The following is a 56,966-nucleotide window of genomic DNA, read 5'->3' on the forward strand; positions in this document are numbered from 1 at the left end:
GACGCGCACCGACGACTGGACCGGCGGCGACGGCACCCACTCGGTGCGGCTGCCGGACGGGCGCGTGCTGTGGCTGTTCTCCGACACCTTCCTCGGCCGGGTCCACGCGCCCCCGAACCAGGCGGGCCAGCCGCACACCTGGCGCGACCCGAACACACCCATGGTCCGCAACTCGGCCGTGGTGATGTCCCGTTCGGGCACCTTGCAGCGCACCCTCGCCGCGCCGCTCTTCCCCGACCCGGCCCCTCAGGAGTGGCGCTGGCCGGTGGCGGCCCGCGTGGAGCCCCGCTCGTCCGGCTCGCAGGAGCGGGTGGTGCGGGTCCTGCTGTGGAACCGCATGGCGAGCCAGGGTCCCTGGATCTACGGCGTCCCCGTCGCCACGGAGGTCGCCACGCTCTCCCTGCCCGACCTGCGCGTCGAGAGCATCACCAAGGTCTCCGACCAGCGGACGGTCGCCGATCCGGAGAAGCGGGTCCTGTACGGCGCAGCGGCGGTCGACGACGACGGCTGGACGTACGTCTTCGGCGGCACGGATGCGCAGGCGACCTCGCGCCCCTCGTCGCACGCCCATGTCGCGCGGGTCCCTCACGGCAGGCTCGCCGACCCCGACGCCTGGGAGTTCTGGGACGGCGAGGCGTGGGGGCACGACGTCACGCCGCGGGCCGTGCTCGGGGACGGCAGACGGAAGGGGGTGGGCAGCGCGTTCACGGTGGTGCGGGACGACGGGACGTACGTGCTGTTCACCATGGCGGCGGGCACCGAGGGCCTGACCACCGTCACCTCGTACTGGTCCTGCTCTCCCACCGGCCCCTGGCACGGCCCCACCAAGGCGTTCGAGGCGCCGCTGCCCAAGGACAGCGCCGTCCGCCAGGAGACCGCCGCCTACAACCCGCAGGCTCATCCGGCGCTCGGCGGCGACGGCCGCGTCGTGCTCAGCTACGACGTCAACTGGCTGGACGCGACGCCCGCCAACGCGCAGGCCAACGTCACCCGGAACGTGTCGCTGTACCGGCCGCGGTTCGTCTCCCTGCGGCTGGCGTCGGCTCGCTGACGAACTCCCGCGGATCGCGCGAGCGGCGTTTGGCGATGACCGCGCAGACCATCAGCTGCATCTGGTGGAAGAGCATCAGCGGCAGCACGGCGAGCGAGGCGTCCGCGCCGAACAGGACGCTCGCCATGGGCAGTCCGGCCGCCAGGGACTTCTTCGACCCGGCGAACTGGATCGCGACGCGGTCGGCCCGGCCGAAACCGAGCCGCTTCGCCCCGTACCAGGTCAGGGTCAGCATGACGGTCAGCAGCACCGCCTCGACGCCGAGCAGCGCGAGCAGCCGCAGCGGGTGCACCTGGCCCCAGATGCCCTGCACCATGCCCTCGCTGAAGGCGGTGTAGACGACGAGCAGGATCGACCCGCGGTCCACGTATCCGAGGATCTTCTTGTGGCGCGCTATGAAGCCGCCCACCCACCGGCGCAGGAGCTGTCCGGCGAGGAACGGCACGAGCAGTTGCAGCACGATCTTGAGGAGCGAGTCCGCCGAGAAGCCGCCGCCGCTTCCGCCGAGCAGGGAGGCCGCGAGCAGCGGGGTGAGCACGATGCCGGCCAGCGAGGAGAAGGAGCCCGCGCAGATCGCCGCGGGGACGTTGCCGCGGGCCATCGACGTGAAGGCGATGGACGACTGGATCGTCGAGGGCACCAGGGTGAGGAAGAGGAATCCGCTGTAGAGCGCGGGCGTCAGGACGTACGGGACGAGTCCCTTCGCCGCGAGCCCGAGCAGCGGGAAGACGACGAAGGTGCAGGCGAGGACCGTGACGTGGAGCCGCCAGTGCTTGAGCCCGTCGAGCGCCTCGCGGGTGGAGAGCCGGGCGCCGTAGAGGAAGAAGAGCAGCGCGACGGCCCCCGTGGAGGCGCCGGACGCGATGTCGGCGGCGGTGCCGCGGGCGGGCAGCAGGGCCGCGAGGCCGACGGTCGCGAGCAACGCCACGATGTACGGGTCGACCGGCACCCAGGACGGCCACTTCAGGCGTTTCACGGGGCTCCATGCTCTCGGTGTCGGGGCGGGTACGGGGGCGTACCGAGGGGCGGTACGTGTCCTCTCCATGATCCTCCCGATGAGGGTCATCGGGAATCCCGCACACCACTCTGACTGTCATCACGTATCGCGATGGCCGGGATAGGCTGGTCGGCGTGTACGACCCCACACAGCTCCGGACGTTCCTCGCGGTCGCCCAGACGCTGAGCTTCACGCGGGCCGCCCGCAGGCTGGGCCTGCGCCAGTCCACCGTCAGCCAGCACGTGCGCCGGCTGGAGGACGCCACCGGGCGACAGCTGTTCGCACGCGACACCCACAGCGTGGAGCTGACCGAGGACGGCGAGGCCATGCTCGGCTTCGCCCGCCGGATCCTGGCGGCGCACGAACAGGCGGCGGCGTTCTTCGCGGGCAAGCGCCTCGGCGGGCGGCTGCGGTTCGGGGCGTCCGAGGACTTCGTCCTGACGCGGCTCACCGACATCCTGGAGACCTTCCGGCACGACCACCCCGACGTCGACCTGGAGCTGACGGTCGAGCTCTCCGGCACGCTCCACAAGCAGCTGGACGCGGGCAGGCTCGACCTGGTGCTCGCCAAGCGGCGCCCGGAGGACCCGCGCGGCGAGCTGGTGTGGCAGGACGACCTGGTCTGGATCGGCGCCGAGCGGCTCCGCCTCGACCCGGAGCGGCCGGTGCCGCTGATCGTCTATCCGCCGCCCGGCATCACCCGCGCCCTCGCCTTCGAGGCGCTGGAGCGGCGGGGCCGCGCCTGGCGGGTGGCCTGCACGAGCGGCAGCCTCAACGGCCTGGTGGCGGCGGCCCGCGCCGGGCTCGGCGTGATGGCCCACTCACGGGGCCTGATCCCGCCGGGCCTGGTCCGCGTCCCCGACCGCGCGGGCCTGCCGGAGCTCGGCCCGGTCGACTTCGTCCTGCTGCACGGCGAACGGCGTGCCCCGGCCCAGGACGCGGCGGACGCCCTGGCGGCGGCGATCCTGGCGGGCGGGGACCGGTTGCACCGGGGTGGGCGCTGACGCCGGGCGCGGCCTTCCCCGGCGCGCCGTCCGCGGCCCGCCTCAGCGCAGTGGCCGCGGGTAGGTCAGCTCCTTGAACCGGCGCGCATAGGGCGCCGACTCGACGTGCCGGACGCCGTCCAGCGAGCCGAGGCTGCCGCTCAGATAGGCGTAGAGCTCGTCGGTGTCGCGGGTCAGGAGGCTCGCCATGAGGTTGGCCGACCCGGTGATGGCGGAGACGTGGGCGATCTCGGGGTGTTCGGCCATCGCCCGGCCCACCCGGTCGAGCGCGCCCGGGTCGACGGTGACCCAGAGCATCGCGGCGGTGGTGAAACCGATGCGCGCGGTGTCGTACTCGGTGTCGATGTAGAGCGCGCCCGAGCCGAGCAGCGCGGCGACGCGGCGCTTGACGGCGGACTCGGAGCGGCCGGTGAGGCGTTGCAGTTCGGGGTAGGTGACGCGGCCGTCGGCCTTCAGTGCGGCGACCAGCGGCTCGTCGTCGGGGGTGATGTGGGCGGGGCCCGGCGCGGTCGACGGCGCGGCGGGGCCGAGCGCGGCGACCTGTTCGTCGGAGAGCGGGCGCTGCTTGCCGATCCAGCCGGTGCGGCCGCCGTAGAAGCGGTGGATCAGCTGGTGTGCGGTGATCTCGATGAGCTTGCGGGTGCGCAGGAGCTTGCCGAAGAGCAGGTCGTCGTAGTCGGCGGGGGTGCGCGGCAGCGACATGCAGACCACCTCGGTGCCGGCCGAGGTGAGGTGGACCCACGCCGTGTCGGGGCGGCGGGCCAGTGCGGCGGCGATGGCCTCGGCGCCGTCGGGCGTGCAGCGCAGGCGCAGCATCCACTCGTCGTGGCCGAGCCGCCGGGTGTCGCGGACACCGACGATGCGCAGCCCCGCCTCGGCGCGCAGGCGGCGGAAGCGGCGGGCGACGGTCTGGTCGGAGACGCCGAGGACGCCCGCGATGCGGCTGAAGGGGGCCCTGCCGTCGACTTCGAGGGCGTGGAGCAGCTGGAGATCGAGGTCGTCGAAGGTGTCGGATTCCATCGCTTGACGGCCCCTCCATGTCGGTTCAGTGCGTCAGATGCATCTCCGACACCGGCTTCATTCGCTGTCGGCTCATCGTACGAGGACGTCCGCAGGTGTCGGGCGACGAGTCGGAGGGTTGAGGAAATGCGTACATGGGGGCCGCTCACCGCGGTGTCTCTGGGGACGTTCATGCTCTTGCTGGACGTGACGATCGTGATCGTGGCACTGCCCGACATGGCACGGGCGCTGGACGCCTCGCTGAGCGATCTTCAGTGGGTCATCGACGGGTACGCGCTCGCGCTGGCCGCGCTGCTGCTCGGTGTCGGCGCCGCGGCCGATGTGTTCGGCAGGCGGCGGCTCAACGTCGTCGGCACCGCGCTGTTCGCACTCGCCTCGCTGGGGTGCGGGCTCGCGTCGGACGCGGAGCTGCTGGTGGCGGCGCGTGCCGTGCAGGGCCTTGGCGCCGCCGCGATGCTCGCGACGACACTGCCGCTGCTCGGCGCCGCCTACCAGGGGCGCGACCGGTCGGCCGCGCTCGGCGTGTGGGGCGCGGTGAGCGGGGCGTCGGCCGCGCTCGGTCCGATCGTGGGCGGGCTGCTCACCGAAGGGCCCGGCTGGCGCTGGATCTTCTTCGTGAACCTGCCGGTCAGCGTGGCGTCGATCTGGCTGACGCTGCGGGTCGTACCGGAGTCGAAGGGGCCGACGGGGCGCCGGGTCGACTGGGCGGGCACGGTCGCGTTCGCGTGCTTCGCGGGCGCGGGGACGTACGGGGTGCTGCGCGGCGGGGCGGACGGCTGGGCCTCGGCGGCCGCCGGGACGTCGTTCGCGGTCTCGGCGCTCGCGCTGCTCTGCTTCGTCCTCGTCGAGCGGCGCGTGGCGCAGCCGCTCTTGGACCTGCGGCTGCTGCGCAAGCCCGCCTTCACCGGGGTGCTGATCGGCGCCATCGGCTACAACGGTGCCGCCTTCGGCGTCGTCCCGTACCTCTCCATCTGGTTGCAGACCGTGCTCGGCATGAGTCCGGTGCGCGGCAGCCTGGTGCTGCTGCCGCTCGCCGCGACGTCGTTCGTGGTGGCGCTGGTCGCCGGGCGGCTGCTGCACGGGGTGGCGCCGCGCGTCGTCATCGGGGTGGGGCTGCTGCTGATCGGTGCGGGCGGGCTGTGCCTCGCGGTGCTCGACGCCGGGTCGTCGTGGGGTGCGCTCGCGCCGGGGCTCACGCTCACGGGCGTCGGCGCCGGTCTGGTCGCACCGGCCCTGGCGGGGGCGGCGCTCGCGGCGGTGCCGCCCGCGAACGCCGGGATGGCGGGCGGCGCGGTCAACACGTTCCGCCAGCTCGGGTACGCGGTCGGGGTCGCCCTGTTCGGGACGGTGCTCACCGCGCGCATGCAGGACTCCCTCGGCCGCGAGGCGGCGCACACCGCAGCGGGCGGCGGCGCCTCGGCCCTGCACGGGACGGTGCCGGAACACGCGGTACGCGCGGCCTTCGCGTCGGGCCTCAACGGGGCTTCACTGGCGGCGGGGGTGGCGGGCCTGGTCGCCGGGGTCCTGGTGCTCGTGCTGGTGCGGGGGTCCGGGGGCCGGGCGGCGCCCGGGGCAGCGGCCTCGGGGGCGGGGGAGAAGGCGCTCGTGGCACGGCGCTGACGGCGCGCCGCCTCGGACCCGCCCCACACCCCTCCCCCGCTACACCGCCGGCCGCGCCTTCAGCCCGCGTGCGACCTGCTCGGGGAGTGGGCCGAGGTGGAGGAGGCCGCCCAGGGTTGCCGTCGTCAGGGCGTGCCAGGTGGGTGCGGCGCGCAGCATCGCGTGGCCGCTGCCCGGCATCGTCACCAGGGTCGCGTCGGCCCCCGCGGCCACCGCCCGCGTCACGTACGCCGCGGATTCCGCGGGGTCGGTCGTGCCGTCCCGGTCGCCGTGCAGCAGCACCACGCCGCGGCCCCGCAGGTGGTCGACCGGGTCTCCGGGCGGGCACCAGGGGGCCAAGCCCACCACGGCCCGGACCGAGGGGTGGCCGGCCGCGCGCAGGGCGGCGCGGGCGCCCATGGAGTGGCCGACCAGGACGACCGGTGCGCCGCCGATACGCGGCGCCAGCGCGTCGAGCGCGCGGCGGGCGTCCTTGGCGGCGTCCTCCCGCTCGCCGTTCCAGCCCCGGCAGCGGTAGCGGACGTGTCCCACCACGACGCCCCGCGCCCCGAAGGCCCTTCTGATGGCGTGCGCGAAGGGCCGCATGCGCAGGCTCGGCAGGTTCCAGGAAGGGGGCGTCGACGTCCCGTGCTCCCGGCCTCCGTGCAGGAGGAGGACCGCCGCCCGAGGGGGCTCGCAGACGCTCGGGAAGACCAGCGGGGAGCGGGGCGGGTCGGCGGACAGGGACACGGAGGCTCCTTCGGCGTCACGGCGGTTCGTACAGCGTTACGGCGGTTCGTACAGCGTCGTGGCGGTTCGTACAGCGTCGTGGCGGCAGAGACAGGCTGGACAGGCTGCACAGCTTCTGAACCCCCGCGAACACCCCCAGCCAGCCCACATGCCCGCCTGCGACGTACAACGCCGGGAGCCGTGTACGAGTTCCCCACCGCCCCCACCCACGGGGCGTGCCGCGTACAGATTCCGTGGAGATTACGGGACCGAAACTTACTCTGGCGTAAGTAAGTTGTCCCGCCCCTCCCCTTGTGGCCGCATTTCCACCAGCTGACCTGTGCCGATGGACCGTGCCGACCGCGCCTGAACCCCCTCCCGCAGGCGCGCGGCGTGGGGTACGGTCACGGCGCTGTGCGGAGCGCCACAAGGAGCATCATTGCGCGAGTTCACCAATCCTCCGATGGCGTCGGTGCCGCTGGTGGGCGGCCTTGCCGACGCCGTGTTCGACCATGCCGTCGAGGATCCGACGCGCGTCGCCTTCGGTCGCAAGACCGACGGGCGCTGGTCCGACGTGACCGCGGCCGAGTTCCGCGACGAGGTGCTCGCCCTGGCCAAGGGCCTGATCGCGCAGGGCGTGCGGTTCGGGGACCGCGTGGCCATCATGTCCCGTACGCGGTACGAGTGGACGCTCTTCGACTTCGCGCTGTGGACGATCGGCGCCCAGGTCGTGCCGGTCTATCCGACGTCGTCGGCCGACCAGGTCCTGTGGATGCTGCACGACGCGCAGGTGTCGGCCGCGATGGTCGAGCACGAGGACCACGCGATGACGATCGGCTCGGTCGTCGACCGGCTGCCGCAGCTGCGCCGGCTGTGGCAGCTGGACGCCGACGCGGTCGGTGAGCTGACCGGCGCGGGGCGGGAGATCGACGACGACGTGGTGCACCGGCACCGCCGCGCGGTCACGCCCGACTCGATCGCCACCATCATCTACACGTCCGGCACGACGGGCCGCCCCAAGGGCTGCCTGATCTCGCACGCGAACTTCATGTTCGAGGCGGACGTGATGGTGGGGCGCTGGGAGCCGGTGTTCCACTCCAAGCGGGGCGACGAGGCGACGACGCTGCTCTTCCTGCCGCTGGCGCACGTCTTCGGCCGCATGGTGCAGGTGGCGGCGGTGCGCGGCCGGGTCAAGATGGGGCACCAGCCGAACCTCAACGCGGCGGCGCTGCTGCCCGACCTGGCCGCGTTCCGGCCCTCGTTCATCCTCGCCGTGCCGTACATCTTCGAGAAGGTCTTCAACGCGGCGCGGCGCAAGGCGGAGAAGGACGGCAGGGCGGGCCCGTTCGACAAGGCGGTCGAGTGTGCCGTGCGGTACGCGGACGCGCTGGAGGCCAAGGCGTTCGGGACGGGTCCGGGGCCCTCGGCGGGGCTGCGCATGCAGCACCAGCTCTTCGACAAGCTCGTCTACTCCAAGGTGCGGGAGGCGATGGGCGGCCGGGTGCGGCACGCGATGTCCGGCGGCTCCGGGATGGACCGCCGGCTCGGCCTGTTCTTCGCGGGCGCGGGCGTGACGGTCTACGAGGGGTACGGGCTGACCGAGTCGACGGCCGCCGCGACCGCCAACCCGCCCGAGCGCACCCGTTACGGCACGGTCGGCCAGGCCATCCCCGGCACGACGGTGCGCATCGCGGAGGACGGCGAGGTGTGGCTGCGCGGCGGCAACGTCTTCCAGGGCTACCTCAACGACCCCAGGGCCACCGACGCCACCCTGCGGGACGGCTGGCTGGCCACCGGTGACCTGGGCTCGCTCGACGAGGACGGCTATCTGACGATCACCGGGCGCAAGAAGGAGATCCTGGTGACGTCCGGCGGCAAGAGCGTGTCGCCGGCGCAGCTGGAGGAGCGGGTGCGCGACCATCCGCTGGTCGCCCAGTGCGTCGTCGTCGGCAACGACCGCCCGTACATCGCGGCGCTCGTCACGCTGGACTCCGAGGCCGTGGAGCACTGGCTGACCATGCGCCGCAAGCCGCTGCTCTCCCCCGGTGAGCTGGTGCGCGACCCCGATCTGGAGACCGAGGTGCGGCGGGCCGTCGTCGCCGCCAACACCCTTGTGTCGCAGGCCGAATCGATCCGTACGTTCCGCATACTGGCGCACCAGTTCACCGAGGAGCACGGCCTCCTGACGCCGTCGCTGAAGCTGAAGCGGAAGGCGATCGAGACGGCGTACTCGGCCGAGGTCGAGGCGCTGTACCGAAGCTAGTCATTGACGGCTCATAGTTATTGACGGTTCGTCAGGTCCCGCACACAATCAGCCCCACTTCGACTTCAGGGGGGCTCGACCGTGTCGCGATCGATCCGCACCATCACCGCCGCCGTCGCGGCGCTGCTGCTCGCCACCTCCTGCAACTCGGCTTCCGACAGCGGCGGTTCGCAGAAGGAGGGCGGCGGCTCCACGCGGGGCGTGAGCGACGACTCCATCAAGGTCGGCGGCATCGTCTCGATGACGACCGCCAGCGGATACAGCAAGAAGGACACCGATCTGGGCGCGAAGGCCCGCTTCGACCGCGCCAACGCCGAGGGCGGCGTGCACGGCCGGAAGATCGACTACCTGGGTGCGGAGGACGACGGGCAGGACCCCGGCAAGAACCTCGCGGCGGCCCGCAAGCTCGTCCAGCGGGAGAAGGTGTTCGCCATAGCCCCGATGAGCTCGGTCACCTTCTCCGGGGCCGACTTCCTTCAGGAACAGAAGGTGCCCACGTTCGGCTGGGGCACCATTCCGCCCTTCTGCGGCCCGACCTACATGTACGGCTTCGGCGGCTGCATGGTGCCCATGCCCGGCGGCACCATCACGCAGAGCTGGCCCGAGGGCCTCAAGAAGGTGACGGGCGGGGCGAAGGGCAGGTCGGTGGCGATCCTCGCCAACGACAACGACGCCGGCACGTTCGCCATCCGCACCTACAAGCAGAGCTTCGCGGCCGCCGGGTACGAGGTGACGTACGCCAAGTCGACGGTGCCCGCGACGTCGGTGCCGAGCGACTGGTCGGCGTACACGAAGGAGATCCTGCGCTCCGACGGCGGCAAGGCGCCGGACGCCGTCGTCTCCGTCATGCAGACCCCGTACAACATCGGCCTCTTCACGGCCGTCAAGCGGGCGGGCTACAAGGGTGTCCTCACCGACCCCACCGACTACGACCCGGGCCTGCTCGCCAAGAGCGCGACGCGGAAAGCGCTAGACGGCGTGCACGTCCTCCTCTCCTTCCAGCCGTTCGAGCAGGACAGCGAGGACATGAGGCGGTTCAAGGCGGACATCAGGAAGGCGGCGGGCGAGAAGGTGCCGCTCAACATGCACATGATGACCGGCTACATGTCCGCCGATCTCTTCCTCGCCATCGCGGAGAAGGCGGGCAAGGACCTCACCGTCGACTCCTTCCAGAAGGCCGCGGACGGCTACTCGGACACCGGCACCATGGTCGGCGACCGGCGGCTCCCGGAGGGGCGGAAGGAGGCGTTCGGCTGTGGCGCCCTCGTGCGGCTCAAGGGCGGCGAGTACACGGTGTCGTCGCCGTTCGAGTGTTACGAACCGATCCCCTTCAAGTAGGGGCGGGCCGCCATGTCGGACCTGCTGGGATTCGTGCTGAGCGGTCTCGTCTCGGGCGCGCTGTACGCCCTCCTCGCCACGGGCCTCGTCCTGTCCTACTCGGCGTCGGGCCTCTTCAACTTCGCGCACGGCGCCACCGCCTACCTGTGCGCCCTCGCCTTCCACGAACTGCACTCCGGCTTCGGCTGGCCCGCCGTGCCGACCGCGCTGCTGCTGGTCGTCGTGGTCGCCCCGGCGCTCGGTTGGACCCTGGACCGGCTGATGTTCCGCAAGCTGGCGCGGGTCGGCGAGACAGCGCAGATCGTCGCGACCATCGGCCTGCTCGTCGCGCTGCCCGCGCTCGGCCTGTGGGCCGTGGAGCTCCTGGCGGACGCGGGGGCCCCGGTCAAACCGGCCGAGAACCAGTTCGGGCTGCCGGGTGTCGGGCCGAGCCCCGCAAAGAGCTGGCAGCTCATGGACGGTGTCGGCGTCGACTCCGACCAGCTGATCACCTGGGTGGCCACGGCGGTGGTCGCCGTCGGCCTGTGGATCCTGATGCGCCACACCCGGCTCGGCCTCGGGCTGCGGGCCGCCGTCGACAACCGCTCGCTCGTGGAGCTGCGCGGCCTGAGCGCGGACCGGCTCTCCTCGGTGGCGTGGATGCTGTCGTCCGGCCTCGCGGGCCTCGCGGGAGTGCTCGCGACGCCTCTGCTCGGGCTCTCCGCCCACGACTTCACGCTGTTCCTCTTCGTGTCGGCGACGGCTGCCGTGCTCGGCCGCTTCATGTCGATCCCGCTGGCGTTCGCGGGCGGCCTCGGGCTCGGCGTGCTCCAGAACCTCGTCGCGGGGTACGCCGACTTCGCCGAGAAGATCACCGGCTTCCGTACGGCCGTGCCCTTCGTGATCCTCTTCGCCGGGCTGCTCCTGCTCACGCGGCGGCAGCGGACGGCGGGCACGGCGGCGGTCGACCCGCCGCCCGTCGACTATCTCGCCGGCCGGCCGTGGGCCCGCCGCTGGGGACCGTGGGCGGTGGCGGCGGCGCTCCTCGCCCTGGCGTTCTACACCGTCACGACCCCCTTCTGGAGCGGCATCCTCGCCCAGGGGCTCGCGATCTCCCTGGTCTTCGTCTCCTTCACCGTGGTGACGGGGCTCGGCGCGATGGTGTCGCTGGCGCAGGCCACCTTCGTCACCGGGGCCGCGCTGGTCGCCGGGCTCCTGATGAGCCACGGCTGGCCGTTCCTCGCGGCGGCGCTGGTCGGGACCTGCGCGGCGGCGCTCCTCGGCGCGCTCGTGGCGCTGCCCGCGCTGCGGCTCGGCGGCCGTTCGCTGGCCCTCGCCACCCTGGCGCTCGCCTTCCTCGCCGACCAAGTCCTCTTCCAGATGGGGTGGTTGCGCAACGGCGACACCGGCTGGGAGATCCCCCGCCCGGTCCTCGGCCCCGTCGACCTCTCGGACGACCGGGCCCTGGGCGTCGCGATGGTCGTCCTCGTCACGGCCGCCGTCGCCGCGCTCGGCGCGCTGCGGAACTCTCCGACGGGCCGGGCCATGCTGGCGGTGCGGTCCGCCCCGGCGGCCGCGATGGCGTCCGGCGTCTCCGTGGTGCGCACCAAACTGCTCCTGTTCACGCTGTCGGCGGGGCTCGCGGGGTTCGGCGGCGTGATGTACGCGTCCTACAACACCCGCATCACGGCGACCGACTTCACCGCGATGACCGGTCTGATCTGGCTGGCGGTGGTGGTCGCCGCGGGTGTGCGGAGGCCGCAGTTCGCGGTGGTGGCGGGGCTGGTGTTCGCGATCGTGCCGCACCTGGTGTCGGAGTACGTCACCGAGTCCGTGCACCTGCCGGTGATCCTGTTCGGCCTCGCGGGACTGGCGCTGGCGAACGATCCGGACGGGTACTGCGCGGCGGTGTCGGTGCGGCTGCACCGCCGCCGGCTCGCCTCGGCCCCTCCGGCCTCCGGGGCACGCGGCACGAGTTCCTCCACGGCGGAGCCACGCGTGCCGCCGCCGAGGGACGGCGGGACCGGGGAGGAGTCATCCGCCGCCCTCGCCCTCCGCCACCTCCACGCCGGATACGACGGCGCCCCCGTCCTCCACGGCGTGGACCTCACCGTGCACCCGGGCGAGATCGTCGCGCTGCTCGGCCCGAACGGCGCGGGGAAGTCCACCACGTGCCTCGCCGCGGCAGGCCTGCTCGTGCCCACGCGGGGCCGCGTGTACGTCGCCGGGCGCGACGCCACCCGCGAGGGCGCCGTCCGCCGCTCCCGCGCCGGTGTCGTCCTCGCCCCCGAGGGCCGCGGCATCTTCCCCGCGCTCACCATCGACGAGAACCTCGCCCTGTACCTCAAAGACCGCGCCGAACGCGACGCCGTGTACGAGCGGTTCGCGGGGCTCGCGGCGCGGCGCAGGGTCACCGCCGGCTCGCTCTCCGGCGGCGAACAGCAACTCCTCGCGCTCGCACCGCTGTTGCAGCGTCCGCCGAAGGTACTGATCGCGGACGAGCCGTCGCTCGGCCTCGCCCCCCGCGTGGTCGACGACGTGTTCCGGCTCCTGCTCGACCTCCGGGAAGGCGGCGCCGCGTTGCTCCTCGTCGAGGAGAAGGCCGCCGAGATCCTCGGGGTCGCGGACACGGTGGCGTATCTCGCGCAGGGCCGCGTCTCCTGGTGCGGCCCGCGCTCCGAGGTGCGCGCGGACCGGCTGACGGAGGCGTACCTGGGCATGGCCGCGGGCGGGGAGACGGCCGAGGGGGTGGGCACGTCATGAGGGAGTACGTCCTGGAGGCCGAGGGCGTCGGTGTCCGCTTCGGCGGCATCCGCGCCCTGGACGGCGTGGGGCTCACCGTCCGCCGAGGAGAGATCTGCGGCCTCATCGGCCCCAACGGAGCCGGGAAGACCACGCTGTTCGACGTGCTGTCGGGCATGCGCGGGCCGGACCGCGGCCGCGTACTGCTCGACGGCCGTGACGTCACGCGCCGCTCCCCCGTGTGGCGCGCCCGGCACGGGATGCGCCGCACGTTCCAGCGGCAGCAGCTCTTCGGGCAGCTCACCGTCGCCGACAACCTCGTCGTCGCACAGGAGTGGCGGGGCGGTGGCGGCGGGTTCGCCGCCGATCTGCTGGCCGCGCCGACCCGGCGCGCACACGAGGGCGCGCGGCGGGAGCGGGCCGCGGCGGTGCTGCGCTCGTGCGGCCTCGACACGCTCGCCGCGCAGTACGCGGGCGCGCTGCCGGTAGGGCAGGCCCGCATGGTGGAACTGGGGCGCGCGGTCGCGGACCCGCCCAGGGTGCTGCTCCTGGACGAGCCCGCATCCGGGATGACGGCCGACGAACGGAACCTGCTGTCGGTCGTCATCCGCCGGCTCGCGGACGAGGAGGGCTGCGCGGTGCTGCTCGTGGAGCACAACGTGGCCTTCGTGATGGAGCTCTGCGCCCGGGTCGTCGTCCTCGACCTCGGCCGGGTCCTCGCGCACGGCACGGCGGACGAGGTGCGCGCGGATCCGCGGGTGCGGGACGCCTACCTGGGGGCCGGCGACTCCGGTGGCTCCGGGGTCTGACGCCTGGGGGTGATCTCCTCGACAAACCGGCGCTGGTGGGCGAGGAATCCGTCGGCGTACAGGCGTCGGGGGGCGAAGACGGCGGTGAGGGTGAGGCGCGCCTCGGAGTTCTCGACGGCGTTGTCGACCAGGGAGTGGGTGGCGTCGGGGTAGCGCTTCACCGTCAGGGACGAGGGCGGCAGGATGCGGCGGTAGACGGCCTCGGTGTCGGCGACGTCCACGTTGATGTCGTGCCCGGCCAGCACCAGGAGCGTGGGGGTACCGCGCATGGCACGCAGGTCGTCGCTCGCGTTGGAGCGGTAGTTCTTGCCGATGAACCGCCAGCGGTCGGCGGTCATGCCGTCGGCGGCCTTGCCGTCGGTATCCGCGGTCGTGCCGTCGTCGGTTGCGGCGACCGCGGAGCGGTACTGCTCGAAGGTCGCGCCCTGCCGCAGCAGGCGCAGGGTCGTCTCGCGCCGCCGCAGCGCCGCCCGCGTCTCGTCCCGTCCCGCGCCGTCCTCGCGCAGTTCGGCGAGGAGGTTGTAACGCCCCTGCCGCTGCCAGTCGACGGCCGGTGAGACCGCGATGACGAAGCGGACGGCGCGGTCCCGGGCCGCGACCTTGGGCAGTACCCATCCGGCCTGGCTGGCCCCCCACAGGCCGACGCGCCGGCCGTCGATGTCGGGGCGCTCGCGGGCCCAGGCGATCGCGGCGAGGGTTTCGTCCGCCCGGTCGTCCATGCTCTGGTCCAGCCAGTTCCCCTCGGAGGCGCCGACGCCGGGCTTGCTCAAGGAGAGCGAGGCGTAACCGGCCTTCGCGAAGGACTCCCACAGAGGGCGGTAGAAGGTGTCGTGCGTGGCGTCGACCGGCCCGTCGCCATGGACGAAGACGACGAGGCCGAACGGACCTTCGCCCTCCTGCGGCCGGGCCAGGACGCCGTCCAGCAGCCGCCCGTCGTGACGCACGGCGATGCGCTCCTCCCGTAGCGCGTAGGTGTTCTGCCAGACCGCGACACCGAAGACTCCCGCGCCCAGCAGCAGCACGGCGACCAGTGACCACGCGAGGACACGCCATCGGCGCCGCGCGAGTGGCGCAGGCAGCAGCCCTGTCTCTCCAGCCATCCCTCTCCCCCAAAACTATCGCTCACAATACGTTCGTACACAGAATGATCGTAGTAGAGTCGATAGCACAAGGGCGGGCTGGCCGCCCGGCCATACGGGAGGGACACCGATCGATGGACGCGACGGAACCGACGGAGCCGAGGGAGCCCATGGACAGCCCGGGGATACGGAGGGGCGTGCCCGAGGGCAGTGAGACGCGTGTGGCCGCGCTGTACTGGGAGGCTTTCGGGCGGAAGCTCGGCGCCGCCCTGAACCCGCCGGACAAGGCGCGCGCCTTCCTCGCGGCCCATCTCCACCACGACCGGGGCGTGGTCGCCCTCGTCGACGGCGAGGTGGCGGGGGTGGCGGGCTACCAACTCGACAAGCGCGGCCTGACGGGCGGAAGCGCGAGCGACGTCCTGTCCACGTACGGCACCTTGCGCGGGCTGCCCCGCCTGCCGCTCCTCCTCCTGATGGAACGGCGGCCCGCCGACAGGGAGCTCGTGATGGACGGCATCGCCGTCGCCCCCGAGCACCGCGGCAAGGGCATCGGCAGCCTCCTGCTGCGCGAGATCGCGGCCGTGGCCGCCGAGCACTCCTGCCGGCGCGTCCGTCTCGACGTCATCGACGTCAACCCGCGCGCCCGCGCCCTGTACGAACGGCACGGCTTCGTCGCCGTACGCACCGAGAAGACCCCGTACCTGCGCAACCTGATGGGCTTCGGCGCCGTCACGACCATGCACCGGCCGGTCACACCGGCCGCCTCCACCAACCGCCGGGACGCTCGATGAACACTGCCCCCAGCACCCCGAGAGACCCGCAGGCCAACACGGAGGGCACGGACGGCACCGCCCCGGTCCCCGTCCCCACCCGGCTCCTCGTCCACGCCCTGGTCCGCGAGGACGGCACGGTCGACTCCGGTGAGCTGTACGCGGTCGCCGGCCTGCTGGGCATGACCGACCAACAGGTGCGCCTCTGCATCAAGCGGCTCGTCGCCGAGGGCCGCTTCACCCACGAGGGCCGCGGCCGCAAGGCCCTGTTGAAGGCGGTCGCCGACTACACGGGCTCGATCACGCCCGATGTCGCCTACGTACGCCACGCCTACCGCCAGGATCACGGGCTCGCCGCCTGGGACGGCGTCTGGCACCTGTTCGCCTTCGCCATCCCCGAGTCGAGCAGGACGGCCCGCGACACCCTCCGCGACACCTTGCGCCATCTCGGCGCCGCCCCGGTCCAGAGCGGTCTGTACGTCTCCGCGAACCCCATCGGAGACCTCGTCGAGGCCCAGGCCCGCCAACTCGGTGTCGCCCCCGCGCTGACCTGTCTCACCAGCACCGACCTGCGCGTCGGTGGTGTCGACCACCCGCCCGCCCTGGCCGCCGCCCTCTGGCCCCTGGACGACATCGCCGCGCGCCACGACCGCCTCGCCGCTCTCGCCCAGGCTTACCTCGACCGGCTCGCGCAGCCGGAAGGGCCCACCGGGCCCGAGCGGCTGGCCATGGCCGTCCGGCTCGCCGCGGCCTTCAGCCACGCCATGGAACCGGACCCGCTCCTGCCGCCCGAACTCCTCCCCCGGCCCTGGCCCGGTGCGCGCGCCCGCCGGCTCACGGCCACCTGCTGGACCGCACTGGCCGAGGCCGACACCCCCACCGCCGCCACAACTCCGGCCCCCCGCCTGTTCGTCCACTACGGGGACCTGCTCGCCTCCGTCCCGGAGAGCCTGACCTAGGACGGACGCATGGCCCTCTTACTGCGGCCCTCTTACTGCGTGGGGCCCTAACTGAGCGTCGCCCGGAGGATGCTGTCGGAGCCGTCGGGCTGTCCGCCGTTGTTGTCGGCGTTGGTGGTGGACAGCCAGAGCGCGTCGGCGCCCGGCACGGCGGTGACCGCGCGCAGGCGTCCGTACGCGCCCACGTAGTAGGACGTCGCGGCGCCCACGTCCTCGTTGCCCGCGTTGATCGGTATGCGCCACAGGCGCTGGCCTCTCAGTGCCGCGATGTAGACGGCGCCGTCGACGACGGCCAGGCCGCTGGGCGAGGCCTCGGCCACCCCCCAGGTCTTCTTGGGGTTGGTCATGCCGGCGACGGAGCACGTGCCTTCGCAGGTGGGCCAGCCGTAGTTGCTGCCCGGCTTGATGAGGTTCAGCTCGTCCTTCTTGCTGTCCCCCAACTCGGCTTCCCAGAGGCGCCCTTGCGCGTCGAAGGCGATGCCCTGCGGGTTGCGGTGCCCCATGCTGTAGACGTAGGTGCCGAAGGGGTTGCCCGGTGCCGGCTTCCCGTCCCTGGTCAGGCGCAGGATCTTGCCGTTGAGGGAGTTCTTGTCCTGGGCGAGCGGCTTGTCCTGGGCGTCGCCCGTGGTGGCGTAGAGATGCCCGTCGGGCCCGAAGGCGAGTCGGCCACCGTTGTGGTACTTGTTCTTCTTGATCCCCTTGAGCAGCGGCTTGTAGCCGTTCAGGGCCGTCCCGTCGTACGTCATGCGGGCGATGCGGTTGCCTTCGGAGGACGTGTGCATGACGTACACGTAGTGGTTGGTGGCCCAGTCGGGGTCGACGGCGACGCCCATCAGCCCGCCCTCGCCGCCGGTGGTCTGCGACTCGGGGACGGTGCCGAGCAGCTTCTTCTCCCTGCCGTCCTTGGAGACCCGCCACACCCGGAAGTCGTCGCGCTCGGTGACCAGGGCGGCCGATCCGTCGGGCAGCCAGGCGGTGCCCCAGGGAATGGTCCAGCCGGTGGAGATGGGTGTGATGGCTCCCGGCTCGCTGTACGGGGCTCGCGGAGCGGCGGGCGCGGCTCCGGCCAGGGCGGCCGGTGTCACCCCTGCCAGCACCGCGCCGACCGCCAGCGTGGCGGTCAGTCTGCGCGGGGTCGGTATGAGAGACGGCACGGAGAGATCCCTTCTGCGGCGTCAGGCGTCAGGCGTCACTGCGCCGCCAGGTCAGCGGTGTGGGTGCGGTACTCGTAGCGGGGCGGGGCCGGCTCGTGGGCGCTCGCCTCGTCCACCAGGGCGCGGACCGTCGCGTGGTCCGGTGAGCGGTGGCAGGCGGGGTCGGTGCGGGCGGCGTCACCGGTCAGGGCGTACGCCTGGCAGCGGCAGCCGCCGAAGTCGACGGCACGGAGTGCGCAGCCGCGGCAGGGATCGCCCATCCAGGCCTCGCCGCGGTAGCGGTTGAACGCGTCCGACTCCCGCCAGACCCAGGCCAGTTCGCGGTCCCTGACGTTCGGTGCGGCCGGGCCGAGGAGCTCGGCGGCCGCCGGGCAGGGCAGCACCGTGCCGTCGGGGGCGACCGTCAGGGAGAGGGCGCCCCAGCCGCCCATGCAGGGCTTCGCGGTGCCGTCGATGTAGTCGGGTGCGACCCACACCAGTTCCATGCGTCCCGCGAGCCGCGCCCGCCACCGTTCGACGCGGTCGCGGGCCCGGGCCACCTGGGCGCGGTCCGGCAGCAGGGCGGCACGGTTGCGCAGCGCCCAGCCGTAGAACTGCGTGTTGGCCAGCTCGACGCGCTCGGCGCCCCAGGCCAGGCCGAGTTCGACGAGGGAGTCGAGCGCGTCGAGGTTGGCGCGGTGCAGGACGGCGTTGAGGCCCAGCGGCAGCCCGGCGCGCCCGACGAGCCGCGCCGCGCGCTCCTTTGCGGTGAACGCCCGCGCCCCGGCGATGCGTTGGGCGGCGGCCGGGTCGGTGTGCTGCACGGACAGCTGGACGCTGCGCAGCCCGGCGTTGACGAGCCGGTCGAGGCGCTCACGGTGCAGGCCGACGCCGCTGGTCACGAGCTGGGTGTGGATACCGGCGGCGTCCGCCGCGGCCACGATCTCGGTCAGGTCCCGGCGCAGCAGCGGCTCACCGCCGGACAGGTGCGTCTGGACCACCCCGAGATCGGCGGCCTGACGCAGCACGGAGGCCCACTCGGCCGCCGTCAACTCCGCTGACCGAGGAGCGAGTTCGACTGGATTGGAGCAGTAGGCGCAGCGCAGGGGGCAGCCGTGGGTGAGTTCGGCGAGGAGCGCCCAGGGCGGGTCGGGGGTGGGGGTGGAGGTCGAAGTGGGCCGGGAGTGCTCCCCTTCGGGTTGAGTCACCGCAGCCACCCCTCCGACCGCAACCGCCCGAGAAAATCCGGCACTTCCTCGGCGACGGGAGCGTCCGGGTGGCGCTCCGACAGCTCGGCGACGATGTCCGCGACGTCGCGCTCGCCGTCGCACAGGCCCACGATGCTGCCCGCCGCACCCCGCAGTACGACGACGCGCTCCGGCAGCACCAGCAGGTCGACGCCGCGCACCCGGTCGTGCCGGAGCAGCACGGAGCGGGCGAGCACGGGGCGCCAGACCTCTCGTACGACGTCCTGGGCGGTCATTCGGCACCCCCGGGGCCGCGGTCGACGGCGTCGAGCAGCGACCACAGCACGTCGCACTTGAAGGCGAGCGCCGCGACGGCCCGTTCCTGCTCCTCGCGGGTGCGCGCCCAGGCCAGGACGAGGGCGAGCGCCTCCTGGCCGTCGCGACCGCCCTGCCCGACGCGCGTACGGAAGTAGTCGAGCCCCGCGGTGTCGATCCACGGGTAGTGCCGCTCGAAGGCGGCGATCCTGGTCCGCATCAGGTCGGGTGCGGAGAGTTCGGTGAGGGAGGCGGCGACGGCGTCGAGCGCGGGCCTGAGCCTACAGAAGTTGACGTAGCCGTCGACGGCGAGCCGCACGCCCGCCAACACACGTGACCCGTCGAGGAGTTGCTTCCTTCCGAGGCCGGCCGCCTCGCCGAGCCGCAGCCAGCGCTCGATGCCGCCCTCACCGTCCCGCTCCCCGTCGTGGTCGCGGATTCTGCGCAGCCAGCCGCGGCGCAGCGCCGGATCGTCGAACTTGGCGAGGACCAGCGCGTCCTTGACGGGGATGTGCCGCTGGTAGTGGAAGCGGTTGACGATCCAGCGGCGCACCTCTTCCGGGGTGAGGGCGCCCTCGTGCATGCGTACGTTGAAGGGGTGCCGGTCGTGGTAGCGCTCGGCGGAGACGGCGCGCAGCCGGTCGGTGAGCTCGTCCGGGGTCCATGGCCGCAGGGCGTCCGCGACGGTCGTGGTGCTCACAGCTCGATCACCATCCCGTCGGCGGCGACTTCAAGACCCCGTTCGGCGAGGAACTTGTACTGCTCGGCGTCCGGGTCGCCGAGGGGGTTCGTGTTGTTGAGGTGGGTGTAGAGGACGCGGCCGGGCAGTTGTGCCAGTCGGTGGGCCGTGCCGGTGGGTCCGGCGATGGGGAGGTGCCCCATGGCGGTGGCGGTACGGGCGGTGAACCCGGCGCGCACCGGTTCGTCCTCGTCCCAGAACGTGCCGTCGACGATGACGCAGTCAGCGGTGCGGGCGGCCTCGTCGAAGGCGTCGCTCCAGACGGCGAGGGCGGGCGCGTAGAGGACGGTGCGCCCGGTGGCGGGTTCGCTGAGCCGCAGCGCGACGGACCAGGTATCCGCACCGGTGTCGGTCTCGGTCTCGGGTCCGGCCCCGGCGGCGTACCGCGGACGCTTGGCCGAAATGGGTACGGCGCTGACGTGGACCCCGGAGCCACCGGTATGACTGCCGGAGCCGTCGGCATCGCTGCCGGATCCGCCGCCCTGGCTCTCGTATCCACCGTTCAGCGGCACGGCGCGCCCCCGGTGCGGAAGCTCCCGCCACCGTACGCGCGTATAGGGCTCCAGGAGGGCGTCGAGGCGGAGCCCGTCGCGGACGGCGTCGCGCACGGGAGCGGTCGCCAGGACCTCGACACCGTCGCGCGCCTCGCGCAGCCGGGCGAGGCCCAGGGTGTGATCGAGCTCGGCGTCTGTGAGGACGACCCCGGCGACGGGGCTGCGCCGCGTGTCGCCCGCCGCGCCGGGGTGCAGCGCCGGGACGGCCTCGATCTGGTCACCGATGTCGGGGGTGGCGTTGACGAGGTACCAGTGGCCCTCGCCGGCGTGGACGGCGAGCGCGGCGTGCCGGCGGCGGCGTTCCGGGTGGGCGCGTGCCCCGGCACACCCGGGGCACGCGCAGTTCCACTGGGGCAGCCCGCCGCCCGCCGCGGTGCCGAGCACCTGGAGCAGCATGGCGGCGGCTCTACCGGTCGGCGAGGCGGTAGGCGGTGATTTCGAGAGCGGTGTCGACGATGGCGTACTCGGGACTCTGCCAGCCAGTGACGTCGACGTCGGTACCGCCTACCGGCTGGCGGGCGGAATTCTCCTGGTCGGTGCTGTGCATGACGCTGCCTTCCTGAAGAGGTGGGGTTTCAGGAACAAACCACAGGGACGCGGGACAACCCATGCGCTTGTAGTGTTCACATAGGTGTACCGCGTTCAGTGACGTGCAATAGAGTCGCGGCATGACGGGACACCGTCAATGGCGCGGGCCGATCCGGTGCACGGGCCGCTTCGATATCCGGCCATTCAGGAATGCGGCACGGCCGCTGATCGTTGACCATGGGGCACAACACCCGACGACTTAAGGATCGAGAGCTCGTGAGCAAGGTTCCCCCGATCATCCTCAACAACGGCGTCGAGATGCCCCAGCTCGGTTTCGGCGTCTGGCAGGTTCCGGACGACGAGGCCGAGAAGGCCGTCGCGACGGCGCTGGAGGCCGGGTACCGCAGCATCGACACCGCGGCCATCTACGGCAACGAAGCAGGCACGGGCAAGGCGATCGCCGCTTCCGGCGTGGCCCGTGAGGAACTGTTCGTCACGACGAAGCTCTGGAACTCCGACCAGGGCCACGACGCGACGCTGCGCGCCTTCGACACCTCGCTGGAGAAGCTCGGCCTCGACTACGTGGACCTGTATCTGATCCACTGGCCGGTGCCCTCCAAGGACGCGTACGTCGACACGTACAAGGCGTTCGAGAAGATCCACGCCGACGGCCGCGCCAAGTCCATCGGCGTGTCGAACTTCCTGCCCGAGCACCTGGAGCGGCTGACCGGCGAGACGTCGATCATCCCGGCCGTCAACCAGATCGAGCTCCACCCGCATCTACAGCAGCGCGCCGCGCGCGAGTTCCACGCCGAGCAGGGCATCGCCACCGAGGCGTGGTCGCCGCTCGGCTCGGGCCGCGGCCTCCTGGAGGTCCCGGCGATCGTCGCCATCGCGCAGAAGCACGGGCGCTCCCCCGCGCAGATCGTGCTGCGCTGGCACATCCAGCTGGGCAACATCGTGATCCCCAAGTCCGTGACACCGTCGCGGATCAAGGAGAACATCGACGTCTACGGCTTCGAGCTCGACCCCGAGGACATGGCGGCGATCTCCGCGCTGAACGAGGACCGACGGATCGGCCCGGACCCGGCGACGTTCGACGTGGCCTGATCCCACCCCGCGGGCCGGCCCGCCCGCACGCCACTCCGACGGACCGCCTCCGCCTCCCTCTCAGGGTTGACGGGGGCGGTCCGCTTCCGCGGCCCCCTCGGCCCCCTGCTGCGGGACACCACGCGACCAGGTCAGCTTCACCGTCAGGTGACCCTCCGCCGCCGTCTTGGCGATGACCGCGCCCGCCGCGGCGCTGAGCTTGACACCGAACTCCAGCTCGATCGTGTCGGGGTCGAGCGCGCGGTCCCGGAAGGTCCGCAGCGCGGACATCGCGGCGCCGCGCACATTGTCCAGCGCCGACTCGAACCGCCCCTCGACGTCGTGGATCTCACCACCCTCCCCGCGCCGCGACACCGACCGGAATCCGGGGTCCCTGGAGTCCACCTCCACGACGACAGGCCCTTCGTCGGACTCCCAGCGCATGAGTTCGTTCACGTGATCGATCCCCTCCACGGCCGGCCCGGCACTGTCTGGAAGGTAGCGTCAACACGTCTGCCGGTACTCGGTGTTCGGCAGATAGGTCCGCCATTCCGCACGCGTCAGTCCGCCGCGGGCTCGATCGCACACGCGGTCCGCACCGCGCTCCGCAGCGACGGAGACCCTGCGGACCGTGCCCTCGGCGGTCGTGACGCGCAACTCGTCGCCCGCGAAGCCGAGGGCGAGGACGGTGCCGTACGCCCCGGGGAACCGGGCACCGGCGAGGCGCGCGGTGTCCGTCTCCCACACCCGCACGGAGCCGTCGGCGCCGGCCGCCGCGACGTAGCGGCCGTCGGCGGAGAAGGCGACGGCCGGCGCGGGCTCGCCGCCTTCCGGCCCGTCCGCCGACAGTACGGCGAGGGGACGGGTCGCCCGGCCGTCCCACAGGGTGAGCCTGCCGTTGTCGTCGGAGACGGCGAGGAAGCGGCCGTCGGGGCTGAACGTTCCGGCCGTCAGCGCGTCCTCACCGCGCAGAGCGGGTCTCGTGCGCCCTGTCCCGAGGTCGACCACCCGGCCGTCCAAGGACAGCAGTTCACGGCCGCCGGGCGCGAGCTCCAGCGAACCGAGGAGCTCGCGGTGCAGCAGGCGCCTGCTGGTCCGCTCGCCGATCCGCCATGCATCGACCTTCGGCCTGTCGTTGTCCTGCGGTCCGGGCGGGGCTCCCGCGGTGACGGGCGGCCTGCCCGCGGGCAGCACCAGACTCTCCACCTTCGATGCCACGGTCGTCCGAGCCCTCACCTTGCCCAGCCGCACGTCCCATCGCCGGATCGTCGAGCCCTCCTCCGCGTCGACGCTGTACGCGAGAGTGCCGCTGTCCGGGGAGAACGCCAGGGCCGGGTCGCCGCAGTCCTCGCACCTTCGGCCGGGCAGCGTACGCAGCACCCTGCCGTCCCGCCCGTCGCGCAGCTGAATCTCCCCTTCCTTGCCACGGCGTTCCAGAGTGGCCAGGGTGCGTCCGTCCGGGCTGAAGCGAGCCGTGTCGAGGTGGACCGGCCGTGCTCCGCGCGGTCCTGACAGGACGTCCCGGACGTCGTACGTGCGGATCACCTTGGTGCTCGCCTGGAGACGGATCACTCCGGCTGCCTCGTCCAGGCGCACTCCCTGCGCCGTCAGCTCGCCCACCGGGTGCCGCAGCAGTGGAGTTTCCGGAGCGGCGGTGCGCCACAGGACCACCTCGCCCTTCCCCAGGGCGACCGCCGTGGCGCCGTCGGCGCTGAAGTCCACACTCGGTTCGTACGCACCGGGCAGCTTGAGCCTGGGCCGCTCCTCGCCGGTCCTGACGTCCCAGGTCCGTACACCACCGGCCACAGGAACGGCCAGCGCCCGTCCGTCCGGGGTGAAGGAAGCCTCCTGGGCCCGGCAGAAGTTCCGGTGGAGGGCGGGCGACCACCGCCTGGGAAGGTCCCGCCCCGTGCGCGTGTCGCGTACGACAAGAGGGCCGTCATCCCCTGAACAGGCCGCAAGGAAACGGTCGTCGTGGCTCATGACGGAGAAAGGCGAACTGCTCGTCGTTGCCGTCCTTCGGACCGTCGCCACGACCTTGTGCCGCCGCACATCCCACACCTGGACGTCGCCCCGGGCCTCGTCCTGGACGATGAACATCCGTCCGCTGGGCGCGAATCTTCCGTCCAGCCCTGTAAGCCCGTTCGTCCCCAGCGGTCGCCCCACGGGTCGTTTGTGCCGCAGGTCCCAGATCTGGAACCCGCGCCCGGTGGCCTGCGCGATCAGCCGCCCGTCCGCACTGACATCCGTGTCGTAGTCGGACTCGCCGAAAGGTCCCGGCCTGTCGTACGTACTGATCCGCCGTTGACCGCTCAACTCCCGGCGTGTCACCCGCCGCCCGGTGGACGTGGTCAGGACGCGGCCGTCCGCGCTGAGGAACCGCGCAGTCGAGGGCGAGACCGCGGCTCCGCCCACGAAGAACGCGTCCTGCTCCCGCTGTGCGGCGGCGCTGCGCACCGCCTCCCGGGTCTCGGGCAGGTCCGCGATCCGCCAGGCGGCCACGCTCAGCCGCATGGATGTGACCGGATCGGACGTACGCAGCGTCTCGGCGACGCCGGCGATCCGCCGCGCCCGGGCCTCGTCGCTCTGCCGCTGACCGTCCCTGTCCTGCTGCCAGGCGACCGCGCCCGCCACCGTCGCGAGACAGAGGAGCAGGGCGAGCGCCGAAAGGAGCACACGGGTGCGGCGCGCGGCACGGGTTTGCTCACGTATGCCCCGTTCGTGGGCAGCGATCCCCGCATCGAGGAACTCACTCTCACGCGCGGTCAGCTCGCCCGCGCCCCTGCTCCCTTCGAACGCCTCCCTCGCCTCCCTGAGCCTCGTTCCCCGGTACAGCGCCCCGGGGTCCCGGTCCAGTTCCTCCCAGGTGTGTGCTGCTCCGGTCAAAGCCCGACGCAGGCGCAGCCGCTCCCTGTCCTCCTCGATCCAGGCCCGCAGCCGGGGCCAGGCTCCGATCAGTGCCTCGTGCGCCAGATCGACCGTCGTACCGTCCACGGTCAGGAGGCGCGCCGCGACCAACCGCTCCAGGACGCCGTCGCAGGCGGGCGGCAATTCGGAGCGGTCGGCGGGGCGTCGAGTGTCCTGAGTGCCGTCGCCCGGCTCCACCATCCGCAGCAGCAGCGTGCGCGCCCGCGCCGCCTCCGTCTCGCTCAGGTGCCCGTAGAGGTCCTCCGCGGTGTGCGCGACAGCGCCGCGCACCCCTCCGATCGCCTCGTACGCCGCCTCTGTCAGCATCCTGCCGCTGCGGCGCCGCCACACTTCGCGCAGCGCGTGAGCCATCAGCGGCAGGCCGCCCGGCTCGTCCGCCACGTCGGCGACGATGCGTGCGGTCAGGGAGCGCTCCACCACGAGCCGTTCGGCCGCGGCCGGTTTGACGATGGCTTCGCGCAGGCGGTCCGGGGACATCGGGCCGACCAGCAGGTTGGCATCGCCCAACGCTTCGGCGAGCCGCCCGTGTTCGGCGCACCGGCCGTAGAAGTCGGCCCGAACCGCGAGGATCACGCGCAGCCGGGTGGTGGGGTCGCGCGCGGTGAGCAACCCGTCGAGAAAGGCGTTCCGTTCCGCCGGGTCGTGGCAGAGCGAGAAGACCTCCTCGAACTGGTCGACCACGAGCAGCGTGTCACCGTCGCCGTCCACCGGTGTGAAGAGGCGGTGGTGGGTCCGGGCAGGCCGCTCCCCCGGGGTCAGGAGGCGGATCGCGGCGGGGCGTGAAGAACCGGTCGACTGCCGCAACGCCGGGATCAGTCCGGCCCGCAATAAGGACGACTTGCCGCTGCCCGACGCGCCGATGACCGCCGCGACGTGCCGCCGGGCCGTGAGCGCCGTCAGCTCGTGCACGAGGTCGTCGCGGCCGAAGAAGCGTGCCCGGTCGTCGGTGCCGAACCGGGCGAGGCCGGGGTAGGGCGACTCGGAGTCGTCCTGGCCGCGCGCGGCATCCTCGGCCACCGTCTCGTACCAGTACCGCTCCCACTCCTCCGGGTCCCCCTCGCAGGCGGCGACGTAGGCGAGCAGCACGGGCAGCGTCGGCAGCCGCTGCCCGGCGGCCGCCGCGGAGAGAGTGGGTGCCGAGTAAGGGACGCGTCGCGCCATCGCGCGGTACGTCGGACCGCCCGCGTCCACACGGAGCTTGCGGAGTCCGTGCGCGAGGCGCTGCACGGGGCCCGCCGTGGGCTCCAACGGCTTCTCACGACGCCCCACTCCGCCCCCCTCTCAGCGCATGCCGACGCCCCCGATCGGCACCTCTCCCCCAACACCGCCCGGCGAAGATCCCGAGCCACGCTAGCAATTGATTGATGCGGGGGGACAGGGCTGCCCATCAATCCGTGCGCCGCTGAACTGGGCTTTCAGGCCCGGTCCTGGGCTCCTCAGGCCCCTTCCGCAGCTCACCCACGGGAGCACGTCATCGCCACCATCCGGTCCACCCTCTCGGACCACGCCAGGCGCTCCGCGCAGCGCGCCCCGTCCACCCCGCCGTCCCGCGCCCGCACACGGCGGGCGACCACCGCCCTGCCGGCGCTGCTCCTGTCGCTCGGCCTCGGCCTGTGGGGCATCCGTCGCGGCGGCGCCATGTGGCGGGACGAAGCGGTGACGTACGAGGTATCGCGGCGCGGTCTCTCCGATCTCTGGCACACGCTGGGCAACGCGGACGCCGTGCACGGTCTGTACTACCTCTTCATGCACGGCCTGTTCCGGCTCACGGGCGGCGCCGACCCCTTGCTCGTCATGCGGGTCCCCTCCGTCCTCGCCATGAGCGCCGCGGCCGCCGGTGTGGCGCTGCTGGGCAGGCGGCTCGCGGGGCCGCGTGCGGGACTGCTCGGCGGCCTCGCGTTCGCTGTGTTCCCGCTGATGCAGCGCTTCGCTCAGGAAGGCCGCTCATACGCCGCGGTCTGCGCGCTGGTCGTCTGGGCGACACACGCTCTGCTGGACGCCGTCACGGCCGAGAAGTGTCGTACGAGACGCTTGTGGTGCCGCTACGCGGTACTGATGCTGGTGGCCTGCGTGCTGCACGAGTTCGCGGTGTTCGCCCTCGCCGGGCACGCGCTGGCGCTTCCCCCTGCGGCACGCCGGAAGTGGGCCATGGCCGCGGGCGTGGTGGTCGTGGGACTCGCGCCGCTCGCCGTGCTGAGCCGGCGACAGCAAGCACAGGTGGCCTGGCTCTCGTTCGATCCTCGCCAGTACGCGGCGACGCTCGGCGTGTGCCTGTTCGGTGTGGGGTGTGCCGTGCTCCTCACAAGGCTGATGCCTCGCGGTCCGCAAGCATCGAACGGGCTCGTCCGGGTGGCGCTGCCCCTGCTGGTCGCCCCGACCGGTCTGCTGATGCTTCTCACACCCGTCAAGCCCCTCTTCGTGGACCGCTACGTCCTGTACGGCTGGGCCGGTCTCGCTCTGCTCCTCGGGGCTCTGCTGGACCGCATCCTGCGCGGCAGCCGCATGCACCGCGCGGTCGCCGCCGTGGCCGTGGGGGCCGCTCTCGCCTCGCTGATCCCGTCGGCAGTACACCTGCGGACCCCCGAGAGCCGCATCGACAACGCCACCGCCGCCGCGCACGCCATCCGGATCGCCGGTCGCCCGGGGGACGCGGTGGTGTACCTGCCCTCCCGCCGAAGGGCGTGGACTCTGCCGTCACCCCGTGCCGTCGAGGGACTGCGCGACCTGGCACAGGACCGCGGCCCGGCCGCCTCGCACACCCTGTACGGCACGGAGGTGCCCGCGCACGTCATCGAAGCCCGAATGAGCGCGGAGCCGAGGATCGTCCTGGTCACCGACCCATCGGGCAGGACCGCCGACACGATCGACCAGGAAACGGTGAAACACCGTGTCATTCGGGACCGCTTCAAAATGTGCCGGTCATGGCACACGCGCGGGGCGCGCGTCACTCTCTACGCGCGCCCCGGCCTCTGCTGATGCCTGCCGTTCCCCTATCCCCGGGTTTCGCCTCCCCGGGTTTCGTCCTTGACCGCCACATGCACCGTCTGCGCCGTCAGCAGGAACAGATCGGGGCGCCGGTGGAGGCTCTGTGGGTCGGCCGGGTCCAGGAGGCGGTCGAACATGGCCATGTCGTCCGGGCCGAGGCGTTCCGACTGCATTTCGCGGCGGCGGGTGAACTCCTGCACCACGTGGGCGCGGGCGTCGTCCGAGAGGGGGGCGGGCAGGTCGAGGAGGAAGCTGCGGGTGGCCTCGTAGCGCAGGCCGGCGGCGGTGAGGAGGGCCGGCCAGTCCTCCGTCGCGCCCTTCGAACCGTCGAGGCCCTCGCGCATTCCGGCGAACCACTCCTCGTCGGCCGCCTCCAGGCGGGAGAGGAGGCCGGGGCGGCCGAAGCCGATGTCGCGGGGCAGGTAGCGGGCGGTCAGGCCGCCTTCGAGGAGGGCGATGGCGCCGCCGGGCGCGAGGCGGCCGGCGAGTGCGGTGAGCGCGGCGCCCTGGTCGCCGACGTGGTGCAGGGACTTGCACAGCCACAGCAGGTCCGCCTCGGGCACGTCGTCGATGGCGTCAGGGAGCGCGGCACGCACCGTGTCGAAGCGGTCGGTGAGGCCTTCGTCGGCGGCGCGTTCGCGGGCCCGCGCGAGGAGCGCCTCCTCGGGGTCCGCCGCGACGATCCGCGCCTTGGGGAACGCCTCGGCCAGTACGAAGGAGACGGCGCCCGGGCCGCTGCCGACGTCGACGACGACGCCCGGGTCCGGGGCCCAGCGCGTGAGCCAGGACGCCACCTCGCCGTACATCGGCGCCGCGACGCGGGCGTAGCGCTCCAGCATGGCGCCCATGGCCGACCAGTCCATGTCGTCGTGGCTGTGGGTGTGGGTGTGGGTGTGGCCATGGTTGTGGCCGTGGCCTTGCCCGTGGCCCTCGCCGTGACCGTCGTGATGCCCCATCGTCTTGTGCCGCCTTCCGGTTCGCCGTCCGCGCGTGGGAGCGGGACTGTGTGGACGGGACCAGCCTGCTCCCGGTTTCCGGTTTTCGACGAGCGGTTTTGCCGCTATCGCAAAAACTCACCCCGAGTGCGCGTGCGCGAGTGCGGGTGCGGGCCCGGTCAGCGTCGTTTGCGGTACGCGCGGAGCGTGAAGCGCGGGTCCGGGCGTGGCACGTCCTGGTCCGGGAGCTCCGCGAGGCGGGCGGCGAGCCGCGCGGCCAGCGGTCCGTCGGGCGGGATGCTGGTGAACCAGCCGCGCCGCAGGTCGTCGACCGTGGAGCGGGGCGTGCGGCCCTGCCCGTGGCCGCGGAACCGCGCCCGCCCGGCCGGCGTGAGACCGTGCTCGGCGGCGTAGGCGTCGACGGCCTCGACCCGGTCGACCGCGAGCCGCACCGGGCGCGGCGCGAGCACGGCGTCGATGTCGCTGCGCACGTCGTGCGAGGCGGCCTTGTCCACGGTGGTGACGTAGATGCCGCCGGGCCGCAGCACCCGCGCGCACTCGGCGACGACCGACGACGTCTCCTCGGGCCCCGAGAGGAGATGCAGCAGCCATACGGTGGTGACGGCGTCGAACGACGCGTCGGGGAACGGGAGTCGGCGGCTGTCGCCGAGCACGATGGCGCCGGGGACGCGGTCCGCGGCCATCCGGGCCATGCGGTACGCGGCGTCCACCCCGGTCACCCGCAGCCCCGGCCGCTCGGCGAGGCGGCGGGTGACCAGGCCGGTGCCGCAGGCGACATCGAGGAGTGTGCCGGTGTCGGCCGGCATGAGGCCGAGGACCGCTTCGGCGGCGGCAGCGGCGCGGGGTTCGCCGCCGCGCGAGGCGTCGTACCGGTCGGCCTCCTTGCTGTAGTCCAGCATCGGCGGTCAGCCCGCCCCGTGCGCGGGCGCCAACTCCCGCACTCTGCGCGCGAGTTCGAAGTCGAGTTCGGTGAGCGCGCCGCCCGCGCTGTGCGTGTGCACGGTGAGCGTGACGGTGTTGTAGCCGAGGGTCAGGTCGGAGTGGTGGCCGAGCTCCTCCTGCGTCCGCGCGATGTGGACGACGAGTCCGGTCGCCGCGAAGTGCGAGCCGAGCCGGTAGGAGCGGGTGAGCCTGCCCGCCTCCAGGGACCAGCCGGGCAGCTCCGCGAGGCGGTCCTCGATCTCCTTCTGCGAGAGCGGTTCGGGCGGCATGGGCCACGCTCCTTCCGTGAAGCCTTCCGTGAAGTCGGTCTTCGCCTCACCCTGCCACAAATTGTTTCGATTACCTTCTACGTATGACAACCGCCGCGCCCGCCAAGGGGAGCACCAGAGGCAAGGCCAAGGGACAGACGGAGAACACGGGGAAGACCGTCGCGAGCGGCACCGGAGTGGGTCCGCTGCTGCGCGGCTGGCGCGAGCGGCGCCGGGTGAGCCAGCTGGAGCTGGCCCTGCGCGCCGACTCCTCCGCGCGGCACATCAGCTTCGTCGAGACGGGCAGGTCGCGCCCGAGCGAGGAGTTCCTGCTGCGCATCGCCGACCACCTCGACGTGCCGGTGCGGGAGCGCAACTCGCTGCTCCTGGCGGCCGGTTACGCTCCCCGGTTCCGGGAGACCTCGCTGGACGACCCCGCCATGGGCACGCTGCGCGAGGGCCTCGAACAGCTCCTGGCGGGCTACGAGCCCTATCCGGCGCTGGTGGTCGACGCGGCGTACGACGTCGTCGCGGCGAACCGCGGCATCTCGATGATGCTCGACGGCGTTCCCGGGCATCTGCTGGAGCCGCCCCTGAACGCGATGCGGCTGACGCTCCACCCGGAGGGCCTGGCGCCCCGGATCCGCAATCTGCGGGAGTGGCGGGGACACCTGCTGCACCAGATGGAGCGGCAGATCGCGTTGCAGCGTTCGGACGCGCTGCGGGCGGTCTACGAGGAGGTGGCGGCGTATCCGGTGGCGGATCCCGGCGTCGACGCCTTCGAGGCGGGGGCGGAGGTGCCGTACTTCGCGCTGCCCCTGCGGATCGAGCACGACGGGCACGTGCTGTCCTTCATCTCGTCGATCTCGACGTTCAACACGCCGATGGACGTGACGGTCGCCGAGCTGGCCATCGAGACGCTGCTCCCGGCCGACCCGGCGACGTCGAAGTACCTCCAGGCGCACATGTCCTAGACGTGCGTGGCCGTGGCCGTGGCCGTCAGGGCTTGAGCGCCCGCAGCGCCGCGTACTGAAGCGCCGCGAAGCCGCCGACGGTCGCGGCCTGGAGCGGGATCCAGACCGCTCCGGCCGTGCTGGGCGAGAGCCAGCCGACGAGGGCGACGACACTGGCCACCGCCCAGAGGGCGTTCGCCTCGACGACCGCCCGCACGGCGAGCTTGGGCGGGCTCTTGCGCCAGGCGAGGGAGCCGACGCCCGCGCCGAACAGGGTGAGGAAGACGCCGAGGCCGAGGAGCAGCCCGGAGTCGACGCCGAGGAAGTCGCCGAGGGGGCCCGAGGCGGCGGCGTACGCGATGCCGTTGCCGGCGGTCACGACCGCGTCCAGGCCGAGGAAGCGGCGCAGCATCGTGGTCGGGTCGGTGGTGCGGGCGAGCGCGGCGAGCGGGTACGTGGACGTGGCCATGGCGGATGCCTCCCAGCGGGGACGGTTTTCGGGTGCCGGGTCCGGTGCGGAGTGCGCAGTGCGCCGGACCCTTTCGGGCGCCGGATCCGGTGCGCAATGCGCACCGCCGGACCGTTTCGCGGTGCCGGACCCGGTCCGGAGTGCGCCGGACCGGATCCGGTGGCATCACTCTGTCGCGCCCGCGCCGACCGGTCGATTACGTCACGGGTAATGCCGCGCGGCCGCCCTGCGCCCCGTCACAAGTAATGCCGCGCGGCCGCCCTGCGCCCCGTCACGGGTAATGCCGCGCGGGCCGCCCGGCAACCCGTACGGCCGACGCCGACGGGTGCGCCGCCGGTCCCGCCCCTACGTTCGGGGGAGGCAGACCTAGGGAGCGCCACGGTGACAGAGACGACCGAGCCCGCCGCCGCCCTGCTGCGGGCGGGCAGGTTCTTCCGGCGCGGCACCGCCGCCCCCGACCTGCACAGCGTCCGGCTGACGGGCGGCCGGGACGCGGACGCCTTCTACCGGGACCGGTGGAGCCACGACAAGGTCGTGAACTCGACGCACGGCGTGAACTGCACCGGCTCCTGCCGCTGGAAGGTGTACGTCAAGGACGGCATCATCACCTGGGAGTCGCAGGCCACCGACTATCCGAGCGTCGGCCCCGACCGCCCCGAGTACGAACCGCGCGGCTGCCCGCGGGGCGCCGCGTTCTCCTGGTACACGTACTCCCCCACGCGCGTGCGCTACCCGTATGTGCGCGGTGTCCTCATCGACATGTACCGGGAGGCGAAGGCGCGCCTGAAGGACCCGGTGCTCGCGTGGGCGGACATCCAGGGCGACCCGGAGCGCCGCCGGACGTACCAACAGGCGCGCGGCAAGGGCGGGTTGGTGCGGGCGACCTGGGACGAGGCCGTCGAGATCATCGCGGCCGCGCACGTGCACACGATCAGGACGCACGGCCCCGACCGGGTCGCGGGCTTCTCCCCCATTCCCGCGATGTCGATGGTGTCGCACGCGGCCGGCGCCCGCTTCATGAGCCTCATCGGCGCGCCGATGCTCTCCTTCTACGACTGGTACGCGGACCTGCCGGTCGCCTCGCCGCAGGTCTTCGGCGACCAGACCGACGTGCCGGAGTCGGGTGACTGGTGGGACGCCGCGTATCTGATGATGTGGGGCTCCAATGTGCCGGTGACCAGGACGCCCGACGCCCACTGGATGGCGGAGGCGCGCTACCGGGGCCAGAAGGTCGTCGTGGTGGCGCCCGACTACGCCGACAACGCCAAGTTCGCCGACGAGTGGCTGCATCCGCATCCGGGCACCGACGGGGCGCTGGCGATCGCGATGGGGCACGTCGTCCTCAAGGAGTTCTTCGTCGACCGGCGGACGGAGTTCTTCACGGACTACGTCCGCCGGTTCACCGACCTGCCGTTCCTGGTGACGCTCACCGAGCGCGACGGCGCGTACGTGCCCTCGAAGTTCCTGCGCGCCACCGACCTCGGTGACGCGGGAGAGGGCGGCGACTGGAAGACGGCGGTGCTCGACGCGAAGACCGGCCGGCCGGCCGTGCCGAACGGCTCGCTGGGCTTCCGCTGGACCGACTCCGGCAAGGGCAGGTGGAATCTGGAGCTCGGCGACATCGAGCCGCTCCTGACCCTCCAGGGCTCGGCGGTCGCGGCGGGTATCGAGGTGCTGCTGCCCCGGTTCGACACCGAGGGCGGCACGCACGGGCAGGGCCGCGGCGAGGTCGTGCGGCGCGGGGTTCCCGCCACCCGGCTCGGCGGGCAGGACGGGCCGCTGGTCACCACGGTCTTCGATCTGCTGCTCGCGCAGTACGGCGTCGGGCGCGAGGGGCTGCCGGGCACGTGGCCCACGTCGTACGAGGACGCCTCCCAGCCCGGCACGCCCGCCTGGCAGGAGGTCCACACCTCCGTCCCCGCCGCCAAGTGCGTGCGGATCGCCCGCGAGTTCGCCGCGACGGCCGAGAAGTCGCACGGCCGCTGCATGATCCTCATGGGGGCGGGGACCAACCACTGGTTCCACTCCGAGACGATCTACCGCGCCTTCCTCGCGCTGCTCCAGCTCACCGGCTGCCAGGGCCGCAACGGCGGCGGCTGGGCGCACTACGTCGGGCAGGAGAAGTGCCGTCCGAACACCGGCTGGGCCACGCTCGCGAGCGCCAACGACTGGAGCAGGCCACCGCGGCAGATGATCGGCACCGCGTACTGGTTCCTCAACACCGACCAGTGGCGTTACGACAGGTTCGCGGCGGACGTGCTCGCCTCACCGCTGGGCGAGGGCCGCTTCGCGGGTCTGACGGGCGCCGACTGCCTGGCCCTTTCGGCGCGGACCGGCTGGATGCCCTCGTACCCGACGTTCGACCGCAACCCCCTGGACCTCGCCGCGACGACGGACGACCCGGTGGCCAACGTCGTCGACGAACTCAAGGCGGGCACCCTCAAGTTCGCCTGCGAAGACCCGGACGCCCCCGAGAACTGGCCGCGCGTCCTGACGCTGTGGCGCGCCAACCTCCTCGGCTCGTCCGCCAAGGGCGCCGAGTACTTCACGAAGCACCTGCTGGGCACGCACTCGTCGCTGCGGGCGGCGGAGGCGGACCCGCACGAGCGCCCGTCCACGGTCGCGTGGCGGGCCGAGGCGCCCGAGGGCAAGCTCGACCTGCTCGTCTCCCTGGACTTCCGCCAGACGTCGTCGACGCTGCTCTCCGACGTCGTACTGCCCGCCGCCACCTGGTACGAGAAGCACGACCTGTCGACCACGGACATGCACCCCTACGTGCACTCCTTCACCCCGGCCGTCGACCCGCCCTGGCAGGCCCGCACCGACTTCGACACGTTCCGCGCCATCGCCGACCGGCTCAGCGAGCTGGCCGTCGGCCACCTGGGTGTGCGCAAGGACGTCGTCGCCACCGCGCTCCAGCACGACACGCCGGGCGAGACCGCGCAGCCCGGCGGGGTCGTCCTGGACTGGCGCAAGGGCGAGTGCGAGCCGGTGCCGGGCAGGACGATGCCGAACCTGGCGGTCGTGGAGCGCGACTACACCGCGATCGGCGCGAAGTTCGCCGCGCTCGGCCCGCTCGTGGAGACGCTGGGGCTGCCGGTGAAGGGCATCACCTTCCACCCCGGTCAGGAGGTCGAGGAGCTGCGCGAGCGCAACGGCGTCGTGCGCGCCGGGCCCGCGGCCGGCCGCCCCGCCCTGGACACCGCGGTGAAGGCCGCCAACACCATCCTCGCGCTGTCCGGCACGACGAACGGACGCCTCGCCACCCAGGGCTTCCACACCCTGGAGGAACGCACCGGCCAGGAGATGGCGCACCTGGCCGCCGAGCACGAGGGCAAACGCATCACCTACGCCGACACGCAGGCCGCGCCCGTGCCGGTGATCACGTCGCCCGAGTGGAGCGGCAGCGAGGCGGGCGGGCGCAGATACACGGCGTTCACGCTCAACACGGAGCATCTGAAGCCCTGGCACACGCTCACCGGCCGCCAGCACTTCTTCATCGACCACGACTGGATGCACGAGCTGGGCGAGGCGCTGCCCGTCTACCGGCCGCCGCTGGACATGAACCGGCTCTTCGGCGAGCCGCGGCTCGGCTCGGACGGCGAACGCGAGGTGACGGTCCGTTACCTCACGCCGCACAACAAGTGGTCGATCCACTCCGAGTATCAGGACAACCTCTTCATGCTCTCCCTCTCGCGCGGCGGCCAGTGCGTCTGGATGGCGCCGCAGGACGCGGAGGCGATCGGCGTGCGGGACAACGACTGGATCGAAGCCGTCAACCGGAACGGCGTGGTGGTGGCGCGTGCGATCGTCTCGCACCGCATGCCGGCCGGCACGGTCTACATGCACCACGCCCAGGAACGCACCGTGAACGTCCCCAGGGCGGAGACCACCGGCAAGCGTGGCGGCATCCACAACTCCCTGACCCGTCTGATCCTCAAGCCCTCCCATCTCATCGGCGGCTACGCGCAGTTGTCGTGGGCGTTCAACTACCTCGGCCCGACGGGCAACCAGCGGGACGAGGTGACGGTCATCCGCCGTCGCAGCCAGGAGGTCGCGTACTGATGACCCGTGACGCAGGAACTATCGGACGCTGTATGGCGCAGATCGCGATGGTGATGAACCTCGACAAGTGCATCGGGTGTCACACCTGCTCGGTCACCTGCAAGCAGGCGTGGACCAACCGCGACGGCATGGAGTACGTCTGGTTCAACAACGTCGAGACCCGGCCCGGCCAGGGCTACCCGCGCCGCTACGAGGACCAGGAGAAGTGGCGCGGCGGCTGGGAGCTGAACAAGCGCGGCGCGCTGAAGCTGAAGAACGGCGGCCGGATCAAGTCGCTCCTGGAGATCTTCTCCAACCCGAAGCTTCCCGAGATCAAGGACTACTACGAGCCCTGGACGTACGAGTACCGGAACCTCACCGACGCCCCGCTCGGCGACGACTACCCGGTGGCCGAACCCCGCTCCCTGATCAGCGGCAAACCCATGAAGATCGAGTGGTCGTCGAACTGGGACGACAACCTCGGCGGCGCCACCGAGCACGGCGACCTCGACCCGATGGTCGCCAGGACCCGCCAACAGGTCGCGGACAAGGTGAAGTTCACCTTCGAGCAGACCTTCATGTTCTATCTGCCCCGCATCTGCGAGCACTGCCTCAACCCGTCCTGTGTGGCGTCCTGTCCGTCCGGCGCGATGTACAAGCGGTCGGAGGACGGCATCGTCCTCGTCGACCAGGACCACTGCCGGGGCTGGCGCAAGTGCGTGACCGGCTGCCCGTACAAGAAGGTCTACTTCAACCACCGCACCGGCAAGGCCGAGAAGTGCACGCTGTGCTATCCGCGCGTCGAGGTCGGGCTGCCGACCGTCTGCTCGGAGACGTGCGTGGGCCGGCTGCGCTATCTCGGCGTGATCCTGTACGACGCCGACAAGGTGACGGCCGCCGCGTCCGAGCCCGACGAACGCAAGTTGTACGAGGCCCAGTTGGGTGTCTTCCTCGACCCCGAGGACCCCGAGGTGCGGCGCGCGGCGGAGCGGGACGGGATCTCGTACGACTGGATCGAGGCGGCGCGCCGCTCCCCCGTGCACGCGCTGATCAGCACGTACAAGGTGGCGCTCCCGCTGCACCCGGAGTACCGCACCATGCCGATGGTCTGGTACATCCCGCCGCTCTCCCCGGTGGTCGACGCGCTGACGGAGACCGGCCACGACGGCGAGGACCTGGGCAATCTCTTCGGCGCCATCGACACGCTGCGCATCCCCCTCGAATACCTCGCGGAGATCTTCACCGCCGGGGACGTGGGGCCCGTGCGGGCCTCGCTGGAGAAGCTGGCCGCGATGCGGGCCCACATGCGGGCCATCAACCTCGGCGACCCGCCGGACGGTTCGACCGCGGCGGCGGTGGGGATGTCGGGCCAGGAGATCGAGGAGATGTACCGGCTGCTCGCGATCGCGAAGTACGAGGAGCGGTACGTCATCCCGACCGCGGCGGTCGCCGACGCGCGGCGCCTGGAGGAGTCCGCGCTGCCCGAGGGCTCGGACTCGTGCAGCCTCGACTTCGAGGGCGGTCCCGGGATGGGCGGCGACGGGCCGTTCGGCCAGGACTCCGGTCGCAGGCAGCTGCCGCTCGTCACCATCGAGAACTTCCACACGCTGCGGGCCAGGCAGACCACCGACGAGCAGCCGAGCGCGGTCGAGAAGGCCCACGCGCCCCAGGAGGACGAGACGTGACCCGGCACGCGGTGCTGTACCAGGCGGCGGCGCTCTGCCTGGCCTATCCGGACGACGAGTTCCGCGCGCGGCTGCCGCTGCTGCGGGAAGCCGCGCCCGCGGAGCTGCACGGCTTCCTGGAGTACGCCTCGGCCGCCTCGCCCCGCGAGCTCGCCGCGCACTACGTCCAGGTCTTCGACTTCAAGAACCGCCACAGCCTGTATCTGAGCTGGTGGCGGGAGGGCGACACCCGGCGGCGCGGCATGGCCCTGGTCCGCTTCAAGGAGGTCTACCGCGCGCACGGCCTGGAGTTCACCGGCGAGGAGCTGCCTGACTTCCTGCCCGCGGTCCTGGAGTTCTCGGCGCACGCGGGCCCGCTCCTCCTGAACGAGCACCGCGGCGGCCTGGAGCTGCTGCGGATCGCGCTCGCCGACCACGGCACCCCGTACGCGTCCGTCGTCGAGGCGGTGTGCGCGACGCTGCCGGGCCCCTCGCCGAAGGACCGTGCGGAGGCGCTGGCCCTCGCCCGCTCGGGGCCGCCGCGCGAGGACGTCGGCCTCCAGCCCTTCGCACTCGTCGGGGAGGCCCCTTCATGAAGACGCTGCTGTGGGGTGTGCTCCCCTACCTGGCCTTCGTCCTGCTCGTCGCGGGCACGGTCTGGCGCTACCGCTACGACAAGTTCGGCTGGACGACCCGCTCCTCCCAGGTCTACGAGTCCAAGCTCCTGAACATCGCCTCACCGATGTTCCACTACGGCATCCTCTTCGTGCTCGTGGGCCATCTGGTCGGGCTGTTCCTGCCGGAGTCGTGGACCGAGAAGGCGGGCGTGAGCGAACACACGTACCACCTGTTCTCGCTGTACGGCGGCACGGCGGCCGGTGTGCTCCTGGTCCTCGGCATCCTGCTGCTGCTGTACCGGCGGCGGACCAACACGCCGGTGTTCCGGGCCACGACCGCCAACGACAAGCTGATGTACCTGGTGCTGTTCGCGGCGATCGTGCTCGGCATGGTGGCGAAGCTGATGCACTCGTCCGGCGACGGCTACGACTACCGCACGTCCATCGCGCCGTGGGCGCGCAGCCTGTTCACGCTCCAGCCGGACATCGACCGGATGACGGGCGTGCCGCTGCTGTACGAGATCCACGCGGTGGTCGGGATGGTGCTGTTCGCGCTGGTGCCGTTCACCCGGCTCGTCCACATGTTCAGCGCCCCGCTCCAGTACCTCTTCCGTCCGTACGTGGTCTACCGCAGCCGGGACCCGAAGCGGCTGGGCGCGCGGCCGGAGCGGCGGGGCTGGGAGCGGACGGGGTCGTGACCCCCGTCCGCCCCCACAGCGCCTATCGGCCGCCGCCCTTGTCCCCGTCGCCCTTCTCTCCGGCGGGCTTGTCCTCCTCGTCCACGATCTCCGCGTCCACCACTCCCTCCTCGGCGGGGGCTTCCGCGGCCGTCTCCTGCTGGGCTCCCCCGCCGGAGTCCGCGTACATCGCCTGGCCCATCTTCTGGCTGACCGCGGCGAGCTTCTCCGCGCCGGCGCGCAGGGCCGCCGTGTCGTCCGCCCGGTTCTTCAACAGGCCCTTCAACTCGTCGGACACCGACTCCACTTCGGTCCTGGTGTCCGCCGGCACCCGCTCGCCGTTCTCGCGCAGGAACCGCTCCGTCTGGTAGACGAGCTGCTCCGCCTGGTTGCGGACCTCGGCCGCCTCACGGCGTTTGCGGTCCTCCTCCGCGTGCTCCTCGGCCTCCCGCACCATGCGGTTGATGTCGTCCTTGGGCAGCGCGGAACCGCCGGTCACCGTCATGCGCTGCTCGCGCCCGGTGGCCTGGTCCTTCGCCGAGACATGCATGATTCCGTTGGCGTCGATGTCGAAGGTGACCTCGATCTTCGGAACGCCGCGCGGCGCGGGCGGCAGGCCTGTCAGGTCGAAGACGCCGAGCTTCTTGTTGTACGCGGCGATCTCCCGCTCGCCCTGGAAGACCTGGATGCCGACCGAGGGCTGGTTGTCCTCGGCGGTGGAGAAGGTCTCCGAACGCCGGGTGGGAATCGTGGTGTTGCGCTCGATGAGCTTCGTCATGATGCCGCCCTTGGTCTCGATGCCGAGGGAGAGCGGTGTCACGTCGAGCAGGAGCACGTCCTTCACGTCGCCGCGGATGACTCCGGCCTGGAGCGCCGCGCCGAGCGCGACGACCTCGTCGGGGTTGACGCCCTTGTGCGGATCCTTGCCGGTGAGCTCCCTGACCAGGTCGGTCACCGCGGGCATCCGCGTGGAGCCGCCGACCAGGATGACGTGGTCCACGGCGGAGAGCTGGACGCCCGCGTCCCGCACCGCCTGGTGGAAGGGCTCCTTGCAGCGGTCCAGCAAGTCGGCCGTCAGCTCCTGGAACTGAGCGCGTGTCAGTTTTTCGGCCAGGTGCAGCGGGCCTTCCGCGGAGGCGGTGATGTAGGGCAGGTTGATGTCCGTCTCGCTCGACGAGGACAGCTCGATCTTCGCCTTCTCGGCGCCCTCACGCAGCCGCTGGAGCGCCATCTTGTCCTTGCCGAGGTCCACGCCGTGCCCGTTCTTGAACTGCCGCACCAGGTATTCGACGATCCGCTGGTCCCAGTCGTCGCCGCCGAGCTGCGTGTCGCCGTTGGTGGCCTTCACCTCGATGACGCCCTCGCCCATCTCCAGGAGCGAGACGTCGAAGGTGCCGCCGCCGAGGTCGAAGACGAGGACGGTCTGGTCGTCGCCCTTGTCGAGGCCGTAGGCGAGGGCCGCCGCGGTGGGTTCGTTGATGATGCGCAGGACGTTGAGCCCCGCGATCTCACCGGCCTCCTTGGTGGTCTGGCGCTGGGTGTCGTCGAAGTACGCGGGCACGGTGACCACCGCGTCGGTGACGTCCTCGCCGAGATAGGACTCGGCGTCGCGCTTCAGCTTTTGCAGGACGCGCGCGGAGAGCTCCTGCGCGGTGTAGCGGGTGCCGTCCACGGAGCCGCTCTCCGGGAAGCGCCAGCCGCCGTCGCCCATGTGGCGTTTGACGGAGCGCGCGGTGCGCTCCACGTTGGTGACCGCCTGCCGCTTGGCGACCTCACCCACCAGGACGTCGCCGTTCTTCGCGAAGGCGACGACGGAGGGTGTGGTGCGCGCGCCCTCCGCGTTGGCGACGACGGTGGGCTCACCGCCCTCCAGCACGGCCACCACTGAATTCGTCGTCCCGAGATCGATCCCGACCGCACGTGCCATGGTCCAGTCCCTTCCGCCGCGAGCTCACGTCCCCCGTTTCCCGGTCTACTCCGTTCTCCATCACAAAACTTGAGCGGGTCGATGTCAATGCCGCACGCGACAATGCCGCCACCCCGACAGGGGCGGCGGCACTGTCAACTGCGGCTTTCTCAGGCCAGCTTGGCCGAAAGCGTGATGGTCGTGCCCGTCAGGGCCTGGCTCACCGGGCAGCCGTCCTTGGCCTTCTCGGCGGCCTCGACGAAGGCGGCCTCGTCGATGCCGGGCACGACGCCCTCGACGGTGAGGTGGATGCCGGTGATGCCCGTGCCGGGCTGGAGGGTCACGTCGGCGGAGGTGGTGAGCCGGGTGGGCGGGTTGCCGGCACCGGTCAGGGTGTGCGACAGGGCCATGGAGAAGCAGCTGGAGTGCGCGGCGGCGATGAGCTCCTCCGGGCTGGTCTTGCCGTTCGCCTCCTCGGCGCGCGACGGCCAGGACACCGCCTGCTCCCCGATGCCGGAGGAGTCGAAGGTGACGGTGCCCGAGCCCTCCGCCAGAGAGCCTTCCCAGACGGTGTGCGCGGAGCGAGTGGTAGCCACGATGTGTTCCCTTCAGTGCGGATCCGTGATCGGATTTTCCGTTGCCACCATCCGATCACACTCCGGACGAAAACGGGGCGCGCGGTCGCCACGCACGGCGTGCGATGGCCGAAGCGGCCCGCTCAGGGCTTCCTCGCCACCGCCCCGTACATCGCGATCGCCCCGTCGTCGATGCCGTCCTGCAAGGGGCCGGGACGCCACTTGTGCACCTGGGTGACGCCCGGAGCCAGGAGGTCCAGGCCCTCGAACAGGGCGGTGGCGGCGGGGAGGTCGCGCAGCGCCATGGGCATGCCCTGCCGCTCGTACTCCTCGGCCACGCGGCCGACCTCCTCCGGCGCGAAGTCGGCGGTGCCGATCGTCATGGCGAGGAAGCTGCCCGACGGGAGCGGCTCCAGCAGGCGCCGCACGAGACGCCGGTCGTCCGGCGGCAGGATGAAGTGCAGTATGCCGATGACCATCAGGCCGACCGGCTCGTCCAGATCCACCAGGGCACGGAACTCGGGGCTGTCCAGGATGGCGTCCGGATCGTGCATGTCGGCGTCGACATAGGCGGTCGCCCCCTCCGGCGAGCTCTGGAGCAGGGCGCGGGCGTGGGCCAGGACGATCGGGTCGTTGTCGACGTAGACCACGCGGGACTCCGGTGCCACGCCCTGCACCACCTCGTGCAGGTTGGGGGCGGTGGGCAGGCCGGTGCCGATGTCGAGGAACTGCCGTACACCGTGCTCCTGGGCGAGGAACCGCCCGGCACGGTGCATGAACCGCCGGTTCTCCAGCATGTGCACGGGCAGCGCCGGCCAGTGCCTGCACATGGCGTCGCCCGCCTCGACGTCGACGAGGTAGTGATCCTTGCCGCCCAGGATGTAGTCGTACACCCGCGCCGAATGCGCCGTCGAGGTGTCGATCCGATCCTCTGCGCTGTGCATGGGCAACTCCGCTTCTCACCGGTGACATTGAACTGTGAACGGTATGCCCGGCCGGAAAGCGACCGACGCGATGTCGCCACGGCGGATACGAGCCGCCCGGCGCCCGGCCGGCACCGGGGAGATGTTCGAGCAGGGTGTGCAGGTACGCGTCGCCCGATACGAACACGTTGTGTGGGCCGCCGCGCCACAGGGGCTTCTGAGGTGCGGGAACAGGCACGTGGCGGGGGTCCTATGGCCGGAATGGCAACTGGGCAAGGCACGCCCGCGGTGACACTTTGAGGCCCCCTCGCGGACGACGGCGAGGAGATCCTCTCAGGGGGTAGGGCCATGCGCATCAACTACTCGGACCGCGGTCCGTCGCCACTCGAACCGGAGAAGCCCGGAGCGGCGGGTGACCGGGACTCGACCTTCGGCTGGTGGGGCGCCTTCAGCATCCAGAAGTTCGTCAACCAGTCGCCGCTGTACCACACGCACGCCGACGCCACCGGCTGGCTGGCGTACCTCCAGCAGTTCTACGACCGCAACTTCTGGTTCGCCGACGGCGGCGCGCAGGTGTGGGCGTACGAGGAGACGTACGACAACTGGCAGGACCGCTACGGCATGGACGCCGTCTGCGCCGTCTACCACTCCGGCCACGGCGGCATGGACGGCAACGGCGTGTTCTTCGCGCCGCTCGGCGCCGCCTGGGACGGGCGCAGCGACGCCGTCTCCAACCGGATGGCGCTCGGCAACGAGAAGGCCAACTACGTCTTCTGGTCGACCTGTGACTCGCTGAAGGTCACCGGCGGGCACTCGCCGATCCGCACCTGGGCCGGGCCCAACATCGGCTTCCGGATGATCTTCGGGTTCGAGACGGTCAGCATCGACAGCCCGGACTACGGCAAGAAGTTCTGGGAGAAGTGGCGGGCCGGACAGACCTTCTGCGACGCCTGGCTCAACGCCAGCTGGGACATCTACCACGGCCAGGCGCCGTCGGTGTGTGCGGTCGGCGCCACCCAGGCCGAGGCCACCAACCGCCTCAACACCGAGCGGAACTTCTTCCGCGAGCACGTGCCGGACAACTGGTACGCGTGGCGCTGGTACTACGCGCGCGAAGGCGTCCGGGAGGCGCTGACCCGGCTGCCCGGGCAGCAGCAGATCGTCCAGCTGGCGCCCCGCGACCCGAGCGCCGAGCTCGGCAGGCTGGGGCAGCTGGCCGACTTCCCGTCGGCGGCGCTCCAGGAGGTGCAGGTCGACGAGCTCGGCGTGCTCAACGCGACCTCCGGGGACCGCGTCGTCTCCACCGGTCCCGAGGGCGTCCGCTGGGTCAGGCTCGCCGAGCCCAACCACCGCAACACCCAGCAGCTGCCCACCGAGCGGGCGATCGAGGCGGCCCGCACGGTCGCCGAGCGGTACGCCGAGGGCGCCGAGCTGGTCGTCGACAGCGTGCACGACCTGATGCAGAACTCCGGGACGAAGGACGGCTCCGAGGTCGGGCGCCCGGTGACGCTGCAAACACACGTGACGTTCCGGCAGGTCTTCGACGGCGTGCCCGTCATCACGCCGGGGCGCGGCCTGATCCGCGTCGGGCTCGACAACGACGGCACCGCCGTCCAGGCCGAGATCGCCACCCGCCGGACCACCGGCAGCACGCGCGAGCCGAGCACCGAGATCTCACCGCCGTCGCCCAAGGGCGGCAAGGCCGCGGCGGCGCCGCTGGAGCGCGACCCGCGCAAGGCGCTCGACGCGGCGCAGCGCAAACTCCTCGCGCAGCTCGCCACGGTCACCGCCGACGACCCGGCACAGGCCGCGACGGCGGCCCGGGCGCCCCAGGTCAGCGACGTCCCCGGCACCTTCGAGGTCGGCTATGAGCTGGAGGGCAACGAGGCGTACCCCGCGGCCCGCAAGCTGATCGAGATCGGCTCGCCGGGCAGCATGTTCAAGACCCGCCGCTGGGTCGTCGCGCCGCTGGCGAGGTAACCCGCTCAGTCGCTCACGGTGGCGGCCCGCTGCTTGCGGGCCGCCATCCACGCGTAGACGAGCACACCGACGAAGAGGAACAGCACGCCCTGGTAGACGGCCGCGTAGCCGGAGCCTGCGACCAGCCACATGGCGAACGCGAACGCGACACCCGCGAGGACGCCGTCCCGCACCAGGCGGCCGCGGTGGACGCGCTCGCGCTGCCCGGAGACCAGGAAGTAGATCTGCGCGGCGGTGGCGAGGAGATAGGGCACGGTCGCCGTGAACGTGGTGATCAGGACGAGCGACTCGAAGACCCCGCCGGAGCCCGCCGTGTAGTTGTAGACGGTCAGCAGCGAGGCGAGGACGACGGTGACGAGGACGCCGACGGTCGGCACGCCGCGCCTCTTGTGCCCGAACGCGCTCGGGAAGAGCCCGTCCTTGGCGGCCGCGTACGGCGTCTGCGCGCTGAGCAGCGTCCAGCCGTTGAGGGCGCCGACCATCGAGACGAGCGCGGCGCAGGCGACCGCGGTGCCGCCCCAGGAGCCGCCGAACATCACGTCGACGGCGTCCGAGAACGGCGCGGTGGAGGAGACCAGCTTGTCGTGCGCGACCGTCCCGAAGACGGCGAGGGTGCCGAGCAGATAGACGAGGGCGGCGCCGAGGGTGCCGAGGATGGTGGCGCGCCCCACGTTGCGCCGCGGGTCACGGACCTCGCCGGCGCTCACGGCGGCCGACTCGACGCCCAGATAGGAGAAGAGCAGGATCGCGGCGGCCGCCGAGACGGCGCCCAGGGGGCTGTCGTCGCTCGCCTGGAACGCCCCGAGGTTGGCGCTGTCGAAGAAGAAGAGGCCGCCGACCGCGACGAGCAGCAGCGGCAGGAACTTCAGGACGGTGGCGACCAGCTGGACGGCCCCGACGTACCGCGTGCCCGCGAAGTTGGCGAGGGCGGGCAGGAGTTGCAGGACCAGCGCGGCCAGGCAGGCGCTCCACTTGTGGTCGTTGACGGGGACGAGGACGTCCAGGTACCCCACGGCGGCGACGGCGAGGGCCGCGTTGCTCACCCAGGTGGTGATCCAGTACGACCAGGCGGCCAGGAAGCCCGCGAAGTCGCCGAAGGCCGCGCGGGCGTAGACGTACGGGCCGCCGGTGCGCGGGTCGCGCCCGGCGAGCTTGCCGAAGACGAGGGCGAGGGCGATGGCCCCGGCGGTCAGCACGGCGAAGGCCACCAGGCTGATGGTGCCGAACGGGGCGACGGAGGCCGGGAGCAGGAAGATGCCGCCGCCGATGATGTTCCCCATCACGAGGCAGGTGGCGATCGGAAGGCCGAAGCGGCGGGCGTGCCTGCTCTGGTCCTGCGCCGGTTCTCCCTGGTCGGGGGCCGGATCCGACGGTGCAACGGTTCCGGTGTCGTGCATGGGGTGGTGCGCCTCTCGTCGTGCCCGGGGCCCGGGATCGCCGGGCGAAGGACATGGTCGGGCACCGCGGACGCCGATCCAAATCAGTGTGTTTTGTCCGGTGCGGCGTGGTCGGGCGCCGCAAAAGCTGTGTCGTCCGGGGTGTCGAACAAGGAATCGTTCACATCGACGGACACGGGTATCTGCGGCCCCTGGGCCTCCCCCAGCCAGCGCCGCAGCACGTGGTGGACCTGCTCGGCGCCGACGAGCCCGGCGCCGTCCTCGGCGTCCCGCAGCGGGTCGGAGAGGACGAGCGGCGACAGCAGGAAGGGCCGGGACTGCGCCCCGCCGAGCCCGCCGTGCGAGCCGATCTGCTCCTCGAAGGCGAGCACCTCGCCCTCCTCCGGGTCGTACCAGGAGTTGACCATGATGTCGGCGGTGTGCGGAAAGCCGTCGGTGCGCCGTACGGCCTCCGCGGCGCCGGGGCCGAAGTCGGCGAGCGGCCCGAGCTCGGCGGGCTCCTCGTCCAGATACACCTCGGCGCCCCGCGCCCCCAGCACGACCGGGCCCCGCTCCGCGCTGCGTACGAGCAGGAAGCCGATGCCCGGGTGGTTGGCGAGGGTCGGCAGCAGCGCCGGATGGCGGCGGTCGATCTCCTCGCGGGTCATGCGGTGGCGCACGTCGGGGAACGAGACGAGCCCGAGGTTGCCGGAGGCCAGCACGATCGGCTCGGCGCGGCGGAGCGGACGGCGCTCCTCGGCGCCCTCCTCGACGGGCCGGCGCAGCGCGGCCCGCACGGCCGCTCGGGCCTCGGCGCCGCTGTGCGTGCGCTGCGCCCTGCGCGGCACGGGCAGCCCGCAGCCGGCCCGGACCAAGTCGGCGAGGGTGAGGCCGTAGCGGGCGCGGAACGTCTCGCCGGGGCTCTGCCCGTGGTCGGAGAGGACCACGATCCGGTAGGCGCGCGGCGCGTGCTCGGCGACCTGGTCGAGCAGCGCGAGCGACCGGTCGAGCCGCCGCAGGACCTTCTCGGCGTCCCTGCCCGAGGGACCGGAGTGGTGCGCCACTTCGTCGTACGCGACGAGGTCGGCGTAGACCGCGCTGCGCCCGGCGAGCATGTCCCCGATGACGGCGGCGACCACGACGTCGCGCTCGACGACGGTCGCGAAGGCGCGGATGAACGGGTAGAGGCCGCCGCGGCCGACCCGCGGGCGGGTCCGCCTGCACCGGGCGCGGGTGGACTCACCGAGCTCGCGGAAGACCTCGGCGACGAAGGAGAGGGCGGTGCGGACGGCGTTGGCGGGGTCGGAGAAGTACGCGAAGTACCCGGCCCGCGACCGGTTCTCCTTGCCCCTGCGGGCCGCCACGGACAGGACGAGGGCGAGCTGCTCGGCGCCGCCGCTGAACAGGTTGCCGCGGCTCGCGCCGTCGACGGTGAGGAGTCCGCCGTCCCCGGTGCGCGCGACGGCCCGCCGCTGAAGTTCGACGGCGGAGGCGGGCCGGTTGCTCACCATGACCTCGCCGGTGTCCTTCTCGTACCACCGGAACGCGGGCACGTCGTGGTTGGAGCCGTGCAGGATGCCGAGCTGGCTGGCGCCGGTCTGGCTGGACCAGTCGGTGCGCCAGGGCGTGAGCCGGTGCGTGGGGCTCCCCGTGCCGCCGAGCCAGCGGGCGACGGTCGGCATGAGCCCCTTGGCGACGGCGGCGGTGAGGACGTCGTGGCCGACGCCGTCGAGCTGGATGAAGACGGTGCCGGGTCCCGCGGGCCCCGGGCTGCCGTCCGGGCCGCGCCTGCGCCGCCGGTCCGCGAGCCGGTAGAGCCTGCGCCGGTAGGCGTCGTCGTCCCGCACGGCGAGGGCGCCGCCGGTGGCCGACGCGACGGCGGACATCACCGCGGCGACGACGACGGCGGTCTCCGCGCCCGCCTCGCCGCGACCCTCGGGGATGAGGCTCAGGGCGAGCAGCAGCAGCGAGCCGTTGAGGAAGAAGGCGAGCAGCCCGAGCACGAGGGCGGGCACGAGCAGCAGGGCGCGCACCAGCAGGGGCCACACCAGCGCGGAGAGCAGACCGAAGGCGCCGGCGCCGAGGGCCGCGGTGACCGCGATGCGGGTGGCGCTGTCGTCGTCACCGGCCTGGAGCCTGAAGTCCGGCAGGATGCCGGCGAGCACGAGCATCGTCAGCGTGCTGACGGCCCACACGGCGACCACACGCCACAGAGCGCTGCCGAACCGCCGCCATCGCCCTTGCCCCACGCCCAGCCCTTTCAGCGACCCCGGATTTCGGCCACCAGCGTGTCACAACCTGCCGGTGGGGGGCGGGGAAGGCCGCCGGGAGGGGGCACGTGGTGGTCAGCGGCCGTCGTAGCCCGCCGTCGGCATGGACAGCCTGCGGTGCACGCTCGCCTTCATCTGGGAGTCGTACGCCGGCTCGGCGAGGCCCGCCGTCTCGATGCGCACGCCCCGCCGCCCGCACTCCGCGGTGAACTCGTCCGCGGATCTCAGCGCCCGCTCCAGGACCCTGCGGCTCGGCACGACGAAGAGGTCGACGAGGCCGGCCTCGATGTCGCCCCACAGCATGGCGTGGTCGGCGCGCAGTCCTCGTACGACGAGTTCCCTGGTGATCACGTATCCGCGTGCGGCGGCCCAGCGGGCGCACATCGCGTGCTGGCTGCGGGAGTCGACCAGGAAGGGGTCGGCCTCCAGCTCCTCCAGGGGCGTCAGGCTGGCGATCGCCGCGACGCGCACGGCGCCGGTGCCCACGGCATCTCCCACGGCGTCCCCCTGACCTTCCCGACCTTCGGTACCGGCCGCTGACCCTACTCCTGGCCGTAGGCTCGGAGACAGTCGCACGAAGGAGGAACGGGTGCCCGTAGAGGTCACATGGTGGGGTCACGCCACTTGTACGGTCGAGGACTCGGGCGTCCGCGTGCTGACCGACCCGCTCTTCGCCCGCCGGTTGGCGCATCTGAGGCGTCGTAGGGGCGCACTGCCGCCGCCGCGCGCCGCCGTCGCCGACGTCGTGCTCCTTTCGCATCTGCACGCCGACCATCTGCATGTACCGTCGCTCGCCCGGCTCGTGCCGGGCACCCGGGCGCTGGTCCCGCGCGGGACGGCGCGGTCGGTGCCGGGCCTGGCCCGCCGGCTGCCGCACCTGCGCTTCACCGAGGTCGTCCCCGGCGACGAGGTCCCGGTCGGTGATCTCGTCGTACGGGTGGTGTCCGCGCTGCACGACGGGCGGCGGCTGCCCGTGGGCCCGCACCGGTCGCCCGCCCTCGGCTATGTGGTGGACGGGGAGGCGCGCACCTACTTCGCCGGGGACACCGGTCTTTTCGACTCGATGGCCGAGGAGGTGGGCTCCGTCGACGTGGCGCTGCTGCCCGTCGGCGGCTGGGGTCCCTATCTGGGCCACGGGCATCTGGACGCGGGCCGTGCCGCGCAGGCGCTGGCCCGGCTCGCGCCGCGCAGCGCGGTGCCGGTGCACTACGGCACGTACTGGCCGATCGGCATGGACGCCGTGCGTCCGCACGAATTCCACGCGCCGGGCCACGAGTTCGTACGGCAGGCGGCCCTGCTCGCCCCCGAGGTGGCCGTGCACCGGCTCGCGCACGGGGAGAGCGTGCTGCCGGAGGTGTCCAGGTGATGCTGGCCGCGGCGGTGCAGGTGTCGCCGGAGAGTACGCAGCAGGCGGTCGGCTATCCGTCGCTGTTCCTGCTCGTGGTGATCGGCGCGCTGGTCCCGGTGGTGCCGACGGGCGCGCTGGTCAGTTCGGCGGCGGTGGTGGCCTTCCACCAGACGGCGCCGTTCGCACTCCTTGTGGTCTTCGCCGTCGCGGCGCTCGCGGCGTTCCTCGGGGACATGGCCCTGTACTGGCTGGGGCGGCGCGGCATGCGCTCGAAGAACGGCTCGCGCTGGCTCGCGGCGATACGGGACCGGGCGCCGGAGGAGCGCCTCGCGCAGGCGCAGGCCAAGCTGGCGGACCACGGCGTGATGGTCCTCGTACTGTCGCGGCTCGTCCCCGCGGGCCGTATCCCGGTGATGCTGGCGTGCCTGATGGCGAAGATGCCGCTGCGTCAGTTCGCCCGCGGCGACGTGCCGGCGTGCCTCGCGTGGGCCGTGACGTACCAGCTGATCGGCATCCTGGGCGGGTCCCTCTTCAAGGAGCCGTGGGAGGGAGTGGCGGTCGCGGTGGCGCTGACGGTACTGATCAGCGTGGCGCCGGCCGTGTGGCGCAAGGTCCGGCGGGCCCCGGCGTAGACGCCGGGGCCGGGGCCGTCGCCTACGCGCCCGCGTGCAGGTGGCCCGCCCAGAGCGACGGCGTCGCCGGGTAGCGGTCGCGTATCGCCCGGATGGTGTGGTGCAGGGCCGTGGCGGACCGTGCGGGGGTGAGCGCCCCGCCGGGCGGGCCGGTGGTCAGGTGGGTGTAGAAGGACTCGGCGATGTCGGCGGCCAGGCGGTCGCCGACCGGCCACAGTGTCCCGATGACGTGGGGGAAGCCCGCGAGCTGGAACGCGCTGGTGAGATGGATGGCCTCGTCCAGCAGATCGAAGCTGCCGGGGTCCGCGGTACCGCAGGCCGAGAGGTAGGCCAGCTGTGCGTGGGTGAGGTTCAGCCGGGCCAGCGCGGCGACGGTCAGCGGGGTGGTGGCGTGGTCGTTCAGGAGCAGGCGGCTCTGTGCGGGGTCGGCGTGGTCGCTCTCGGCGTGACAGGCGAAGTGGGCCACGGTGTACCGCGGGAGGCGGGCCAGGACGGTGTCCGTGGTCGGGGTCCCGCGGCTCGGCGGGGGCGGGGCGCCGTCGGCGGTGGGGCCGGGTGCCGTGAGGTGGACCGGGCGGGGCAGCAGGGGGTGGATCCGGCGGGCCTCCTCGGCGGCGTACTCCAAGGGGCTGAGACCGGGTGTGTTCGGCATGGCGACGATCAGGGACCCGGGCTCGTCGGTGGGCGGGGGCAGGCGGCGGCTCCTGCGGGCGTGGCGCAGGGCTCGGACGGTGGGCGTGTAGGAGGAGATCACCCGGTCCAGGACCGTGCGGCGCGGTGCCGCGTCGCCCTGGTCGGTGTGGAAGCCCGCCGCGTGCAGGGGCAGCAGTCCCAGCAGCCCACCCGGCGCCCACCACACCCGCGGCAATTCCCCGGGCTCCGCGGCCATGCCGGGCGTCGCGGCCAGGGCCGACAGAACCGGCTCCGCGGCCGCCTCCCAGAGCCATTCCAGTACGCCGCGCAGGGACCGCTGCGCGGCGATCCGGTCGCCGTCGGGCGCCGTCACCTCACCCAATGCCTGGTGGAAGGTCTCCAGTTGAGGGTAGAGGGCCTTCTCCGTGAGGCGGGGCAGGGGGCACGAGGTGATGCCCTCGCCGGTGAGGAGGAGCGCGTCGCTGCGGTAGCGGCTGACGTTGTACGTCACCACGGGGCCGTGGGCGGCCTCGCCCAGGAGGGCGTCGAGGGTCGGGGGCAGTCCGAAGCCGGTGAAGCCTTCGAGGGCCCGGATGCGGTCCATCAGCTCCTCCAGCTCGGCCGCCACGCGGTGTCGTTCGTGGCCCGCGCCCGCGGCCGCCCCCTCGGCTGCGGTCTGCTCCTGGTCCAGCAGGTCACGCAGCTCGGCGAAGCGCGAGGCCAGTTCGGGGTGGTGGACGTGCAACTCGGACAGGTCGTCCCGGGTGTCCAGCGCCTGGGACAGGAGCACGGCCCGGCCCGCCTCCACCAGGCGCAGCGCCCGCGCGGCCCGTTCCGACGCGGTGCCGCCGGGGGCGGACAGGGCCAGGGCCGCCGCGTCGGCGGCGAGGTCGACGGCGTCGGTGCCGAGGGCGTGCTGCTGGTCGCCCCGCCGCAGGCGGCGCGGTGCCACCTGCGGCAGCATCAGTACGGCCCGTTCCAGGAGCGCGGCCGCCCGGCCGGGGTCCGAGGGCGCGGCCAGGCGCGCCGCCCCGCGCGCCGCACGGATACGTATCCACGGTGGAGCGGCGGCCGATTCGGCCGCGTCTTCCCAGACGGACCGCTCCTCCGCCGAGTCGGCTGCCGCTCCGGTGCGCTCGTACCGCAGCCGCAGGGCGCTCGCGAGGTTCATCAGGGCGCCGGCACGGTGGGGGTGGTCCGCGGGCAGCACCCGGCGGGCCGCGCGGCCCGCCTCCACCGCCTCGTCCAGGTCGCGCGGGTCCCCGCCGCGCTCGGACCTCGTCCGCAGGGCGATGCAGAGGCTGACCAGGTGCATGCTCCGGAGGTGGCCGTCGGGAGTGAGCCTGCCGGCGGTGCGACTCGCCTCCACCGCCGCGTCCAGGTCGCCCGGGTCCCCGCCGTGCTCGAACCGCAGCTGCGAGGCGACCGCGAACTCGGCCAGGTACGCCGCGCGTCGGGGGTGGCCGTCGGGGACGATCCGCAGGACGGCGCGCCACGCCTCCACGGCCTCGTCCACGTCTCCGAGGTCCCCGGTGCGCTCGAACCTCATCCGCAGGCAGGCGCCGAGGCCCGCCAGGCGTTCCGCGCGTTCGGGGTGCCGGCCGGGGGTGGCCCGGACGGCGGCGCGGCCCGCCTCCACGGCCTCGTCCACGTCCGCGAGCGTCCCGGTGCCCTGGAAGCGGAACCGCAGGGCGGAGCTGAGGCCGGTCAGGCTCACGACCCGGTCGGGGTGTCCGTCGGGTGCCGCCCGGACGGCGGCGCGGCCCGCCTCCACCGCCTCGTCCACGTCCGCGAGCGTCCCGGTGCGGTTGAAGCGGTCCAGCAGGACGAGGCAGAGGTTGGACAGGAAGCCCGCGCTCCGCGCGCCGGCCCGGACGGCGGCGCGGCTCGCCTCCACGGCCTCGTGCACATCGGTGAGCATCCCGGCGTGCTGGAACCGGGACTGTAGGGCGACGGCGAGGTTGGACAGGAAAAGGCTCCGGCGGGGGTCCTCCGCGCGTGCGGCCCGGACGGCGGCGCGGCTCGCCTCCACCGCCTCGTCGATGTCGCCCGGCTCGCCGTTTCGTTGGAACCGCGCCCGCAGGGCCGCACCGAGGTTGGTCAGGTGCTGGGCCCGCTCGGAGTCGTCCTCGCCGCCGCCCCGGGCGGCGGCGCGGCCGGTGGCCACCGCTTCGTCCATGTCCCGCACGTCACCGGTGTGCTTGGCACGGTTCAGCAGAGCGGCGCAGAGGTTGGAGAGGTAGCCCGCGCGCTGCGGACGGCCGTCAGGGGTGGCCAGGACGGCGGCACGGCCTGCCCGCACCGCGTCGTCCGCGTCCGTCAGCTCCCCGCCACGCACGAACCGCGTGTCCAGGGCGGCACAGAGGAGGGAAAGGGTGTGCGCGTGACGCGGATGGCCTTCGGGCAGCCTGCGCTCGATACGTCGGGCCAGGTCCACGGCGATGTCCAGGAGTGCCGGATCGGTGGTGGTGAACGAGCGGGTGAGCAGGTCCATCAGGTCGGGCACCGCCCGCTCGGCGACGGCCGGGCGCAGGGACTCCGGTACGGTTTCCTCCGCCGTGACGAAGCACTGCCCGAACAGGCGGACCGCCTCTTTCCACTCCCGTTCGGCCCGCGCCCGCGGGAGCGCCTGGGAGCGCAGGTAATGCAGCCAGGCCAAGGCGTGCGCGGCTTCCAGGTCACCCTCGGCGGCGAACGCCGCCAGATCGCGCGCGGCGGTCAGCGCGGCCGGATCCAGGGCGTGGGACAGGCCCCGCCTGTCGCCCGCCCGTTCCACGCAGCTCCTGACCGCTGCCAGCAGCCTTTCGCGCTGTCCCATCAGGCCCCCTGTCGATGACGGCTCGTCAACCGGCAAGGCTAGATCGACTGTTGCCGCGGACGGGCGGCTTCGGACAGCATGGCCGCGTCAGTACGGACAGGGGGCTCGGAGTGGCGGAACAGCGCAGCGGTGTCGACACGAGGGTGCGGGAGGGGATCGCCCACGTCTGCGAGCGTCTGGAGCGTATCCGTGCGGACCTGGAGACGTACGCGACCGGGGGCGCCGCCCCCTTGGAGCGCCTCCTCGCCGACCTGCGCGCCGGAGAGGACCCCGCCCGCGCGCTGGACGCCCTGCACGAGGCGCTGCTCGCGGCGGGCGACGCCGTGGGCGTGCACGGCGGCGCCGCCCGGGGCATGACCCCGTTCGGGGTCGACCCCGCCCTGCCCGACGAGCGGGTACTGCTCTGTCCGACGCGCCAGTGTTCCCGGATCGCCTGGCCCGACGGCTCCGCCGCGCCGCGCTGCCGCGTCAGCGGCCGACCCCTGCGCGGCGAACGGCTGTAGCGCGGTGAACGGGTTCCTCGGCGCACTGGGGCAGAAGCTCGCCGAGCGCTGGCTCACGTTGCTGGTGCTGCCCGGGGCGCTCCTGCTCGCCACGGCCACCGTCGCCGCTTCCCTCGGCCACGCCCACGCCCTGGACCACCGGCTCCTCGTCGACCGGATCGGCCGGTGGGCCCAGTCCCCCGTCGCCTCCGAGATCGGCGGGCAGGTCGTGCTGCTCGGCGCGGTTCTCGCCGCGGCCGGGGCGGCGGGCCTTGCCGCCCAAGGGCTGGGTTCGGTGCTCCGGCGCGCCGTTCTGGCCGCCGGGTGGCGGGTCTGGCCGCGTCCGTTCCGGCAGTGGGCGTACGGACGCGTCGTACGCCGCCGGGCTCGCTGGGAGGACGCCGCGCTGCGCTACCGGCACCAACTGGACGCCGACGCCCGGTTCCTGGCGCTGCGGGGCGAGCGGGCCGACCCCGCGCCGCGCCATGCGGCGCACCGGGCCGTGCGGCGCGTCGGCGTGGAGGAACCGGACCGGCCGACGTGGAGCGGCGACCGTGTCCACGCCGTCGCCGTCCGCCTGGAGCGCGACCACCACCTGGACCTGCCGGTGCTCTGGCCGCACCTGTGGCTCATGCTGCCCGAGACCACCCGCGCGGAGATCACCGCCGCCGAGCAGGCGCTCACGCGCGCGTCCACGCTGGGCGGCTGGGGGGTGTTGTACGCGCCGCTGGCGGTGTGGTGGTGGCCCGCGGCGCCGGTCGCGGGGGTGCTCGCGCTGACCGCGAGGTCCCGGCTCCGCGGCGCGGTCGAGGCCTACGCCCAGTTGCTGGAGGCCGCCGTCCGTCTGCACGCCGTCGAGCTGGCCGGTCAGCTGGGCATCGAACACGGCGGCCCGTTGGACCAGACCCTGGGGGACGCGCTCACCCGGCAGCTGCGGAGCTTCGATCCAGCACGCGCGACGCACCGACCGGCAGGTCCCACAGGTCCTCGCGCGGCCGCCCCGTCCGCTCCCACGCCTCGCGCACCCGGGTGAGCGGTTCGAGGACCGGCTCGGCGGAGAGCAGGAAGGTGCCCCAGTGCATCGGGGCCATGCGGCGCGCCCCCAGGTCGGCCGCCGCGCGCACCGCCTCCTCCGGGTCGCAGTGCACGTCGCGCAGCCACCACCGCGGGTCGTATGCGCCGATCGGCAGGAGGGCGAGGTCGATGCCGGGGTAGCGGGCGCCGATGCGCTCGAACCAGTGGCCGTACCCGGTGTCGCCCGCGAAGTAGACCCGCTGCCCCCGCGCGTCCGTGAGCACCCAGCCGCCCCACAGCGTGCGGCACGTGTCGAGGAGGCTCCGCTTGGACCAGTGGTGCGCGGGCACGAAGTCCAGGCGCACCCCGCCGAGTTCGGCGCCCTCCCACCAGTCGAGCTCGGTGACGTCGACGAAGCGGCGCCGGGTGAACCAGCGGCCGAGCCCCGCGGGGACGAGGACGGGGGTGTCCCTGGGGAGCCTCTTCAGGGTCGGCCAGTCCAGGTGGTCGTAGTGGTTGTGGCTGATGAGGACCGCGTCGACCCGCGGCAGGGCGCTCCAGGCGACGCCGACGGGCGTGACACGGGCCGGAGTGCCGAGGATCTTCCTCGACCAGACCGGGTCGGTGAGGACGGTGAGCCCGCCGATGCGGATGATCCAGCTGGCGTGCCCGGCCCAGGTGACGGCGACGGTGCGGGCGTCGACGTCCGGCAGCGGCCCGGGTTCGAAGGGCAGCAGCGGGATGTCGGCGAGCCCTTCGGGCCGGGGCCGCAGCGCGCTCTCGCGGGCGAACCGGGCGAGGCCGCGCAGTCCGGGCAGCGGGGCGGTCAGCCGGTCGGCGAAGGACCGCGGCCATACGCGGGGTCCGCCGGGCGGGGACGTGTGGGGGTGGGAACGGACGTGGTGGTGTCGGGTCTTCTGGGTCTGCTGGGTCTGCTGGGTCATCGGGGCGGCTCCATTCGCCGGTCTGCTGCACGGAGGTCTTCGAAGGCCGATCCGAAGGTGCTGAGCGCTGTTCTCACGTGCGGCAGGTCCAGGGGGTCGGGTGCGGTGAGGGAGGACAGGCGTTCCGCGGGCGTGGAGCCGAGGAGGGGGCCCGTGGACAGGCGTACGCGCAGGGCGTCCATGTCGTCGCCGAAGCGGTGGCCGCCCGGGGCGGGCATGCCGAGCCGCCCGGTGAGGAAGTCCTCCAAATCCTGCGCGTCGCCGACGCCGCGCGCGGCGAGCGCGGACCGCAGGGGGCCCAGGTCGGCGTAGAGGTGGCGGCCCGCCTGCGGAGGTCCGGTGAGGGCGCCGACGGCGAGGAGGGCGCGCCGCGCGGCGGCGGCCACGCGCGCGTGGAGCCGGACGGTGGCGGTGAGCCGGTCGGTGATCTCGTCCGGTTCGCCGAGTGCGTACGAGGCGGCGGCCGCCGCGGGGGCGGCGAGGGTCGCGCCGAGCGCGGTGAGGACGTCGAGGGTGCGGGCGCGCAGGGCGGCGCCCTCGGCGGTGGCGGGGAAGCGAGCCACGGCGGCGGGCAGCGCCGGGGGCAGGAACGGCCCGGCGAGGTCGCAGAGGACGGTCACCCGCTCGTGGTCCATCTCGGCGGGGCCGATCAGGACGGTGTCGTGCGGGTCGTGGAGGGTGTCGCGCCAGGTCTCGTCACTGACGATGTGCAGGCCCTCGTCGACGGCCGCCTCGACGGTCTCGTGGAGCACTTCGGGGGGCGGGACTGTGGCGGTCGGGTCGTCGGCCACGGAGAGCACGAGGAGCCGGGGTGTGCCGCCCTCGGCGCGGACCCGGCGGACGGTCTCCAGGAGGGCGTAGGGGTCGGGGACGCCGCCGCATTCGGCGGGCGTCGGCACGTGGTAGACGCCGCGGCCGAGCAGCCGCGCCTGGGGCGCCCACCAGGCGGGGCAGGGGCGGGGCAGCAGGACGTCGCCGCCGAGGGCCGCGGTGAGGGCGAGCAGGAGGGGCGGGGCGCCGGGGGCTGCGGCGGTCCGGTCGCGCTCCACCGGCAGGCCGCGCCGGGTCCAGTAGCCGCACGCGGCGTCGAGGAGCACGGGGCCGCCGCCCGCGGGCTCGCACGGGGAGCGGCCCGCCGCCGCGGCGGCGGCCGCCGCCAGCTCGGGCAGGACCGGGAGGCCGGGCTCCGGCGGGTGCGGCCCGTACCGGACGGGGCCGCGGCCCTCGGTGTCGGTCCGCCGCATCCGTACCTCCGTGCACTCGCGTACCTCTGTCCTGGTCATGCCCCGTCGCGGGGGTGTGAATCCAGCACGCGCCGGGTCGGCGCCGGGGCATCGCCGTACGGGTCCATCACAACGCGGTGCCCTCTCCCGCGCCCGCCCTGGCCTCCGCCCGGGTGAGCGTCCCGGGGCACGCGCGGAAGGCCCGAACCGGTCGTCCGCCCCGGTTCGGGCCGTACCGTCTCTGTCTTCTGTGCGTGTGCTCAGCGGGCCAGGGAGACCAGTTCGCGTTCCAGGCCGCGGCCCTTCGTCTCGACCAGCGCGGCCGCGACGTCCGCGAGCTTCCTGTTGGTCGTCTGCGATATCCGCCGCAGCACCCCGAAGGCGGCTTCCGCGTCGCAGCCGAGGACATGCATGACGATCCCGGACGCCTGGTCCACGACGGGCCGGGTCCGCATGGCCGTGCCCAACTGGTCGA

General features: G+C 72.8%; 47 protein-coding genes (2 of these 47 cut by a window edge). 21 read left to right on the forward strand and 26 right to left on the reverse strand.

Annotated features, from left to right (window positions below; all coding sequences use genetic code 11):
• Positions 1-1,051, forward strand: partial view of a DUF4185 domain-containing protein gene (locus ACZ4Z4_RS30830; RefSeq protein WP_468334499.1) — the 3' portion only. The gene continues 206 nt to the left of window position 1, outside the view; only the last 1,051 of its 1,257 coding nucleotides appear in the window; its start codon lies beyond the left edge, outside the window; it ends in the stop codon at positions 1,049-1,051.
• Here ACZ4Z4_RS30830 and ACZ4Z4_RS30835 read toward each other — a convergent pair.
• Positions 987-2,027 carry a bile acid:sodium symporter family protein gene (locus ACZ4Z4_RS30835; protein WP_468334502.1) on the reverse strand — a complete coding sequence of 347 codons (1,041 nt, stop codon included), beginning with the start codon at positions 2,025-2,027 and terminating at the stop codon, positions 987-989. The two genes, ACZ4Z4_RS30830 and ACZ4Z4_RS30835, sit on opposite strands and share 65 nt — an antisense overlap.
• Positions 2,028-2,182: 155 nt before the next feature.
• Here ACZ4Z4_RS30835 and ACZ4Z4_RS30840 point away from each other — a divergent pair, with 155 nt between their 5' ends.
• Positions 2,183-3,052 carry a LysR substrate-binding domain-containing protein gene (locus tag ACZ4Z4_RS30840; protein ID WP_468334505.1) on the forward strand — a complete coding sequence of 290 codons (870 nt, stop codon included), beginning with the start codon at positions 2,183-2,185 and terminating at the stop codon, positions 3,050-3,052.
• Between the two features lie 42 nt (positions 3,053-3,094).
• Here the strand turns inward: ACZ4Z4_RS30840 and ACZ4Z4_RS30845 are convergent, their stop codons facing one another.
• A complete protein-coding gene (locus ACZ4Z4_RS30845; RefSeq protein WP_468334508.1) occupies positions 3,095-4,072 on the reverse strand; it encodes an Lrp/AsnC family transcriptional regulator in 978 nt (325 codons plus the stop codon).
• Positions 4,073-4,198: 126 nt separating this feature from the next.
• Here ACZ4Z4_RS30845 and ACZ4Z4_RS30850 point away from each other — a divergent pair, with 126 nt between their 5' ends.
• The gene (locus ACZ4Z4_RS30850; RefSeq protein ID WP_468334511.1) at positions 4,199-5,692 is read left to right on the forward strand and encodes an MFS transporter; all 1,494 of its coding nucleotides are present in this window, start codon (positions 4,199-4,201) and stop codon (positions 5,690-5,692) included.
• A 39-nt stretch (positions 5,693-5,731) separates the two neighbouring features.
• On the opposite strand, the gene ACZ4Z4_RS30855 is transcribed toward ACZ4Z4_RS30850, so the two are convergent.
• Positions 5,732-6,421 (reverse strand): alpha/beta hydrolase, encoded by a 690-nt coding sequence (locus ACZ4Z4_RS30855; protein ID WP_468334514.1) that lies wholly within the window; start codon positions 6,419-6,421, stop codon positions 5,732-5,734.
• Between the two features lie 442 nt (positions 6,422-6,863).
• Between ACZ4Z4_RS30855 and ACZ4Z4_RS30860 the strand changes: the two genes are divergently transcribed.
• From ACZ4Z4_RS30860 to ACZ4Z4_RS30875, 4 genes are all read left to right on the forward strand, one after another.
• Positions 6,864-8,663 carry an AMP-dependent synthetase/ligase gene (locus tag ACZ4Z4_RS30860; RefSeq protein ID WP_468334941.1) on the forward strand — a complete coding sequence of 600 codons (1,800 nt, stop codon included), beginning with the start codon at positions 6,864-6,866 and terminating at the stop codon, positions 8,661-8,663.
• A gap of 81 nt (positions 8,664-8,744) precedes the next feature.
• Complete coding sequence (locus tag ACZ4Z4_RS30865) at positions 8,745-10,001, forward strand: ABC transporter substrate-binding protein (protein WP_468334518.1); 1,257 nt, start codon at positions 8,745-8,747, stop codon at positions 9,999-10,001.
• A gap of 12 nt (positions 10,002-10,013) precedes the next feature.
• Positions 10,014-12,743, forward strand: coding sequence for an ABC transporter permease subunit (locus ACZ4Z4_RS30870; protein WP_468334521.1), 2,730 nt, complete (start codon positions 10,014-10,016; stop codon positions 12,741-12,743).
• The gene (locus ACZ4Z4_RS30875) at positions 12,740-13,531 is read left to right on the forward strand and encodes an ABC transporter ATP-binding protein (protein WP_468334524.1); all 792 of its coding nucleotides are present in this window, start codon (positions 12,740-12,742) and stop codon (positions 13,529-13,531) included. The genes ACZ4Z4_RS30870 and ACZ4Z4_RS30875 overlap by 4 nt, the downstream gene beginning before the upstream one ends.
• On the opposite strand, the gene ACZ4Z4_RS30880 is transcribed toward ACZ4Z4_RS30875, so the two are convergent.
• Positions 13,492-14,631, reverse strand: a complete 1,140-nt coding sequence (locus ACZ4Z4_RS30880; protein ID WP_468334527.1) for an alpha/beta hydrolase family protein — start codon at positions 14,629-14,631, stop codon at positions 13,492-13,494. The genes ACZ4Z4_RS30875 and ACZ4Z4_RS30880 overlap by 40 nt on opposite strands.
• Before the next feature lie 113 nt (positions 14,632-14,744).
• Between ACZ4Z4_RS30880 and ACZ4Z4_RS30885 the strand changes: the two genes are divergently transcribed.
• Both ACZ4Z4_RS30885 and ACZ4Z4_RS30890 read left to right on the forward strand, forming a co-directional pair.
• Positions 14,745-15,401 carry a GNAT family N-acetyltransferase gene (locus tag ACZ4Z4_RS30885; protein ID WP_468334530.1) on the forward strand — a complete coding sequence of 219 codons (657 nt, stop codon included), beginning with the start codon at positions 14,745-14,747 and terminating at the stop codon, positions 15,399-15,401.
• Positions 15,398-16,339 (forward strand): PaaX family transcriptional regulator C-terminal domain-containing protein, encoded by a 942-nt coding sequence (locus ACZ4Z4_RS30890; protein ID WP_468334533.1) that lies wholly within the window; start codon positions 15,398-15,400, stop codon positions 16,337-16,339. Before ACZ4Z4_RS30885 ends, ACZ4Z4_RS30890 begins: the two co-directional genes overlap by 4 nt.
• A gap of 47 nt (positions 16,340-16,386) precedes the next feature.
• On the opposite strand, the gene ACZ4Z4_RS30895 is transcribed toward ACZ4Z4_RS30890, so the two are convergent.
• Genes ACZ4Z4_RS30895 through pqqA form a run of 6 tightly spaced genes read right to left on the reverse strand, consistent with a single transcriptional unit; the run spans position 16,387 to position 20,814 of the window.
• Positions 16,387-17,493, reverse strand: a complete 1,107-nt coding sequence (locus tag ACZ4Z4_RS30895; protein ID WP_468334536.1) for a PQQ-dependent sugar dehydrogenase — start codon at positions 17,491-17,493, stop codon at positions 16,387-16,389.
• A gap of 35 nt (positions 17,494-17,528) precedes the next feature.
• Entirely contained in the window at positions 17,529-18,680 is a 1,152-nt protein-coding gene (pqqE, locus tag ACZ4Z4_RS30900) for a pyrroloquinoline quinone biosynthesis protein PqqE (protein WP_468334539.1), read from the reverse strand.
• Entirely contained in the window at positions 18,677-18,955 is a 279-nt protein-coding gene (pqqD, locus tag ACZ4Z4_RS30905) for a pyrroloquinoline quinone biosynthesis peptide chaperone PqqD (RefSeq protein ID WP_468334542.1), read from the reverse strand. Before pqqD ends, pqqE begins: the two co-directional genes overlap by 4 nt.
• Entirely contained in the window at positions 18,952-19,674 is a 723-nt protein-coding gene (pqqC, locus tag ACZ4Z4_RS30910) for a pyrroloquinoline-quinone synthase PqqC (RefSeq protein ID WP_468334545.1), read from the reverse strand. Before pqqC ends, pqqD begins: the two co-directional genes overlap by 4 nt.
• Entirely contained in the window at positions 19,671-20,663 is a 993-nt protein-coding gene (gene pqqB / locus ACZ4Z4_RS30915) for a pyrroloquinoline quinone biosynthesis protein PqqB (RefSeq protein ID WP_468334548.1), read from the reverse strand. Before pqqB ends, pqqC begins: the two co-directional genes overlap by 4 nt.
• A gap of 10 nt (positions 20,664-20,673) precedes the next feature.
• Positions 20,674-20,814: a pyrroloquinoline quinone precursor peptide PqqA gene (pqqA, locus tag ACZ4Z4_RS30920; protein WP_468334551.1), complete on the reverse strand. Its 141-nt coding sequence runs from the start codon at positions 20,812-20,814 to the stop codon at positions 20,674-20,676.
• Positions 20,815-21,032: 218 nt separating this feature from the next.
• Here pqqA and ACZ4Z4_RS30925 point away from each other — a divergent pair, with 218 nt between their 5' ends.
• Positions 21,033-21,905 (forward strand): aldo/keto reductase, encoded by an 873-nt coding sequence (locus ACZ4Z4_RS30925; RefSeq protein WP_468334554.1) that lies wholly within the window; start codon positions 21,033-21,035, stop codon positions 21,903-21,905.
• A 60-nt stretch (positions 21,906-21,965) separates the two neighbouring features.
• On the opposite strand, the gene ACZ4Z4_RS30930 is transcribed toward ACZ4Z4_RS30925, so the two are convergent.
• Positions 21,966-22,340, reverse strand: coding sequence for a CU044_2847 family protein (locus ACZ4Z4_RS30930; RefSeq protein WP_468334557.1), 375 nt, complete (start codon positions 22,338-22,340; stop codon positions 21,966-21,968).
• A 48-nt stretch (positions 22,341-22,388) separates the two neighbouring features.
• Entirely contained in the window at positions 22,389-26,081 is a 3,693-nt protein-coding gene (locus ACZ4Z4_RS30935; protein WP_468334560.1) for an nSTAND1 domain-containing NTPase, read from the reverse strand.
• Positions 26,082-26,468: 387 nt separating this feature from the next.
• On the opposite strand from ACZ4Z4_RS30935, the gene ACZ4Z4_RS30940 reads away from it, so the two are divergent.
• Entirely contained in the window at positions 26,469-27,788 is a 1,320-nt protein-coding gene (locus ACZ4Z4_RS30940; RefSeq protein ID WP_468334563.1) for a glycosyltransferase family 39 protein, read from the forward strand.
• A 14-nt stretch (positions 27,789-27,802) separates the two neighbouring features.
• Here the strand turns inward: ACZ4Z4_RS30940 and ACZ4Z4_RS30945 are convergent, their stop codons facing one another.
• From ACZ4Z4_RS30945 to ACZ4Z4_RS30955, 3 genes are all read right to left on the reverse strand, one after another.
• Positions 27,803-28,753 carry a class I SAM-dependent methyltransferase gene (locus ACZ4Z4_RS30945; protein ID WP_468334566.1) on the reverse strand — a complete coding sequence of 317 codons (951 nt, stop codon included), beginning with the start codon at positions 28,751-28,753 and terminating at the stop codon, positions 27,803-27,805.
• A gap of 158 nt (positions 28,754-28,911) precedes the next feature.
• Positions 28,912-29,652: a class I SAM-dependent methyltransferase gene (locus ACZ4Z4_RS30950; RefSeq protein WP_468334569.1), complete on the reverse strand. Its 741-nt coding sequence runs from the start codon at positions 29,650-29,652 to the stop codon at positions 28,912-28,914.
• Between the two features lie 6 nt (positions 29,653-29,658).
• Positions 29,659-29,964 carry a 4a-hydroxytetrahydrobiopterin dehydratase gene (locus ACZ4Z4_RS30955; protein WP_468334572.1) on the reverse strand — a complete coding sequence of 102 codons (306 nt, stop codon included), beginning with the start codon at positions 29,962-29,964 and terminating at the stop codon, positions 29,659-29,661.
• A gap of 83 nt (positions 29,965-30,047) precedes the next feature.
• Between ACZ4Z4_RS30955 and ACZ4Z4_RS30960 the strand changes: the two genes are divergently transcribed.
• Positions 30,048-30,917: a helix-turn-helix domain-containing protein gene (locus ACZ4Z4_RS30960; RefSeq protein ID WP_468334575.1), complete on the forward strand. Its 870-nt coding sequence runs from the start codon at positions 30,048-30,050 to the stop codon at positions 30,915-30,917.
• Positions 30,918-30,942: 25 nt separating this feature from the next.
• Here ACZ4Z4_RS30960 and ACZ4Z4_RS30965 read toward each other — a convergent pair whose 3' ends face one another.
• Positions 30,943-31,365 carry a hypothetical protein gene (locus ACZ4Z4_RS30965; RefSeq protein WP_468334578.1) on the reverse strand — a complete coding sequence of 141 codons (423 nt, stop codon included), beginning with the start codon at positions 31,363-31,365 and terminating at the stop codon, positions 30,943-30,945.
• A gap of 381 nt (positions 31,366-31,746) precedes the next feature.
• Here ACZ4Z4_RS30965 and ACZ4Z4_RS30970 point away from each other — a divergent pair, with 381 nt between their 5' ends.
• The 4 genes from ACZ4Z4_RS30970 to narI are packed head-to-tail and all read left to right on the forward strand — an operon-like array spanning position 31,747 to position 38,388.
• Positions 31,747-35,430 carry a nitrate reductase subunit alpha gene (locus ACZ4Z4_RS30970; RefSeq protein WP_468334581.1) on the forward strand — a complete coding sequence of 1,228 codons (3,684 nt, stop codon included), beginning with the start codon at positions 31,747-31,749 and terminating at the stop codon, positions 35,428-35,430.
• 32 nt (positions 35,431-35,462) lie between these two features.
• Positions 35,463-37,094 carry a nitrate reductase subunit beta gene (narH, locus tag ACZ4Z4_RS30975; RefSeq protein ID WP_468334584.1) on the forward strand — a complete coding sequence of 544 codons (1,632 nt, stop codon included), beginning with the start codon at positions 35,463-35,465 and terminating at the stop codon, positions 37,092-37,094.
• A complete protein-coding gene (gene narJ, locus ACZ4Z4_RS30980; RefSeq protein ID WP_468334587.1) occupies positions 37,091-37,669 on the forward strand; it encodes a nitrate reductase molybdenum cofactor assembly chaperone in 579 nt (192 codons plus the stop codon). The genes narH and narJ overlap by 4 nt, the downstream gene beginning before the upstream one ends.
• The gene (narI, locus tag ACZ4Z4_RS30985) at positions 37,666-38,388 is read left to right on the forward strand and encodes a respiratory nitrate reductase subunit gamma (RefSeq protein ID WP_468334590.1); all 723 of its coding nucleotides are present in this window, start codon (positions 37,666-37,668) and stop codon (positions 38,386-38,388) included. The genes narJ and narI overlap by 4 nt, the downstream gene beginning before the upstream one ends.
• 22 nt (positions 38,389-38,410) lie before the next feature.
• Here narI and dnaK read toward each other — a convergent pair whose 3' ends face one another.
• From dnaK to ACZ4Z4_RS31000, 3 genes are all read right to left on the reverse strand, one after another.
• Positions 38,411-40,294, reverse strand: a complete 1,884-nt coding sequence (gene dnaK, locus ACZ4Z4_RS30990) for a molecular chaperone DnaK (RefSeq protein WP_468334593.1) — start codon at positions 40,292-40,294, stop codon at positions 38,411-38,413.
• Between the two features lie 149 nt (positions 40,295-40,443).
• The gene (locus tag ACZ4Z4_RS30995) at positions 40,444-40,869 is read right to left on the reverse strand and encodes an OsmC family protein (protein WP_362992930.1); all 426 of its coding nucleotides are present in this window, start codon (positions 40,867-40,869) and stop codon (positions 40,444-40,446) included.
• Between the two features lie 122 nt (positions 40,870-40,991).
• Positions 40,992-41,792, reverse strand: coding sequence for an SAM-dependent methyltransferase (locus ACZ4Z4_RS31000; RefSeq protein ID WP_468334596.1), 801 nt, complete (start codon positions 41,790-41,792; stop codon positions 40,992-40,994).
• Positions 41,793-42,119: 327 nt separating this feature from the next.
• On the opposite strand from ACZ4Z4_RS31000, the gene ACZ4Z4_RS31005 reads away from it, so the two are divergent.
• Positions 42,120-43,751, forward strand: a complete 1,632-nt coding sequence (locus ACZ4Z4_RS31005) for a DUF6345 domain-containing protein (RefSeq protein WP_468334599.1) — start codon at positions 42,120-42,122, stop codon at positions 43,749-43,751.
• Positions 43,752-43,756: 5 nt separating this feature from the next.
• Here ACZ4Z4_RS31005 and ACZ4Z4_RS31010 read toward each other — a convergent pair whose 3' ends face one another.
• The 3 genes from ACZ4Z4_RS31010 to ACZ4Z4_RS31020 form a co-directional block, all read right to left on the reverse strand.
• The gene (locus tag ACZ4Z4_RS31010; RefSeq protein ID WP_468334602.1) at positions 43,757-45,148 is read right to left on the reverse strand and encodes an amino acid permease; all 1,392 of its coding nucleotides are present in this window, start codon (positions 45,146-45,148) and stop codon (positions 43,757-43,759) included.
• Between the two features lie 83 nt (positions 45,149-45,231).
• Positions 45,232-47,376, reverse strand: a complete 2,145-nt coding sequence (locus ACZ4Z4_RS31015) for a phage holin family protein (RefSeq protein WP_468334605.1) — start codon at positions 47,374-47,376, stop codon at positions 45,232-45,234.
• A gap of 96 nt (positions 47,377-47,472) precedes the next feature.
• Positions 47,473-47,895, reverse strand: a complete 423-nt coding sequence (locus tag ACZ4Z4_RS31020) for a hypothetical protein (protein ID WP_468334608.1) — start codon at positions 47,893-47,895, stop codon at positions 47,473-47,475.
• A 91-nt stretch (positions 47,896-47,986) separates the two neighbouring features.
• On the opposite strand from ACZ4Z4_RS31020, the gene ACZ4Z4_RS31025 reads away from it, so the two are divergent.
• A complete protein-coding gene (locus ACZ4Z4_RS31025; RefSeq protein WP_468334611.1) occupies positions 47,987-48,763 on the forward strand; it encodes an MBL fold metallo-hydrolase in 777 nt (258 codons plus the stop codon).
• Positions 48,763-49,377 carry a DedA family protein gene (locus ACZ4Z4_RS31030; RefSeq protein WP_468334943.1) on the forward strand — a complete coding sequence of 205 codons (615 nt, stop codon included), beginning with the start codon at positions 48,763-48,765 and terminating at the stop codon, positions 49,375-49,377. The genes ACZ4Z4_RS31025 and ACZ4Z4_RS31030 overlap by 1 nt, the downstream gene beginning before the upstream one ends.
• A 22-nt stretch (positions 49,378-49,399) precedes the next feature.
• Here ACZ4Z4_RS31030 and ACZ4Z4_RS31035 read toward each other — a convergent pair whose 3' ends face one another.
• Positions 49,400-52,828 carry a CHAT domain-containing protein gene (locus ACZ4Z4_RS31035; RefSeq protein ID WP_468334614.1) on the reverse strand — a complete coding sequence of 1,143 codons (3,429 nt, stop codon included), beginning with the start codon at positions 52,826-52,828 and terminating at the stop codon, positions 49,400-49,402.
• A 110-nt stretch (positions 52,829-52,938) separates the two neighbouring features.
• Here ACZ4Z4_RS31035 and ACZ4Z4_RS31040 point away from each other — a divergent pair, with 110 nt between their 5' ends.
• Together ACZ4Z4_RS31040 and ACZ4Z4_RS31045 are read left to right on the forward strand one after the other, a co-directional pair.
• A complete protein-coding gene (locus ACZ4Z4_RS31040; protein ID WP_468334617.1) occupies positions 52,939-53,331 on the forward strand; it encodes a hypothetical protein in 393 nt (130 codons plus the stop codon).
• A gap of 4 nt (positions 53,332-53,335) precedes the next feature.
• Positions 53,336-54,343 carry a hypothetical protein gene (locus ACZ4Z4_RS31045; RefSeq protein ID WP_468334620.1) on the forward strand — a complete coding sequence of 336 codons (1,008 nt, stop codon included), beginning with the start codon at positions 53,336-53,338 and terminating at the stop codon, positions 54,341-54,343.
• On the opposite strand, the gene ACZ4Z4_RS31050 is transcribed toward ACZ4Z4_RS31045, so the two are convergent.
• From ACZ4Z4_RS31050 to ACZ4Z4_RS31060, 3 genes are all read right to left on the reverse strand, one after another.
• Positions 54,231-55,268 carry an MBL fold metallo-hydrolase gene (locus ACZ4Z4_RS31050; protein WP_468334623.1) on the reverse strand — a complete coding sequence of 346 codons (1,038 nt, stop codon included), beginning with the start codon at positions 55,266-55,268 and terminating at the stop codon, positions 54,231-54,233. The two genes, ACZ4Z4_RS31045 and ACZ4Z4_RS31050, sit on opposite strands and share 113 nt — an antisense overlap.
• Positions 55,265-56,512, reverse strand: a complete 1,248-nt coding sequence (locus ACZ4Z4_RS31055) for an aminotransferase class I/II-fold pyridoxal phosphate-dependent enzyme (protein ID WP_468334625.1) — start codon at positions 56,510-56,512, stop codon at positions 55,265-55,267. The genes ACZ4Z4_RS31050 and ACZ4Z4_RS31055 overlap by 4 nt, the downstream gene beginning before the upstream one ends.
• A 239-nt stretch (positions 56,513-56,751) precedes the next feature.
• Positions 56,752-56,966 carry the 3' portion of an ANTAR domain-containing response regulator gene (locus ACZ4Z4_RS31060; RefSeq protein WP_468334946.1) on the reverse strand. The gene runs 484 nt beyond the window's last position, so 215 of the gene's 699 nt are visible here — the last part of the coding sequence; its start codon lies off the right edge, out of view; its stop codon occupies positions 56,752-56,754.

This window comes from Streptomyces sp. NPDC030245 (genome assembly GCF_055572995.1).

Bases quoted from the DNA above. Each gene is read 5' to 3' on its own strand.
- ACZ4Z4_RS30965 (WP_468334578.1), bottom strand. From the start codon at position 31,365: ATGGCCACGTCCACGTACCCGCTCGCCGCGCTCGCCCGCACCACCGAC.
- ACZ4Z4_RS30955 (WP_468334572.1), bottom strand. From the start codon at position 29,964: ATGCCGCCCGAACCGCTCTCGCAGAAGGAGATCGAGGACCGCCTCGCG.
- ACZ4Z4_RS30885 (WP_468334530.1), top strand. From the start codon at position 14,745: ATGGACGCGACGGAACCGACGGAGCCGAGGGAGCCCATGGACAGCCCG.
- dnaK (WP_468334593.1), bottom strand. From the start codon at position 40,294: ATGGCACGTGCGGTCGGGATCGATCTCGGGACGACGAATTCAGTGGTG.
- ACZ4Z4_RS31000 (WP_468334596.1), bottom strand. From the start codon at position 41,792: ATGCACAGCGCAGAGGATCGGATCGACACCTCGACGGCGCATTCGGCG.
- pqqB (WP_468334548.1), bottom strand. From the start codon at position 20,663: ATGCTGCTCCAGGTGCTCGGCACCGCGGCGGGCGGCGGGCTGCCCCAG.
- ACZ4Z4_RS30875 (WP_468334524.1), top strand. From the start codon at position 12,740: ATGAGGGAGTACGTCCTGGAGGCCGAGGGCGTCGGTGTCCGCTTCGGC.
- ACZ4Z4_RS31005 (WP_468334599.1), top strand. From the start codon at position 42,120: ATGCGCATCAACTACTCGGACCGCGGTCCGTCGCCACTCGAACCGGAG.
- ACZ4Z4_RS30950 (WP_468334569.1), bottom strand. From the start codon at position 29,652: ATGCTGGACTACAGCAAGGAGGCCGACCGGTACGACGCCTCGCGCGGC.
- ACZ4Z4_RS31055 (WP_468334625.1), bottom strand. From the start codon at position 56,512: ATGCGGCGGACCGACACCGAGGGCCGCGGCCCCGTCCGGTACGGGCCG.
- ACZ4Z4_RS30960 (WP_468334575.1), top strand. From the start codon at position 30,048: ATGACAACCGCCGCGCCCGCCAAGGGGAGCACCAGAGGCAAGGCCAAG.
- ACZ4Z4_RS30945 (WP_468334566.1), bottom strand. From the start codon at position 28,753: ATGGGGCATCACGACGGTCACGGCGAGGGCCACGGGCAAGGCCACGGC.
- pqqA (WP_468334551.1), bottom strand. From the start codon at position 20,814: ATGCACAGCACCGACCAGGAGAATTCCGCCCGCCAGCCGGTAGGCGGT.
- pqqD (WP_468334542.1), bottom strand. From the start codon at position 18,955: ATGACCGCCCAGGACGTCGTACGAGAGGTCTGGCGCCCCGTGCTCGCC.
- ACZ4Z4_RS31030 (WP_468334943.1), top strand. From the start codon at position 48,763: ATGCTGGCCGCGGCGGTGCAGGTGTCGCCGGAGAGTACGCAGCAGGCG.
- ACZ4Z4_RS30870 (WP_468334521.1), top strand. From the start codon at position 10,014: ATGTCGGACCTGCTGGGATTCGTGCTGAGCGGTCTCGTCTCGGGCGCG.
- ACZ4Z4_RS31035 (WP_468334614.1), bottom strand. From the start codon at position 52,828: ATGGGACAGCGCGAAAGGCTGCTGGCAGCGGTCAGGAGCTGCGTGGAA.
- ACZ4Z4_RS30925 (WP_468334554.1), top strand. From the start codon at position 21,033: ATGGGGCACAACACCCGACGACTTAAGGATCGAGAGCTCGTGAGCAAG.
- ACZ4Z4_RS30845 (WP_468334508.1), bottom strand. From the start codon at position 4,072: ATGGAATCCGACACCTTCGACGACCTCGATCTCCAGCTGCTCCACGCC.
- ACZ4Z4_RS31050 (WP_468334623.1), bottom strand. From the start codon at position 55,268: ATGACCCAGCAGACCCAGCAGACCCAGAAGACCCGACACCACCACGTC.
- ACZ4Z4_RS30890 (WP_468334533.1), top strand. From the start codon at position 15,398: ATGAACACTGCCCCCAGCACCCCGAGAGACCCGCAGGCCAACACGGAG.
- ACZ4Z4_RS30860 (WP_468334941.1), top strand. From the start codon at position 6,864: ATGGCGTCGGTGCCGCTGGTGGGCGGCCTTGCCGACGCCGTGTTCGAC.
- ACZ4Z4_RS30880 (WP_468334527.1), bottom strand. From the start codon at position 14,631: ATGGCTGGAGAGACAGGGCTGCTGCCTGCGCCACTCGCGCGGCGCCGA.
- ACZ4Z4_RS31010 (WP_468334602.1), bottom strand. From the start codon at position 45,148: ATGCACGACACCGGAACCGTTGCACCGTCGGATCCGGCCCCCGACCAG.
- narH (WP_468334584.1), top strand. From the start codon at position 35,463: ATGGCGCAGATCGCGATGGTGATGAACCTCGACAAGTGCATCGGGTGT.
- ACZ4Z4_RS30850 (WP_468334511.1), top strand. From the start codon at position 4,199: ATGCGTACATGGGGGCCGCTCACCGCGGTGTCTCTGGGGACGTTCATG.
- narI (WP_468334590.1), top strand. From the start codon at position 37,666: ATGAAGACGCTGCTGTGGGGTGTGCTCCCCTACCTGGCCTTCGTCCTG.